Genomic DNA, 55,817 nt, shown 5'->3' with positions numbered 1-55,817 from the left:
GAACAACGCCAGGTCGATACGGATGCCGTGGTCAAGGCCGGCATCGTCCGCTCGCAGAGGGTCAGCCTGGTCGACAACGACCGTGGCGCCAGCCTGTACGTGGCCGCCTGCGCGTCGTGCCACTCGAACAGCGATGGCCGGCCCGTGGCCCTGCGTCCGGAGCTGAGCCTGAACAGCGCCGTCAGCGCGCCCGATCCCGCCAACCTGATCCAGGTGATATTGCACGGCATCAGCAAGGATGCGGCCATGCCCGGCGTGCTGATGCCCGGCTTTGCCGCCTCGCTGACGGACAATGACGTGGCCCAGCTGGCCGCCTATCTGCGCCGCAGCCGCAGCCACCAGCCGGCCTGGACGAACCTGGAAGCGGCCGTGGCGCGCACGCGCGCCGGCAAGTAACTCTTGAAAGTTTTTTATGTATAACATTACCGTGAATGGCCAGCCCTTCGGCACCGAGACCGACGCCGAAACGCCCCTGCTGTGGGTGCTGCGCGATGAAGTCAACTTGAAGGGTACGAAGTTTGGCTGCGGCATCGGCATGTGCGGCGCCTGCACCGTGCACGTGGATGGCCGCGCCATGCGTTCGTGCATCACGCCGATTGCCGCCGTGGCCGGCTGCGCCATCACCACTATCGAAGGCCTCTCGCCCGATGGCACGCATCCTTTGCAGCGGGCGTGGCTGGCCACGCAGGCGCCCCAGTGCGGCTATTGCCAGTCGGGCCAGATCATGCAGGCGGCCACCTTGTTGAAAGATTATCCGCAACCGACGGATGCGAATATCGATGCCGTCATGAGCGGCAACCTGTGCCGCTGCATGGCGTATGTGCGCATCCGCAAGGCCATCAAGCTGGCGGCCGGCATGCAGGAGGCGCCCGGTGTTTAAGTTGCCGAAAGAAAATTCTGCCGCCCGTCCCAGCTCGCTGGGCCGGCGCGGTTTCCTGATCGCCGCCGCCGGCACGGGGTTTACTTTGGCCTTCCTGCGCGCCGACAGTTCCCTGGCCGACAGCAAGGTGGCACGCGTGCCGCCCGCCAAGCCGGCCGCGCCCGTGTTCGACCCCAGCATCTGGTTCCAGATCGGCCGCGATGGCATGATCACCGTCAATATCGCCAAGGCGGAAATGGGCCAGCATATCGGTACGGCCCTGGCGCGCATCGTCGCCGAAGAGCTGGAAGCGGACTGGAGCAAGGTACGCCTGCATTATGTGGACACGGACCCGAAATGGGGCTTGATGGTGACGGGCGGCAGCTGGTCCGTCTGGCAGAATTTCGACCCGCTCAGCCGTGCCGGCGCGGCCGGGCGCCTGGCGCTGGTCGAGGAGGGCGCGCGCCTGCTGCGCGTGCCCGTGTCCGCCTGCCACGCCAGGCTGGGCGTCGTGCATGGCCGGGGAAGGTCGATCAGCTATGGCGACATTGTGCGCCGTGGCAAGCTGGCGCGCCAGTACACGCCGGAACAATTGAAAGCCATCGTGCTGAAAACGCCGCAGCAGCGCAGCCTGATCGGCCAGCACGTGCAGGCGCTGGACATTCCCGCGAAAATCAATGGCGCGGCCGTGTACGGCATCGATGCGCAGGTCGAGGGCATGCTGTATGCGCGCCCGAAGATTCCGCCCACGCGCTACGGCGCGAAAGTGGTGTCCATCGACGATGCGGCCGCGAAAAAGGTCAAGGGCTACCTGCGTTCGTTTGCCTTGCAAGACCCCAGCGGCACGGTGCCCGGCTGGGTCATGGTGGTGGCCGAAACGTATGCGGCCGCCATGCGCGCGGCCGAGCTGGTGCAAGTGAAATGGCGGGCCGGCCCGGCGGCCCACGTGGCGGAGCAGGATATCCTCAACTACGCCACCAAGCAGCTGGCCGATGCCAGCCTGGGCGCCCGCGTGGTCGATGATGATGGCGTGGAGCAAGCGTTCAAGGATGCCAGCCTGCAACTGGAGCGCCACTACACGACCAGCACCGTGCTGCATTTCCAGCTGGAACCCGTGAATGCCCTGGCGCAGGAAATCGACGGCGTCTGGCACATTCATGCAGGCAACCAGTGGCAATCGTTGATCCTGCCCGTGCTGGCGCAGGCGCTGAAGGTGCCGGAGAGCAAGGTCATGCTGCACACCTATCTGCTGGGCGGCGGTTTCGGGCGGCGTCTGAATGGCGATTATTGCGTGCCGGCCGCGCTGGCGGCGCAAGCCGTGGGGCGCCCCGTCAAGATGATTTGCACGCGGGCCGACGATGCCCGTTTCGATTCGCCCCGTTCGCCGTCCGTGCAGCATGTGCGCATGGCGTTCGACGACGCGGGCAAGGTGTCGTCGATGGTGCACGAGGCCAGCGCGGGCTGGCCCACGCAAGCGATGATCCCCGCCTTCCTGGCCAAGGATAAGCAGGGCCATCCGTATGACCCGTTCGCCATCGCCGGCGCCGACCACTGGTATGCGGTGGGCGCGCAGCGCGTGCGGGCCGTGTCGAACGACCTGGCCAACAGCAGTTTCCGTCCCGGCTGGCTGCGCTCCGTGGGGCCCGGCTGGACGAATTGGGCTGTGGAAAGTTTCATGGATGAGGCGGCGCAGGCGGCCAAGGTCGATCCGCTGGCGTTCCGCCTGTCCTTGCTGCAGGCGTCGGGCCGCAATGGGGGCAGCGCGCCGAACGCCGTCGGCGGCGCCGCGCGCCTGGCCCACGTGCTGCAGCGTGTGGCGGACAAGGCGGGCTGGGGCAAGGCCATGCCGCCCGACACGGGCCTGGGCATCGCCGCCACGTTCGGCCAGGAACGCGACATGCCCACCTGGACGGCGTGCGTCGCCCGGGTCAAGGTGGACCGCAGCACTTGCATGGTGAAAGTCGAAAAATTGTTCATGGTGATCGATGCGGGCAGCATCGTCGACCCCGATGGCGCGCTGGCGCAGGCGGAAGGGGGCGCCCTGTGGGGCGTGAGCATGGCCTTGCATGAGGGCACGGCTTTCCTGAACGGCGAAGTGAAGGATACCAACCTGAATACCTACACGCCCCTGCGCATGGCCGACGTGCCCGAGCTCGACATCGAATTCGTTGCCAGCACGCATACGGCGACGGGCATGGGCGAACCGCCCACGACGGCCGTGGCGCCGGCCATCGGCAACGCCATCTTCGCCGCCGTGGCGTCGCGCGTGCGGCATTTGCCGATCCGCCCGGAAGCCGTGCTGAAGGGGCTGGATCGGCACGGCGCCGTATAGTCCTGCCTTGCCGGTGACGATGCGCGAACGGCTGCGCAGGAATGGCCGCGGGCTGCTACACTGAAGTTAGCCGCCCGGGGCACGCAGGCTGTCCCCGGCCCGGCAAGATCAGCGTAAAATCAGCGTACAGCTTGACTTCAGCTTTAGCTTGATCCCAGCTCGATTGCGGAGGCAACCATGCAAGAACAATTTGTCAGCATTACGGCCGATGAACTTCAAATGGATGGCGTGCTTGAAATGCCCGAACGGCCGGTGGGCATCGTCCTGTTTGCCCACGGCGCAGGCGCCGACAGCGACTATCTGGGCGCTTCCAGCCACGCCACTTCCCAGGATTTTTTGCGGGCGGGCATCGCCACCCTGCGCTTCGACCAGGGCGGTGTCGAGCCTGGCGGCGGCAGCAATGGCCACGCGTATTTCGTGCGCAGCGATATCGTGCTGCTGGCGCGCCAGCTGGAAAAAGCCCTGGGCTGGCTGCAGCTCGACCCGTCCACGCGGCGCTTGCCCTGCGGCCTGTATGGCTATGGCACCAGCGCGGCCGTCGTGATGCAGCTGGCGGCCTGGCGCAGCGCGGAAATCGCCGCGCTGGCCGTGTGCGATGGCCAGGTGGAAATGGCCGGCAAGGCGGCGCTGGAAAATGTGCGCGTGCCGTCCCTGCTGATCGTGGGCGGGCGCGACCCCGACGTGGCTGGCCTGAACCGCATGGCGTTCGCCACCTTGCGCTGCGACAAACAACTGGAACAGATCGCCGCCCCTGGCGGCCCCGACACGCGCCACCAGGCCGCCTTGCTGGCCACGGACTGGTACACGCGCCATTTCAACGGGCATACCAGCACGGCGCAGTAGCGCAGCGGCTCAGGCGGCGCGCAAGTTCCTCGCATGGAAGCGCACGTGCTCTTCCATGAAGCTGGCGATGAAGTAATAGCCGTGGTCATAGCCGGCATGGCGGCGCAGCTGCAAAGGCTGGCCGGCGTCCCGGCACGCCGCTTCGAACACCTCGGGGCACAGTTGCTCGGGCAGGAACTTGTCGGCCAGGCCCTGGTCGATCAAGATGCCTTCGGGGAACAGCGGCGGCTGGCCCTGCAGGCCGCGCATCAGCGCGCTGGCGTCGTATTGCTGCCAGCTGGCCTCGTCGCTGCCCAGGTAGCCCGTGAACGCTTTCTTGCCCCACGGACATTGGCTCGGTGCGGCGATGGGGGCGAAGGCGGAAACGGAGCGGAACAGTGCCGGATTGCGCAAGGCCAGCACCAGCGCGCCATGGCCGCCCATCGAGTGGCCGAAAATGCCCGTGCGCTGCGCGTCGATCACCAGTTCCTGCTCCAGCAAGGCACGCAATTCCAGGATGTAGCTGTACATGCGGTAGTGGCTGCTCCATGGCGCCTCGGTGGCGTCCACGTAAAAGCCGGCACCCACGCCGAAATCCCAGGATTCGCTCTCGCCCGCGATGTTCGCGCCGCGGGGGCTGGTGTCGGGGGCGATCAGGATCAAGCCTTCCTCGGCCGCCACGCGCTGCGCGCCGCCCTTGATCATGAACGTTTCTTCCGTGCAAGTCAGACCAGCCAGGTAAAACAGGGCGGGGCGCTTGGTGCTGACTGCGGCGCCTGGCGCCATGTCGGGAATGAAGGCCGAGAAACGCATGGGCAAGCCGATGGCTTGCGCGTCGTGGCGATAAAAGCGTTGTACTCCGCCAAAACAGGCGTGTTCACTCAACAGTTCCAGCATGAATTCTCCTCGTTAATCTCACAGTATAGCGAGAGTAACGCACCGCAGAGGCGGGATCAGTCCAGCATGGCCGTTAATGCAGGCAAGATGTCCTGTGCCGGCGCTTCCGTCTTGAAGGCCAGCAAATGGTCGGCGCGCGTCTTGCCCAGGTTGATGGCGGCCACGGGCTTGCCCGTTTCGGCTGCCATGCGGCACAGGCGAAAGCTGGAATACACCATGACGGACGAGCCCACCACCAGCAGGGCGCCAGCTTCCATCATTTTGCGCTCGGCTTCAGCCGCGCAGGCGGCGGGTACGCCATCGCCGAAAAACACCACGTCGGGCTGCAGGGTGCCGCCGCAGCGGGGACAGACGGGCAGGTGGAAGGTGGCCAGCTGCGACGGCTCCAGCAAGGCGTCGCCATCGGGCGCCGGCGTGGCCGTGGCGCCCAGCAGCTGCGGATTGTTGTGTTCGAGCTGATCCTGGATCAGGCGGCGCGTGTGGGTAGCCCGGCAATCGAGACAGACCACGCCATGTATGCTGCCGTGCAACTCCGTGACGGCGGTACTGCCCGCTTGCTGATGCAGTCCATCCACGTTTTGCGTGACCAGGCCGCCTATTCTCCCGCGCCGGGCCAGTTGCGCGATGGCCAGGTGGCCGGGATTCGGCACGGCGCGCGCCAGGGTTGGCCAACCGACCATGCTGCGCGCCCAGTAGCGGCGGCGCACGGCTTCCTGGCGGCGAAAATCGGGGCCTTGCACGGGCGCATTGCCGCGCCGGACACCTTCCGTGTCGCGGTAATCGGGTATGCCCGACGCCGTGCTGATGCCGGCGCCCGTCAGCAGCAGCACGTCGGGATGGCGCCGCAGGAACTGTGCCAGCTGATCGAGGGCAAGATCGTCGCTGGCGGACCGCAGGCTGGCTGATGGAAAATTTTGCATGATGCGCCATGCTAACCGAAAAGCATGGCGCCGTTGCAGGAGGGAGGTTTATTCCAGCTTCATGCCGAAGCGCTGCAGCCGCGGCTGCCAATGCTCCTGGATATTGGCCGACACGAGGATGCGCTCGGCCTTGCCGATCAGCAACGCGCGCGGCACGAAGCCGAAGTAGCGCGAATCGGCGCTGTTGTCGCGGTTATCGCCCAGCATGAGGAAATGGTCGGTTGGCACCGTCACGGGGGCAAAGCTGCGCGCCGCGCCCGCGATTTGCGGCAAGACCTGGATGCGGTGCTGCTCGGTCTGGTTGCGTTCGCGGATGCGCTGCGCCGTCAGCTGGCCCACGTGGGCGATGGTTTCAGGGGCCGTATCGAGCGCCGTGTACTGGGCGGGCTGGCCATTGATGACCAGCTGCTCATTGCGCATTTCCACCGTGTCGCCGGGCAGGGCGATGATGCGCTTGATCAGGCGCGTGCCGTCTTTCGGCGAGGAAAAGGTGACGATGTCGCCCCGCTGCGGTTCGCCCAGGCGCTGCAGCACGATATCGGTGAGCGGCACTTTCAGGTTGAAGGCGAGGCGGTTGACGAAGACCACGTCGCCTTCGAGCAGGTTGGGGCGCATCGACGCCGACGGGATGGGATTCCAGTCCGCCACGGCCGTGCGGAACACGCCGAACAGCAGGAGGAACATCAAAAAACCTTTGTTGGCGCGCATCCATGTGCTCATGTCGGCTCTTTTGCTGGGCAGTGCCCGTGAGGGTGAAGGGAAGCGCCATTGCTGCTGGCGCCATATCACGATGCACGGCGAGGCTGAAGCCAGTCTTAAATCAACGCAGGCGCGGCCGATGGCGTGACCATTGTTGCGTGCACGCATCACCCTGTCTCAGGGATGCCGGCACGGCGCATGCGCGTCGTCGTCGCCGTTGCGCCGGCGCTTGCCGTGCATCTCGTCCCACAGCTCGCCGAGCGCCACCAGCAAGCCGCCGGCCACGAAGGGGATCGCCACCAGCCAGGGAATACTGTCGAGCCAGGGACCCAGCAGGATGGCCGAGGCCACGGCGATGGCGATGGCGCTGCACCAGAAGCGGCGCGGATGCCGGAGCGTGAACAGGTAGTGAAGGTCGTTCATAAATCCTCCTTGGTGAGCAGGCGGAACAGCCGGGCGGCCAAAATGCTGCTGACGGCGATGACGATGCAGCCATCCAGGAAAAACAGCACCTTGCCCACCAGGTGCATGCCCTGCACGAGGTAGACGGGCAATTCCTGCGCTTCCGCCCACTGCGTCATGCGTGCCAGCACGATGGCGGCGGCAAAGATGACGACGGCCAATGCCAGCACCAGCAGCACATGTTCGAACAGGCGTAGCCGCACTTTCATGTTGGACTTTGCAAGATAGATAAGATTCCCGAACCTTGACGTTATCAGTCCATTATCACGGTGCCTTGCGCTGCCACAAAGTCGCGGCCGATAGCCTGAAAACGGCGTTGATGCCGGAAAGTGCGGCTATTTGAACGCCTTGATGACGGCGTCCAGCTTGACCTTCAGCGACTTGTCGTGCGCGTGGATGGGCGGCACTGCGCGCTGCACGCCCAGCAACTGGTAGACGGCCGTCTGCGCCGCGCGCACCGAGTATTCCACGGTGAAGACGACATCGTCGGCGATTTCCACGAACTGGCTGACGAAGGCCAGGTTGACGGAGTTGGCCGGCACGGGCAGGGGACGGTCGCTCTTCGCGTGGGGCATGAACATGCTGGTGATGTACGGCATGCGGCAGGGAATGCAGTTCGCCGTGGCCATGATGTCGAGGTCGAAGTTCAGGTGTCCGCACAGCTCGCGCAGGATATCCTCGCCGCTGCAGTCGGACATGGGCTTGGCGACGAAGTTGCCGATGCGGTCAGGGTGCAGCGCATAGCCCCAGAATACTTGCACGCCCGCGGGCTGGCCGGCGAAATGGGGCTGGTGCGCCAGCACGATGGACATGAGCCAGTTGCTGTCCTTGAAGGTGACGAGGCCGCCCGTGCCCGCGCTGTTGCCCGTGAATTGCTCCATCCGGTCAAAGAAGGCGCTGTCCTTCAAGGTGACCGTGTACGAGGCCCAGTACGATTCGGGGATGCTGCTGTTGAAGGCGGCGGGACGGCCCAGTTGCGGGCGTCCCTCGGCCAGCTTTTCCCACAGGCGCCAGCCATGGCTGTCGTGCTTCGTGCGCCTGGCGGGCGCGCGGTGCATGCTGCCATAGCTGGACGCATCCGTCATCGAGGCATTCTGGAAAAACACCAGGTCGCCCGCGGCGACGGGGACCACGTCGGCCAGGCCGCGGCGCTGGCAGGCAATGGCGGTGGCGCTCAGGCGGCCATCGGATTCTTGCACCTCGATATCGGTCACCGTGCAATCCATGATGAGGTTCACGCCTTGCGCCTGCAGCCAGGCGACCAGCGGGCGCACCAGCGAATCGTACTGGTTGTAGACGGTGCGCTTGACGCCGGCCAGGGTTTCGATGCGCGAAAACTCCAGCATGAAGCGGTGCAGGTAGCGCTTGAGCTCGACGGCGCTGTGCCAGGGCTGGAAGGCGAACGTGGTGGCCCACATGGTCCAGAACGGGGTGTCGAAGAATGCGGGCGAGAGCCAGTCCGTGATGGCGCTGCTGCCCAGCGTGTCTTCGTCCGCTTCCGTCAGCTTCAGCAGTTCCAGTCTGTCCTGCATGGAAAAGCCCATGCTGCTGACGTCGACCTTGAAACGGTTGCGGTCGACCAGCCGCGCGCGCGAGTGGGGAAGGTGCAGTTCGTTGAAGGCGACGGTTTCGTCGTAGACGCTCTGGCCCGCATGCTCGAGCGAGGGGATGCTCTTGAACAAGTCCCAGGTGCACTCGTAATTGTCGGTGGTCAGCATGCGCCCGCCGCGCAGGGTATAGCCATCTTCGGCATTGCCGCCGCCATCGAGGCTGCCACCGGTCACGGGCGACGCTTCGAAAATGGTGATGTTGCTGCCTTGCATGCCGCCGTCGCGTATCATGAAGGCGGCCGCGGCCAGCGAGCCGATGCCGCCGCCGACGAGGTAGGCTTTTTTGTCTGTATTGCGCATGTTGTTCCCTGAGTGTGAGTGCATCCGCGTGCGCGAAAGGCTGGCAGGCGACATGGCCGACGCCGCGCCATATTTGCCTATTTTACAACATCAGGTAGGGGCTGCCTGCTTTATGGAGCGGTTGCTCGGTTTTTTTAGGCGCCCGCGTGTTCCTTGCGCCGTTCAAAGTACAGCAAGTCCGACCAGGCATCCTGGAAGCGCATGGCTTTTTCCGAGCGGCCATACTGGTGAAAGCCGTTGCGCTGCATGACGGCGACCGAGCCCAGGTTTTGCGGCCGCGCCGTCGCTTCCAGGCGCCACAGTTCCAGTGTGCCGAAAGCCTCTTCCAGCAGCAGGGCTACCACGCGCGTGGCGTAGCCGCGTCCGCCGAACCGTTCGCCGATGCGGTAGCCGAGCGTCGCCTTGTTGAAATAGGGACGCGTGACGGCCGTCAGGTTGACCCTGCCGATGATCTGCCCGTCCAGCTTGGCGAGGTACTGGTAAGCCTGGTCTTGCTTGCGTTCGCGCTGCGCCTGTTCGATGGCGGCGGCGATGGCTTCCTGGTGGTAATAGGACGGCGCGCGCGCCGTAACCCAGTTTTCAAAATACGCGCGGTTTTCCAGTTCGAAGGCCAGCAAAGCGGGAAGGTCGGCGCTGGAGGGCGGGAACAACTGAAGGCGGTCGAGGTCTGGCATGGGATCGTGTGGGAGCATGAGCGAGGAAGGCGTCAACGCAGTCCCCAGACGTCGTCTTCCGTCCACCCCAGTTCCGCAAAATCCTGCGCCCGCTCGCCCGCTTCGCCGGCGCAATAGAATTCGTCGAGCTGGGGCGGCGCGATGCGCGTGCCGGCCAGCATGGCGTGCACTTGCCCCCGGTGGTGGATCTGGTGCTGGAACAAATGCGCGAGCATGCGCTGGCGCGTATCGACTTGCGGCGTGTCGCGCAGGATCGTCACGGGCCGCGCCAGGTCGGTGTCGCACAGGCTGCGGCAGTGGGCGATCAGGCGCGCGTCGGATGCATGCTGGGCCGCCTGCAGCGTGGCGCAGTCGGTAAATGGCTCGTCCTGTTCAAAGAAGGCATAGCAGTCGGCATGCGGCGCCTCGCCGCGCAGCTCGCGCTCCAGCGCGTCGAGATAAAACCAGTCGCATGTGAGGATGTGGTTCAGGGTGAACTGGATGGTGGGAAAAAAACTGACGCGCGTCGCCTGGAATTCGGCCAGATTTAGCTCGCCGCAGGCTTTCAGCAGGCGGTGGTTGCTCCAGGCGTTGTTGTACGCCTGGGTGGTGACGTAGCGGGCCAGCATGTTGCTCATGATTTACCTTGCAAAGAGGGGAACTGCGAGAGCGCCACTGTAGCACTTTGCGGCAGGTGGACCAAGGCGGCCACGCCCGCCGCACCGGCACGGCTGTCATCAAGTAAAATCGCGCAGCGGATGTCGCGATAGTGATGCATATAGGGCTGGAAAAGCAAAATGGGTTGGATAGGAAAATTACTGAACGGCGGCGAAAAAAGCAAGCTTGCGCCAGTCACGGCAGCGGCGGCGCCCGAGATGACACGGCAGCCAGCCACCATCACCGAAATCGATGCCATCTACTACCGCTGGCTGGCGGCCGCGGGTTCGGCGCAGGCGACAGCGCAGGCCGAACAGCAGATTCTGGACGAATTGACGCGCCTGGCCAGTGAACCGATCGCCGGCGCCGCGCTGGTGCCGCGCATCCCGGCCATCATTCCGCAGTTGATGCGTACCTTGCAAAACGAAAACATGAGCGCGGCCGAGCTGTCGCGCCAGCTGGCGCAGGACGTGCCGCTGGTCGCCGAGGTCTACCGCGAAGCGAACCGGCCCCGCTACCATTCGCGCTACAACGCCAGCCCGTCGATCAACAATATGGAAGGCGCCATCATGCTGCTGGGGCAAAACGGCATGCGCATGCTGCTCGCCCGCGTCGCCTTCCGCCCCATCGTCAGCATGCAAAGCGGCGGGTTGACCATACGCACGGCGCCGCTGATCTGGCGCCAGTCCGAGAAATGCGCGCTGGCGGCCAACCTGGTCGCGCCCGCAATGCAGGCCAACGCCTTCGACGCCTATCTGGCGGGGCTGATGGCCAATGTGGGCCTGGTGGTGGCGTTCCGCCTGATCGACCAGATGCACGCGCCCGATGCCTTTCCGCAATCGGACGCCTTCATTGCCCAGGTGTTTGCGCAAGCGCGCCTCTTGTCGGTACGGATCGCCGAATTATGGGAGTTTCCCGAGTCCGTGACCCGCGCGATCGGGCAGGCCGGCGCCGATGACCACGCCGATCCGCAGGCGCAAGCGCTGGCGCTGGGCGATCGCTTGAGCAAGCTGCGCATGCTGGTCGATACTGGCCGTTTTCCTGCCGATGATCCCTTCGTGATGACGGGATTGAGCAAGGCCGAGCTGCAGGTGTTTGACAAGCTGGCCGATGACGAGGACGAGGACGACGAGTGACGGCCGCAGGCCGGTCGAACTGCGCCCCGGCCCGGTAGCAGATTCTTGCGGCCAGGGCCGCGATTGCGTGGTAATCTGGCAACTAAATGAGTGGACGGTGTGCCATTCCATCCTGTCGTATGCCCATGCTGCCGAGGAGGTTCCTTGCTTCCATTTCGCCGTTCCATGCTTGCCGCCGCGTGTTTGGTAACAGCGGCGCAGCCCTGCGCCGCCGCGCCGGACACACTGCCCGTCAAACCGGCCTTCGCACCGTCCGCCTGCGCAGTGCCGGTGCTGCCCGGCGAAAAGATAGAGTGCGGCATGCTGACCGTCCCCGAGCATCGGGGCAAGGCCGATAGCCGCGCCATCGCCTTGCCGGTCATGATTTTCCGTAGCGGCGCGGCCACGCCCGCTGCCGATCCCGTCGTGTATCTCCCCGGCGGGCCGGGCTTGAGCAGCATCGACGGGCGCAGCAGCGGCAAAGGCAATCCCTTCCTGCTGGAACGCGACCAGATATTGCTGGAAGGACGCGGCAACAAGCATGCGCAACCTTCGCTCGCCTGTCCTGAGTTGAACGCGCTGCGGGCGGCGGACGCCACACCGGCCGTGCAGACCGAGGCCGTTGCGCGCTGCCGTGCCGGGCTGGTGGCGTCCGGCATCGACCTCGATGGTTACACCTCGGCGGAATCGGCGGACGACCTCGACGACCTGCGCCGCCTGCTCGGCATCGCGCAGTGGAACCTGATCGGCTACTCCTACGGCACCCGCCTGGCGCAGACGGTGCTGGCGCGCCATCCCGAGGGCGTGCGCAGCGTGGTGCTCGATTCCGTGCTGCCGGTTGACATCAACTATGACGAAATGGCCGCCGCGCCGCTGCGGCGCGCCATCGACCTGGTCCTCGACGGCTGCGCGACGGAACATGCGTGCGACGTGCGCTATCCGGACCTGCGCGGACGCTTGGACGCGCTGCTTGCGCGCGCGGACCGCGACGGCATCGCGGCGCCCGGGCGCGTGCTGCGCCGGCGCGACATCGTCAATGCCCTGGCCGAGGGCTTGCAGCAGCCCGCGCTGATCCCCGCCTTGCCTCGCCTGATCAGCGAAGCGGGGCAGGGACGCCCGCAAGGCTTGCTGCCATTGCTGCGCAGCGCTCCTTCCAGCTTCAACTGGGGACTGCGCCTGTCGATCTGGTGCGGCGAGGAGATGCCGTTCGAGCAGCCCGACCGCATGGCCGTGCAAGTGGCGCCGGCCCTGGGGCTGGGCGGCATGGATAACCGCACGGCGACGCCCGGGATGTGCGGCGCCTGGCGCGTTGCAGCGGCTGCGGCGCAGGCAAACGATGCCGTGAAGAGCGACGTGCCGGTGCTGATCCTGGCCGGCGAATTCGATCCCGTCACGCCGCCAGCCTGGGGCCGGCGCCTGCTGCGCAGCATGCCCAACGCGCGCTTCGTGCAGATACCGGGCCAGGCGCATGGCGCCATGTTCAACCGCTGCGGCGGACAGCTGACACTGGCATTCCTGCGCGACCCGCGCGCGCCCTTGAACCTCGATTGCGTGGCGAAGATGCCAGGGCTGGTGTTTGCCGCCGATTAGCGCGCAAAGTAGAGCGCATGCAGGTGTTCGAGGTCGACCTCGGCAGCGGCCTGCGACAGCGCCACCTTGCCGCTTTGCATCAGGTAGACGTGATCGGCCACGCCGACGGCGCGCGCCGTGTTCTGCTCGACGAGGATGATGGTGCGCTTGCCGTCGTTCAGGCGCGCGAGGATCTCGAACAGCTCGTTGACCACCAGCGGCGCCAGGCCCAGCGAAGGTTCGTCGATGATCAGCAGCGATGGATCCGACATCAAGCCCCGCGCCATGGCCAGCATCTGCGCCTCGCCACCGGACAGGGAGCCGGCCAGCTGCCTGCGGCGCTCGTGCAGGCGCGGGAACATGGCGTAGGCTTCCGCCAGGCGGGAGGGCATGTGGCTACGGTGCTCCTTCGGAAAGGCGCCCATGATCAGGTTTTCTTCCACGCTCATGTCGCGGAACGTCATGCGCCCCTCGGGTATCATCGTGACCCTCGCGTCGCTCATTTTCCACGTCGGCGTGCCGTTGATGGGCGTGCCATCGAGCGCGATGCTGCCCGCGCCCACGGGCAGCAAGCCCATGATGGCGCGCAGCAGGGTCGTCTTGCCGGCGCCGTTCGGGCCGATGATTGTGGTCAGCTTGCCCTTCTGGATGGACAGCGACACATCCCACAGCACATTGATGGCGCCATAGCCGGCGCGCAGATTCTCTATGTTAAGCATGCGCGGCTCCCGTGTAGCTTTCGATGACGGCTGGGTCGCGGAAGACGCAATCCGGCGTGCCGTCGGCGATCAGCTGGCCGAAATTGAGCACGGCCACGCGCTGGCACAGATTGCTGATGGTTTCGATATCGTGCTCGATCATGACGATGCCCACGCCAAAGGCGGCATGCAAATCCTTCAGCATGCCCATGAAACGGCGCTTGCCATTCGTTTCCAGTCCCGCCAGCACTTCGTCGAGCAGCAGCAGTTTCGGGTTCGTCGCCAGCGCCTTGGCCACTTCCAGCGCTTTCAATTCCGTCAGCGCCAGTTCGCTGGCCGCGTCGCGCTGCGCCTTGTCCGCCAGGCTCGTGAAGTCGAGGATTTCATCGATCTTGCGCATATCCACCTTGCCGGTGCCGAAACGCTGCGCCACGACGAGGTTTTCGCGTACCGTTAATTCGTGCATGGGCTGCGGGATCTGGAAGGTGCGGCCCAGCCCAAGGCGCGCGCGCTGGTACATGGGTGTGGCCATGATGTCGCGTCCCTCGAAGCGGATGCCGCCGCTGGTGGGGCGCACCAGGCCGGAAATGGCGTTGAACAGGGTGGTCTTGCCGGCGCCGTTCGCGCCCACCAGGCCGATCACGTCGTGGCTGCCCACCTTCAGGGTGACGGAATCGACGGCCGTCAGGCCGCCGAAGCGCACGGACACATTATCGAGTTCAAGCATGTGCTTTTTCCTTCGCATTGACGAGTTTGCGCAGCAGCGGCAGCAAGCCGTTCGGACTGAAGACGATCATCGCCACCAGCAGCACGCCCAGCACCAGCTGGTGGCCCGTGGGAATCAGCGACTTGAAAATCAGCTGGTCGACCAGGTAGACCACCACGGCGCCCAGCACGGGGCCGAGTATCGTGCGGTAGCCGCCGAAGATGGCCGCCACGATGGGCAAGGTCACCCACAGGCTGTTGAAGGCGTAGTCCGGTTCCAGGAAATTGATGTAGTGGGCGTTGAAGGCGCCGAACAGGCCTGCCATGAAGGCCGATACGAGCAGCATGGCGCCTTTCAGCAAGGTGCTGTTGACGCCGACGACGCGCGTGGCGTCTTCGCTGTCGTGCATGGCGCGCAGGGCGATGCCGTAGTGGCTGGCGCGGATGCGGCTGTAGGCAAACGCGCACGCCACCACCAAGGTCAGCACCACCAAGTAGGCGCCCGTCTTGCTGGCCAGGTCGAAGCCGAAGACGGTGGGTAAGGCCGGGATATTGTTGATGCCGCCGGCGCCGCCCGTGACGGAGCTCCATTCCGTGGCCAGGATGCGGAAGATGTGGGCGTAGGCGAGGATGGCCAGCGCAAAATACGGCCCGCGCAGGCGCAGCACGGGCAGCATGATGACGGCGGCGATGGCCGCGCCCGCGCCACCGAGCAGCATGGCGGCAAACACGGGTAAGCCCAGTTTCACGGTGGCCAGCGCGGAGACATACGCGCCTACGCCGAAAAAGGCAGCGTGACCGAAGCTGACCATGCCGCCCAGGTTGCCCAGCAGGGCCCAGGACATGGCCACGCCGCCGATGATCAGGGCCGCCACCACCATGCTCATCACATATTGGTTGGCGCCCAAGGCCAGCGGCACGACGATATACGCGGCCAGCAGCAGGCCCGCCGTGGAAATCAGTGTCGAGCGCTTCATCCGCGCCTCCGTTGTGCGCCGAACAAGCCGTTCGGCATGATGAACAGCACCAGCAGGAACAGCACCATGCCGGACAATTCCTGCAGCGCAGAGCTGGCCAGGGTGACGGTCAGCGCCTCGGCCACGCCCAGCAGCACGGCGGCCAGCAGCACGCCGGGAATGGAACCGATGCCGGCCAATACCGTGATGATGAAGGCTTTCACCGTCAGCGCGCCGCCGTAGGCCGGCTGGATCACGCCATAGCTGAACAGGGCGACGCCCGCGAAGGCGGCCAGGATGCCGGCGACCAGGAAGGACACCAGTTCCGTGCGGCCCGAGTCGATGCCCATCAGCTTGGCCGCGTCGCGGTTGCTGGAGACGGCGCGCACGGCGCGGCCATACCAGCTGGTGGACAGCCAGCGCCACAACGCCGCCATCAGCACCAGGCTGACGCCAAAGAAAATCACTTCGCTGCGCATGCTGAAAAACGGGCCGATTTCAAACCCTTCCTGCAGCCAGCTGGACGACGTCGAGCGGATGTCGGCCTTCCACACGAGCAGGATGAAATTGGTGAGGATGACGCCGATGCCGTAGGTAAGGATCAGCGAATTGATTTCGCGGTCCTTCTTGATGCGGCTGACGATTAGATACACGCCCACGGACGTCAGGCTGACGATCACCAGCGCGATGGGAATGGCGAACATGGGACCGAGTCCCAGGCCGGATTCCACGCTGTAGGCGATGTAGGCGGCCAGCAGCACCAGTTCGCCGTGCGCCAGGTTGATCACTTTCATGGTGCCGAAGACCAGCGCCAGTCCCAGTGCGATCAGGGCGTAGGAGCCGCCCTGCAGCAAGCCCGAATACAGGGCCTGCAAGATTAATTCTGTCATGTCGTCATCCCGTCAGGCAGCCGAAGGGCATCGCGAAGATGCGCCAGGGCTGCCGTTCATCGGTGCGCGCCCGGGCGGACGCGCGCGTGCGCAGCGGGAGGCTGCCTACCAGGGCAGGGCTGGATAGGCCAGCTTGCCCGTTGCGTGTTCCTTCGGCCAGACGATCACCACTTTCTTGTCCTGGTGCTGCGCCATGCGGTGCACGAAGTTCTGGTTGTCGCCGTTGGCGGCGAACTGCACGCGGCCGATCAGGGTTTCGCGGTCCGTCTTGCGCATTTCCTCGGCCACGCCGCCTTTCTTGATGGTGCCCTTGTCGGCCGCGCGCGCGATCGCTTCGAACAGCAGCATCGACTGCACATAGCCGAACTGGCCCAGGTAGTCCGGCTCCTTCTTGTACAGCTGCTTGTAGGCGTCGCTGAAGGCCTTGCCGTCGGCCGTCTTGAATTCGGTAGGGAAGGGCAGCAGGGCCGTGCCGAAGACGTTCGGCATCAGGTCGGGGAAGTCGGCCGCCATTTTTGGCGTGGCCAGCGACCACACGCCCACCATGGCCTTGATCTTCGGCTTCAGGACGCGGGCGGCGCGGATGATGCCCACGTAGTCGTTTTCATAGCCGACCATGGCCACCACTTCCGATTTGTCCTGCAGCTTGATCTTGTTGATGATGGGCTTGAAGTCCGTAATCGCCGGGTCGAACGAGTGCGTCGTCACTTTCACGCCCTTGGCTGCCAGGGCTTTTTCCACATCCTTCGCCAGGCCCGTGGTGGCATCCTTGGTCGAGTACACGATGGAGACGGACTTGGCGCCCACGTCTTGCAGCAGTCCCAGCATGGCTTTTTCGTAGCCGGCCGTGTTATTGATGCGGAAAAAATTCTTGCGCCCGCTGGACACCAGGCTGTCGTCCACGCCGCCCGAGGTGATGTAGACGAGGCCCAGTTTGTTCGCCGTGTCCGAGGCGGGCGAGATATTGTTCGAGCCATAGCCGCCCGTGATGGCCACCACGCCCTGGCTGGCCAGCTTTTCCACGGCGGCGATGGCCTTGGCGGGCGCCGATTCGTCGTCGACGGTGATGATCTTGATGGTGTGCTTGCCGTTGGTCTTGTTGAAGACCTCGGCTGCGACCATGATGCCTTCCTGCATGCCGGCGCCGACGCGCGCCAGGTTGCCCGTCAACGGGATTTCCGCGCCGACCAGGAATTCGTCGGCGCTGGCCTGCGTCATCCAGGCGCTGGCAACCAGTGCTGCCATGGCGATGCGTGTGTAGGTGCGTTTCATCGTGTCTCCTCCGGTGATGTGGCTTGGTTTTATTGTCGGTTCTGGTAATACATGGTCAACTTATCGTGCATTCTGCGCCATTTGCCGCAGCTGCCCCTTTAAAATCTTGCCCGTGGCGGCGGCCGGCAGCGCGTCCATGACGATGATGGCGGACGGGCATTTGTACGGCGACAGGGTCTGCGCCAGCCAGGCCTGCAATTGTGCCACGCTGGCGGGCTGGCGCGGGTCCAGCTCCACGTAGGCGATGACGTCCTCGTTGCCATCGGCCACAGTGCGTCCCACCACGGCCGACTGCACCACGGACGGGTGGGCGTTCAGCGCCGTTTCCACCTCCAGCGGATACACATTGAAGCCGGAGCGGATGATCAGCTCCTTGGTGCGGCCCACGATGAAGAGGGCGCCGTCGGGATCCTGGCGCGCCATGTCGCCCGTATTGAGCCAGCCCCCATCGCGCATGGTGGCCGCCGTCATGGCCGGTTCGCGGTAATAGCCGGCCATGACGTTCGGCCCGCGTATCCACAATTCGCCCGGCTCGCCCGGTGCCACATCAAGGCCGTCAACGCTCACCACGCGCACTTCCACGCCCGGTATCGGCGTGCCGACGGAGTCGTCGCCGCGCGGCGCTTCCAGGCGCGTCTGGCTGATGGTGGGCGCGCTTTCCGTCATGCCGTAGCCATTGTGCAGCGCGGTGCCCAGCAGCTTTTCCACCTCGTGCTTGAGCGACGGCGCCAGCGGCGAACCGCCCGCATACGCGAAGCGCAGCTTCGTCGGCAGCGGCGTATCGGCGCCGCCCAGGGTTTGCAGCAGCTTGGCGTACATGGCGGGCACGCCCTGCACGATGGTCAGCTCGTCGTCTTTCAGGGCCGAGAGCAGACCGTCGACGGAAAAGCGCGGCACCAGGTACAGGGCGGCGCCCGCATACAGGGTGCCCAGCGCCACCGAGGCCAGGCCATATACGTGCGAAATCGGCAGCACGCCGTAGGCGCGGTCGGTGCTGCTCAATCCCCGCAATGTGCTGGACACGGCGGCGATGAACAGCAGGTTGCGGTGCGTGAGCATCACGCCTTTCGACTGGCCCGTCGTGCCTGTCGTGTAGATCAGCGCGGCCACCTGTTCATTGCCGGGGACCGTATCTTCGACGATAGTTGCCTCGTTCAAGTCGCCGACCAGCAGCTCGCCCATGCCGTCGACCGTGGCGCTGGCCGTGCCCAGACGTGCCGCATGCGCGGCCGCTTCCGGCGAGGCGCCGGCCAGGAACAGCACGCGCCGCGCGGAACTGTGCGTGGCGATGGTATCGATTTCGCGCGCCGACAGCCGCGCGTTGACGTTGACGATCCACGCGTCGATGCTGGCGCAAGCGAAGATCAGCGCCACCTGCAGCGCGCTGTTCTCGCCCACCACCATCAGGCGGTCGCCGGCGCGCACGTCCAGCTGGCGCAGCAGCAGCGCGGCATCTTCCACACTGTGCTGCAGCTGCATATAGGTCCAGCTGCGGCCAGCTTCATGCAGCGCGGGCGCGTCCGGCGCGCGTGCCGCCCAGTGGGCGGGAATGGCCGACAGGCGCGCCGGCAAGCCGGCCAGCAGGGCGGGAATATCCATGGCGGCCTCCTTCACTTTTGCGCTGCCTTGATCATGTTGCGGGCGATGACGATCTGCTGGATCTGCGTCGTGCCTTCATAGATGCGGAACAGGCGCACGTCGCGGTAGAAGCGCTCGGCCGCGTATTCGCTGATATAGCCGGCGCCGCCGTGGATCTGCACGGAGCGGTCGGCCACGCGGCCGCACATTTCGGAGGCGAACAGCTTGCAGCACGACGCTTCCGTCGAAATGTCTTCCTTGTTGTCGCGCCGGCGCGCCGCGTCGAGCACCATGCTGCGCGCCGCGTAGATTTCCGCCTTGCTATCGGCGAGCATGGCCTGGATCAGCTGGAATTCGGCGATGGGCTGGCCGAACTGCTGGCGTTCCATCGCATACGCCAGGGCGTCGGCCAGCATGCGTTCGGCCGCGCCCACGCAGACGGCGGCGATGTGCAGCCGGCCCTTGTCGAGCACTTTCATGGCCGTCTTGAAGCCCACGCCTTCCTTGCCGCCGATGAGGTTTGCCGCCGGGACGCGGCAGTTCTCGAAGATCACGTCGCAGGTATGCGCGCCTTGCTGACCCATCTTTTTATCGATTTTTCCCAGCGAGAGGCCGGGCGTATCCTTTTCCACGATGAAGGCGGAAATGGCCGAGGCGCCCCGCTTGACGGGATCCGTGCGGGCCATGACGGTAAAAATGCTCGCTTCGGGCGCGTTGGTGATATAGCGCTTGCTGCCGTTGAGGATATAAAAGTCGCCGTCGCGCACGGCCGTCGTGCGCAGGGACGCGGCGTCGGAACCTGATCCCGCTTCCGTCAAAGCGAACGAGCCGATGATCTCGCCGGCCGCCAGCTTGGGCAGATAGTATTGTTTTTGCGCTTCCGTGCCGTCGATAACGATGCCTTGTGAGCCGATGCCGTTGTTCGTGCCGATCAGCGAGCGGAAGGCGGGCGAGGTGCGGGCGATCTCGAAGGCCACGCGCACTTCCTCTTCCATGCTCAGTTCCAGGCCGCCGTAGGCTTCCGGGATCGACAGGCCGAACAGGCCTAGTTCGCGCATCTGCGCCACGATGGCGGGCGGGATGGTGTCCGTTTCGGCCACCAGCGCCTCGTTCGGCACCAGCACTTCGCGCACGAAACGGGCGATGCTGTCGAGCAGAATGTTCAGGGTTTCTTCGTCGCGTATCATCGGGGTCCTCGGTACTGTAATTAAGAGGGGGCGCGCAGTCTAACCGCGGCCCAGGTTTTTTTCCACTGTCTTGACCAGGGCGACCAGGCGCGGTCCCAGATCCGATTCGAGTTTTTCGCGCGACAGCAAAAAGGCGGGGCCGCCGCAATTGAAGGCCATCACCTGTTCGCCATCGGCACCCAGCATGGGCACGCCCACGGCGTGCACGTCGTTCTGCCATTCGCCGGCCGAGATGCAAAAGCCCCGGTCCAGGTAATCCTTGAAGCCTTGCTCGATGCCGGCCTTGATGCGCGGCCAGCGTTCTGTCTCGTGCACGCGTGCATGGTCCATCAGGTAGTCGCGTTCGGCCTGCGGCAGGATGCACAGCAGGGCCTTGCCCATGGCGGTCGTCATCAGGGGGATGCGCGAACCGACGTCGAGGCGCAGCGTGACGTTGGCGCTGCTGCGGCAGGTTTCCACGTACACCATGCTGAGGCGGTCGCGCGTGCCCAGCGAAACGGAGGCTTGCGCATGTTCGGCCAGTTCTTCCATCAGCGGACGCGCCATCTTGCGCACGTCCAGATTCGACAGCATGCGGTAACCGAGGGCCAGCACGCCGGCGCCCAGCTGGTACTTGCCCAGGCTGTCCGAGTAATTCAGGTAGCCCAGTTTGGTGAGGGTATAGGTGAGGCGTGAAATCGTCGGTTTCGGGATGCCCGTGCGCTTGGCCATGTCCGCATTCGACAGGAACACTTCGCCGGGACGGAAGCAGCGCAGCACTTCCAGCCCGCGCGCCAGCGCGTTGACGAACTGGCGGTCCTTGCCTTCCTCGTCATCGCTGAAGACGATGAGTTCCGGATCTGCTGCGGTCTGAATATTTGTCATATTTGCATTCATTTTCAGGCTCCCTGGAAATCAGTTTGCCTAGCCGAATCTGGCATGTCAACCGTTTTGTGAAACATTCGTTCGCACAGCGAAATGCTGCAGTGCATAAAATTTGCCTCGAAAATTGACTTGCGCAGGGGTTTCCCGCCTTGTCGCTTGAGCATCGCTATATACGTCTGTATATTGCGCTGTTGGGTGACGGCCACCGCATGCGTGGCCGCTTTTTTGAGTATCGCTATATAAGACGATATATAACGAGAGTGGAAAGATCTAGACGATGTTGAAACAGGTAATGGCAGGCGCCGTGATGCTGGCGCTGGCGCAAATGGCACAGACGGCGCAGGCGCAGCAAACGGAGGGAAACGATGGCGTGGATGCGGCGGCGCCGTTCGTGCTGGGCACGGTGACGGTGATCGGCCAGCGCGAGCAGGCAGGCCAAATGGAACAACAGGTGGGCGCGCAAGTGAGCCGCGCCGAGATGCGCCGCTTTAACCGCGACAATGTGGGCGACGCATTGAATCTGCTGTCCGGCGTGTCGCTGTCGACCAATTCGCGCAACGAGAAAACCGTCGCCATCCGCGGCTTCGATGCGCGCCAGGTGCCGCTGTACATCGACGGCATTCCCGTCTACGTGCCGTACGACGGCTATGTCGATTTCAACCGCTTCACCACCAGCGACCTGGCCGCCATCCAGGTGGCCAAGGGCTACAGTTCCGTGGCGTATGGCGCCAATACCCTGGGCGGCGCCATCAACCTGGTGTCGCGCAAGCCGTCCGCGCGGATGGAAGGCGATACGTCCATCGGTTTCGGCTCGGGCAGCGAGCGCCAGGTGTCGGCCAACGTGGGCACCAACCAGGGCCTGTGGTACCTGCAGGCGGGCGTGTCGTACATCGACAGCGACGGTTTTCCCCTGTCGTCGGACTTCCGCCCCACGGCCACGGAAGACGGCGGCATGCGCAACAATTCCTACCGCAAGGATCATAAACTGTCGTTCAAGGTGGGCTACACGCCCGATGGCGCGCAGGCGGGCGACGAGTATGCACTGAGCTACTACAAGCAGCATGGCGAAAAGGGCCAGCCGCCATCGACCAATCCCGTCGGCGCGCGCTACTGGCAATGGCCGTACTGGAACAAGGAAAGCGTGTACTTCGTCTCGCAGACGCGCCTGGGCGAAGCCGAACGTCTGAAACTGCGCCTGTACCACGACAGCTACGACAATGAAATCACCTCCTACACGAACGGCAGCTACACGACCCTGAAGACCAGCGGCCAGGGCAGCGTCAGCGGCGGGCGCAGCATCTATAACGACCGTACGAACGGCGGCGCGCTGGAACTCGAATCGTTCCGCCTGGCCGCGCACAGCCTGCGTTTTGTGGCCAGCTACAAGGCCGACGAACACCAGGAACTCGACGCAAAAGGCGTGCGCACCACATGGTACAAGGATGCCTTGTGGACCCTGGGGGCGGAAGACAGCATCACCCTCGATGCGGCGACGGAACTGTCGCTGGGCGTCTCGCGCAATGAACTGCGCCCGGACACTGTCTACAGCGCCGGCAATGCCTACACCTTGCCAGCCAATCAATCGGCCACGGACCTGCAGGCGGGACTGTTCCGCAAGGTCGGTCTTGATGCGCGCGTGTACGCCACCGTGGCGCGCAAGTCGCGCCTGCCGACCCTGAAGGACCGCTACTCGCAGCGCCTGGGCACGTATATCGAAAACCCGGCCCTGCGCGCGGAAGAGGCGATGAATTATGAGCTGGGGTATCAAGGAAACGTGCAGGGCGCCAAGGTGGAAGCGGCGCTGTTCTACAGCGACGTGAAGGACAAGATCCAGAGCGTGGCGAATGTCTCGGGCGTGCGCTCGCAGATGCGCAACGCGGGCAGGGCGCACATCAGCGGCGTGGAACTTGGCTTGCGCGGCAACGCTGGTGCCTGGCTGGATTTCGGCGGCAATTACACCTACACGGACATGAAGAACGTCAGCGACCGCGCCACGCGCCTGACGGACGTGCCGCGCCACAAGCTGACGGCGCATGCCGTGCTGCATGCGGCGCGCCAGGTCGACGTGGTGGCCATCGCGGAAACGAACAGCGGGCGCTGGGTCTCGAACACCCTGGAACTCGGCGGCTTTACGACCGTGAACCTGAAGGCTGTGTACCGTCCCTTGTCGGCCTTGACCCTGGAAGCGGGCGTGGCGAACCTGGGCGACCGCAATTACGCGCTGGCCGACGGTTTTCCCAGCGCGGGACGCACCTGGCTGGCCAATGCGCAGTACCAGTTCTGATTTTTTGAATGTTTCATGAAAGGACACAGCATGTTGAAGACAATACTGACAAGCCTCGTTTCGGCGGCGCTGCTGGCGGCGGCGCCCGCGTGGGCAGACCCGGCGCCGGCGCGCGACAATATGAGCCACGCGCTGGCCGTGACGGGCGTGGTGGAAACGCCCTTGACCCTGAAAGTGGCCGACCTGCGCCAGTTGCCGCCGGCCAACGGTGGGAAAATCGCCGTCACGCGCCATAACGGAGACAAGGCCGAAACCATTACCAGCTACAAGGGCGTGCTCCTGCGCGATATCCTGGACAAGGCGGTGCTCGATGCGCCGGGCCATAACGACGTCAAGAAGCTCGCCATCATCGCCACGGCCACCGATGGCTATGCGGTGGTGTTTTCCTGGGGCGAGCTGTATAACTCGCCGGCCGGCGAGGGCGTGATCGTCTACTACGAAAAGAACGGCAAGGCGCTCGACGACAACGATGGCGAAATCGCCCTCATTTCGGCGAAGGACATCCGCACGGGTCCGCGCCACGTGAAGTGGTTGAACGGCATCGAGGTGCGCAAGCTGGTGGAGTGACGATAAGCTGATGGAAAAAACGCGCCGTGGAGCCTTCCCCGGCGCGTTTTTTTATGCCGCCAGCGCTTGCCGCATGGCCTGGCCCGCCACGTCGAACAGGCCGCGCGCCGCTGGCGTCAAGCCCAGCATGTGGATCGACGCATGGATCATGCCGTCGAGCTGTACGCATTGCGCCGCCACGCCGTCGTCGCGCAAATACCGCGCATAGGCCTCGCCTTCGTCATGCAGCGGGTCGTACTCGCACACCAGCACGGTCGCCGGCGGCAAGTCCTTCAGCGACGTTGCCCGCAGAGGCGCCGCATAGGGCTGCGCGCCTTCAGCCGGCTTGTTCAGATAGGCCGACCAGCAAAAGCGCATGGCTTCCCGCGTCAGCGAATGGCCTTCCGCATAGCGCTGGTAGGACGGCGTGTCGAAGGCGAAATCGAGCGCCGGGTACAGCAGCAACTGGTGCGCCAGCGCGGGACCGGCCTGGTCGCGCGCCATCAGGGCCGCGGCGGCCGCCAGGTTGCCGCCCGCGCTGTCGCCGCCCACGGCCAGCCGCTTCGCATCGATGCCCAGCGCTTCGGCATGGTCCGCCACCCAGCAGACTGCCCGGTAAAAGTCGTCGAGCGGCACGGGGAACTTGTGCTCGGGCGCCAGCCGGTAGTCGACGGAAAAGATCACGCAGCCGGTGGCGTTGGCCAGTGCGCGGCACGGATTGTCGTACAGGTCCAGCGAGCACAGGCACCAGCCGCCCCCATGCGCAAAGACGATGGCCGGCAGGGGCTTGCTTGTGTCCGCGCCGGCGGGCACGTAGGCGCGCACGGTCAGCGCGTGCTCGCCAGGCAGCACGTAGTCCTTGATCGAGGCGACGTCTTCCAGCGGCCCGTGCAGCTGGCGCAGCCCCGTTTCCGTGGCGGCCCGCAAGTCCGCCAGCGAGGCGGGCGGCGGCGCATCCCTTGTCTGTTCCAGCCAGGCGGCGATCAGCGGATCGAGGCTCATGCGGCTTCTCCGGCCAGGAACGGCAGCAGGTGGGCGATGAACGCTTCCGGCTGTTCTTCCATGATGAAGTGGCCGCATTCGGCGACGATGGCGCCTTTCAAGATGTCCGCCTTGCCCTGCATGGTCAGCAATGGCGCGTCATTCGTCGCATGGTCGGCGCCGATGGCCAGCACGGGCATGGCCAGGCTCTTTTTCGCCCGCTCCAGGTTTTGCCGGATGGTTTCCGGAATGGCGCGGTAGTAGGCGAAGCCGGCGCGCAGGGCGCCCGGCGTGGCATAGGCGTCCGCATACACGTCGACGGCCACCTTGTCGCGGCGGTATGACCAGCGGTCCAGGATGAAGCGGATGTATTCGCGCTCCTTGCCGGCCGTGAGCATCTCCGGCAAGTCCAGCACCTGGTTGAACATGAAGTGCCACAGGAAGATATTGTCGGACGGCGCGACAAAAATCGGCGGCGCGGGCGCCAGGCCGGGAATGACGGCTTCCGTCAGCGCCAGTTTCGTCACGGCCTGCGGGAAGTCGCTGGCCAGCGCATAGCCGACCCACATGCCGATGTCGTGGCCGACGACATCGTACTGCGCATGGCCCAGGGCCAGCATGGCGCGGTGCAGGGTGGCGGCAACGGCGCCCGTGTCGTAGCCGCCGGCCGGACGTTCCGAGTGGCCGCTGCCGGGCGGATCGATGGCGATCGCCTGGTAGCCTTGGGCGGCCAGGGCCGCCATCACATGGCGCCAGGCGTACCAGGTTTGCGGCCAGCCGGGGATCAGCAGCACCGGTTTTCCTTCGCCGGCGATGACGCAATGCAGGCGCTGGCCGTCGATGCGCACATAGTCGTGGGTGTAGCTGTCTTCATTCTGATGCATGGCAAGTCCTTGTATTGATTCAGTTAATTAGTTGATTAGTTGTGCGTGATGCCGAGTAGGGTATTGATCTGCTGCGCGCTGACGGGGGCTCCGGCGAAGTCGTCGAAGATCTTGTCGGTCACAGGAATGATGTGGGCGTTGATGAAGGCCACGCCTTCACGCGCACCCACTTCCTGGTCCTTCAGGCAGCATTCCCATTCCAGCGTGGCCCAGCCCGCGTAGTCGTTTTGCGCCATCTTCGAGAAGATCGCCTTGAAATCGACCTGGCCGTCGCCCAGCGAGCGGAAACGTCCGGCGCGGTTTTCCCACGACTGGTAGCCGCCGTAGATGCCTTGTCGTCCCGTCGGATTGAATTCCGCATCCTTCACATGGAACATGCGGATATGGTCCTTGTAGATGTCGATGAATTCCAGGTAGTTCAATTGCTGCAGCACGAAGTGGCTCGGATCGAACAGCATCTTGCAGCGCGGGTGACGGCCCACGCGCTCGTAGAACATCTCGAAGCTGATGCCGTCATGCAGGTCTTCGCTCGGGTGGATCTCGTAGCACAGGTTGATGCCCTGTTCTTCGCACACGTCGAGGATGGGCAGCCAGCGGCGCGCCAGTTCGTCGAAGGCCGCCTCGATCAGGCCGGGCGGGCGCTGCGGGAACGGGAACAGGTAGGGCCAGGCGAACGAGCCGGAAAACGTGCCCATGTCGGTCAGACCCAGGCGTTTCGAGGCCATGGCCGCCAGTTTCACTTGCTCGATGGCCCACTCGGTGCGCGCCGCCGGCTGGCTGTGCAGGTGTGCCGGCGCAAAGCTGTCGCACAGCGCGTCGTAGGCCGGGTGCACGGCGACCAGCTGGCCGAGGATGTGTGTCGTCAGTTCGCTGATGACCAGGCCATGGCTGGCCAGCATGGCGACGAGGTCATCGCAGTATTGCTGGCTGTGGGCCGCTTGCGCCACGTCGAACAGGCGTGCATCCCAGGCGGGAATCTGCAGGGCCTTGAAGCCCATGCCGGCCGCCCACTCGGCGATGGCGGGCAGGGTGTTGAAGGGCGCCGTATCGGCGGCGAATTGTGCCAGGTGCAGGCTTGGTCCTTGGATGGTTTTCATATCGGCTCCTATTGTTTGTCGATCGACAAAGAATAGGCGAAATTTGCAGCGCGGTCAAGGCCGTGATGCAAAATAAATGCGGAATCGGTATGGCGTGCAGGCGTTATACTGGCCGCCAGTTTGCAAGCAGAGGATGAAAATGGCAGGAAGACCGAGGGAATTTGACCGCGCGCTGGCGCTGGCAAAAGCGCGCGATGCGTTCTGGACGCGCGGCTACGAAGGCGTATCGATGGCCGACCTAGTGGCGGCGCTGGGCATCGCTTCGGCGCGCATCTATGCGGCGTTCGGCTCGAAGGAGCAATTGTTCCGCGAAGCCGTGGAACTGTATGAAACGGGCGAGGGCGCGTTTGCCGTGCATGCGCTGGCGGCCAGCCTGAACGTGCGCGACGCCGTGGCGCGCATGCTGGAAGAAGCCGTGCTGCTATATACGCGCAGCGGCCAGCCGCAAGGCTGCATGGTGGTCACGGCCGCCACGAATACGAGCGCGGACAACGCGGGCATCGCCGACTGGCTGGCGCAGCACCGCCGCGCGCGCACGCAGGCCGTGATCGAGCGCCTGCGCGCGGCGCAGCTAGCGGGAGAATTGAAAGAGGAGGCGGACGTGCAGGCGCTGGGCGACTATTATGCGGCGCTGCTGCATGGCTTGTCGGTGCAGGCGCGCGACGGCATTCCCGCCGAACGGCTGCTGGCGCTGATCACGCCGGCGATGGCGCCCTTGGCGCTGGAAATGAAAAATTAGACTATCTTGCCGATAGTCGCCGTGGATGTTTGCTGCATCAGGTCTTGACGTCGATCAGGCTGCCCAAGGCCTGGTCGGCCGCCTTGACGACATTCGCCGATAAATTAAAACCGGCCTTGTAGACGAGGTTATCCGTCAGTTCTGACGCCAGGCCCACGCCGTTCGGCCGGCTTTCGGCCGCCTTGGCCGCATTCGCACTGGCGCCGCTGACGCTTTCGCCGGCGGCCAGCTTGCGTCCTTCTACGGAGAGGGTGACGCCCGTGCCGGCCGGGCTGGACTCCTGGAACTCGGCTTGTTGCGGCTGGAAGCCCGGCGTATTCGCATTGGCGATGTTATTGGCGGCCACATCCAGCGCGCGCTGGTTGGCGGTCAGCCCCGAGGTACCGGTGGTGAGGGCGGATATGGACATGGCGGCTCCTTCAGAATGCCTCTAGTTTACTCCCATGCGGGCGCTATGTGGTTGGTGCAAGGCAACATTTTTCCGCGTCGTCGATGACCGCAAAAAAAGTTACCCATCCATAATGTTTTAATATTGTCCTGCGCCCTTTCACTGCCTAGACTGGCTGGGAAATCTCGCATGGAGCCTGCCATTTCCCCCCTCGTACGCCGCCTTTGCCTGGCTTTGCTGCTCAGCTGGTCTTGCCTGACCCTGCAAGCCCAGCCTGCTTCTGCCTCACTGCCGCTCGATGCGCGCCTGAACGAGCAAATCATCATGGTGCCGGCCGGCGACGGCTTGCGCGACGTGCTGGAAACAACCGTGTTCCGCCCCGCCGGCCCCGGCCCGTTTCCCCTGTTGCTGATGAATCACGGCAAGCAGGCCGGGCCGGCGAAACTGCAGGCGCGCGAGCGCTTCATCTATATGGCCGCTGAATTCGTGCGCCGCGGCTATGCGGTGATGCTGCCCATGCGCGCCGGGTTTGCGCGCTCCACGGGCGCCTACCGGGATTTCGGCTGCGACATGCTGGGCAACGCCCAGGGCCAGGTGCGCGACGTGCTGGCCGCGCTCGCGTATGCGCGACGCCAGAGCTGGGTCGACCCGGAACGCATCGTCGTCGCGGGCCAGTCGTACGGCGGCATGGCGGCGCTGGCGCTGGCCACCCGGGTGCTGCCCGGCGTGCGGGGCGTGCTCAATTTTTCCGGCGGCCTGCGCGTCGACATGCCCGGCTGCGACTGGCAAGGGGCGCTGGCCAAGTCCTTCGCCACCCTGGGCGCCTACAACCACATCCCCAGCCTGTGGCTGTATGGCGCGAATGACTCGTATTTTTCGCCGGCGCTGGCGCGGCGGCTGTTCAATTCCTTTACCGGTTCCGGCGGCCGGGCGCAATTGCTCGCCTATGGCCCGTTCAAGCGCGACGCGCACCTGACCCTGGGCAGCCGCGACGGCGTGGCCGTGTGGCTGCCCGCCACCGAGCGCTTCCTGCAGAAAATCGGCATGCCGGTGCGACAGGTCTACCGCGTGGCCGATGCGCCGTCGCCGCCCGCCACGCATTTCGCGCCGCAGGATGATATCGCCGCCGTGCCCTACCTGGAAGAGCAGGGGCGCGCCGCCTACCGCGTCTTCCTGGAGAAAACCGCGCCGCGCGCCTTTGCCCTGTCGGCCAGCGGTGCCTGGGGCTGGGCCGAGGAGGGTGAAAGCCCCGATGTGCGCGCGCTGGCCTCGTGCCAGCGGCGCAGCAGCCTGCCGTGCCAGCTGTATTCGGTCGATGAAAGCGTTGTTTGGCCGCTCGCCGGCGCCAGCGCAAGCGCCGCCGGCGGCGCGCAATAGGCCGCCGCGCACGATAGTTGTCGCCGAAACGGGGGATGGGCGAATATACTAGGCGAAAAGGGAGGCGTTGCGCTTCCCGTCCGCCCTTATCATCAGCGAGAATTCACCCTTATGGCGTCATCCCCAGAAAACCTCAGCATGGCCGTGTTTTGCGACTTCGAGAACGTCGCGCTCGGCGTGCGAGATGCAAATTACGAAAAATTCGATATCAAGCCCATCCTGGAACGCTTGCTGCTCAAGGGCAGTATCGTTGTCAAGAAGGCATATTGCGACTGGGACCGTTATAAAAGTTTTAAGGGCACCATGCATGAAGCGAACTTCGAACTGATCGAAATTCCCCACGTGCGCCAGTCGGGCAAGAATTCGGCCGACATCCGCCTGGTGGTCGATGCGCTGGACCTGTGCTACACCAAGGCCCACGTCAACACCTTCGTCATCATCAGCGGCGATTCCGATTTTTCGCCGCTCGTGTCGAAACTGCGCGAAAACGCCAAGCAGGTGATCGGCGTGGGCGTCAAGCAGTCGACCTCCGACCTACTAGTGGCCAACTGCGACGAATTCATTTTCTACGATGACCTGGTGCGCGAAAGCCGCCGCACGGCCGCCAAGCGCGACGCGCGCGATACGCCTGCCGCCAAGCGCTCGCCGGACGAGGAAGTGCGCCGCAAGGAAAAATACGAGTCGCGCAAGACGGAAGCGATCGAAATGGCTGTCGAGACTTTCGACGCGCTGGTGTCCGAGCGCGGCGACAGCGGCAAGATCTGGGCCTCGATGCTGAAGGAAGCGATCAAGCGCCGCAAGCCGGACTTCAGCGAGTCCTATTACGGTTTCCGCACCTTCGGCAACCTGCTGGAAGAAGCGCAGACGCGCGGCTTGCTGGAATTTGGCCGCGATGAAAAATCGGGCGCCTATGTCTACCGCAGCAGCGGCCTGGTGGCCGTGCCGGCTGCCGTGAACGCGGATACAGCCAACGAGGCCGGCGGCGAGACCGGCGTGGCGGCGGAAGAGGGCAATCACCGCGAAGGCGGCAGCCGCCGCGATTCGCGCCGCAATGGCCGTGGCGGCCGCAAGCAGAACGAGCAACGCCGCGGCGAGTCCGCGCCACAGGCCTTCGTGCCGGTGGCTGACGCCGAAGCCGTCATCGTCGAGCAGTATGCGCCTGCCCCGCAGCCGGAAGTGCAGCATGAAGTGGCCGAAGCCGCCGCCGAAGCGGTGGCCGAGGTGGTTGCAGAAGAGGGCAACGCCAAGCGCGGTTCGCGCCGCAATGGCCGCGGTGGCCGCAAGAATGGCGATGGCGCCCGCGAAGCGCGCGCCGAAGTCGTCGCCGTCGAGGTGGCGCCGGTGGTGGAAGCCGTGCCTGCGCCTGAGCCGGTAGCCGAAGTGCCGGTGGAAGCCGCCGCCGAAGCCAAGCCAAAGGCCAAGCCGCGTACGCCGGCCCGCAAGGCGGCTGCGGCGAAGAAACCGGCCAAGAAGGCGGCAGAAGCTGTGGTGGAAGCTGCGCCTGTCGTTGAAGCGGCGCCGGTGGAAGTGGCTGCCGTGGCGGAAGACAAGCCGGCCAAGGCGCCGCGCAAGACGCCGGCGCGCCGTCCTGCGCGCAAGAAGGCGGAAGCTGCCTGATAGCCTGAGCGGCAACAAGCGGGGCGGCAAGCGCATGCGCCCCCGCTTTTCCGGCCCCTGCCTTGCGCAAACCGCGCACCCCGATCTCCCCAAGCGTGTACGATGAGCCTGTTTTTAACGCGGCGGGCGGTCAAGCATGTACCACGGTGAACGGTTCAACAGCATTTCCCATACGGTGGGCGCCGCGCTGGCGGCCATCGGCGGCGTCATCCTGATCGTCGCGGCGGCCCGCACGGGCGACCCCTGGAAAATCGTCAGCTGCAGCGTGTATGCGGCCATGCTGCTCACGCTCTACCTCACTTCCACCCTGTACCACAGCGTGCGCGGCAAGGCCAAGGCCGTGCTGCAGCGGCTCGACCACTGCGCCATCTACCTGCTCATCGCGGGCACCTACACGCCCTTCATGCTGGTGACCCTGCGCGGGCCGTGGGGCTGGTCGCTGTTCGGCGTCGTCTGGGGCCTGGCCTTGTTGGGCATCGTGCAGGAATACGTGTACGCGAAAGGCGCGCGCATCCTATCGCTGGTGATTTACGTGGCCATGGGCTGGCTGATCGTCATCGGCATCAAGCCGCTGCTGGCGGCGCTCGAGTGGAACGGCTTCCTGTGGCTGGTGGCAGGCGGGCTGTGCTACACGGGCGGCATCGCTTTCTATGCCACCGACCACAAGCTGCGCCATGGCCACGGCATCTGGCACTTGTTCGTGCTGGCCGGCAGTAGCTGTCATTTTATCGCCATTTTGTTCTACGTTGCCTGACGTTATCCCTTGCCATCACTGTTGCCATGATTCCATTATAATGGCGCGATATGTGAAAATAGCGCAACAATGCGGCAATAATAAGGCAACAATGGATATCAATTCGGACGACCTGAAAATCTTCGTCACCGTCATCGACAGCGGCACTTTGAGCGCGGCCGCCGTGCACCTGGGACAAACCACTTCGGGCGTCAGCCGCGCCCTGTCGCGCCTGGAAGACAAGCTGGCCACGTCGCTGCTGACGCGTACCACGCGCCGCATGGAGTTGACGGAAGAGGGACAGCTGTTCCTGGACAAGGCGCGCGCCATCCTCGCGTCGATGGAAGACGTGGAAGAGTCGATCCGCATCCGCCGCCAGAAGCCGGCCGGGCGGCTGTCCGTCGATGCCGCCTCGCCCTTCATGCTCCATTGCGTGGTGCCCCACGTGGCCGAGTTTCGCGCCATGTACCCGGACATCCGCCTGGAGCTGACCAGCAACGACCAGATCGCCGACCTGCTCGAGCACCGCACCGATATCGCCATCCGCATCGGCGCCCTGGTCGATTCGACCCTGCATGCGCGCCCGCTCAGTGCCAGCCCGCTGCACGTGCTGGCTACGCCCGCCTACCTGGCGCGTCACGGCGAACCCGCCACGCCGGAAGCGCTGTCCGGCCATGCGCTGCTGGGTTTTGCGCAATATGAACTGGGGAATAACTGGCCGCTGCGCCACGAAGCGGGCAACAGCCTGCAGATCGTGCCGGCGCTGGCCGCGTCCAGCGGCGAAACCCTGCGCCAGCTGGCGTTGCACGACCAGGGCATCGTCTGCCTGTCCGACTTCATGACGAAGGACGACATCGCGGCCGGCCGGCTGGTGCGGGTGCTGCAGCTGTTTTACACGGGCTACCGCCAGCAGATCCACGCCGTCTACTACCGCAACACGCAACTGGCGCAGCGCATCAGCTGCTTCCTCGAATTCCTGCAACAGAAACTGTAAGGCCCGGACATGAGCGCACATGGCATGCAATGCCCCACCTGCGACGAATATGGCGACCTGGTGCACGCCACGGTCCGCAAGACGGGCCAGCAAGTGATCGTCTGTACGGAATGCGATTTCGTGTGGCCGCATCCGGAGCAGGACATTGATCCGGCGCATGCCACGGATGTGGCTTCCCTGCTGGCGCAATCCGGCCTGGACGACGACTGGGACGAGCTCGAACTCGGGACAAGGGTGCCTGCCCGATAGCCCGTGATGGCTGCCCAGCGCAGCATCAGCGGTATCTGGCATTCCCGCAGCAACAGCTGCAGTGGTCACGTGAGAATGTACGTATTTCTTATCAGATCAGACATGTTAGCATGTTGAAACTTAATACATTGCAAAAAAAGCATGAAAAAACCTCTTTTCCTGATTGTCTTGCTGTGTGCGTCTAGTTCCGGTGCAGCCGAGATCACTTACGCTGGCAAGGCGGATTGCCGCGTTGCAGAGCATGCGCGGGTTGCCGGGCACGTGGCGTACTGGAGTGGTGCCTGCAAGGAAGGCTATGCCAGCGGACCTGGTGCATTGCAGTGGAGCAAGGACGGCAAGGCGACGGAACGCTATGAAGGTGTGTTGAGCGAGGGGAGGCCGGAGGGCGAAGGCATCGCGCAGTGGGCGGATGGTAGCTTGCATAAAGGCAACTATCAGAGTGGCATGCTGGAAGGCCCTGGCCTGATCGTATTTGCGGACAAGGCAAAGATGACCGCCACATTCGAGCGCGATACGCCAGCCGGTCCCGTGACGGTGACAGCGCGAAATGGCAACCGCTATGAGGGGGGCTGGCAGAATGGTCCGGAAGGCAGCGGCAGCATGACATTTGCGTTGGGCGGCATCTACCGGGGCGCTTGGCACGAAGGGCATCCTATGGGGGACGGCGAAATATTATACCCGAACGGACAAGTGCTGAAGGGACGCTTCCATGGCAGCTTTCAGCTGATGCAACAGCCTGGGGAGCTTGCGACACCGAGGCTGTATGACATCAAGCAGAAAGACGGATACATCGGCTCGAATATTCCGCCGGTTGTCAGCAGCGGTCATGTCGTACCGCCGGAAAAATCGTATGCCGAGTTGACGGGGGAGCAGCAAATGCTCATCAAGCGCCATTACCCCGTGTTGCAGGATGATGATGTGCCGCCCTATCCGGAAAAGGGCCAGCTGTCCGTGTTTCGCGCCATGCGCCATCTGATTTCGTATGGGGGCATTACTGGTGTTTTGCGTGCCAATGTCAGTATCAACGAAAATGGCGTGCCACAGAGCGTCGCCATGCTGGAAAGTCCCGACAGCGAGGCTACCAGGCTGGCAGCGTCTGTCTTCATGCTCACCAAATATACGCCAGGCCGATGCGCGGGCCAACCCTGCGCGATGGTGGTGCCGTTCAGTTTCTCGCTCAGTTTCATGCAGTAGCGTCGCTGGCGGGCCACAACTGCTGCATGCCTGTCATTTTGCATGAGTGAGATGCATACATTGCTGAAATAGTTTCCATTGTTCACTGCTGCAGGGCTGCCGATAAGCCGGACGCATGATGCTGAAGGGCCTGATTCAGGCGACCACGCTGATGTCGCTGCGCAGCAGCTGTTCCACTTCATGGGCGGGCAGCGGCCGGCTGAAATAATAGCCCTGCGCCTCGTCGCAGCCATGGCGGCGCAGGTAATCGAGCTGCTCCGCCGTTTCCACGCCTTCGGCCACCACGCGCAGCTTCAAATTGTGCGCCAGGGCGATGATGGAGACGACGATGGCCGCGTCGTCCGCGTCGCGCGCCACGTCGCCGACGAAACTGCGGTCGATCTTCAGCACGTCAATGGGGAAGGTGCGCAGGTAGGCGAAGCTGGAATAGCCGGTGCCGAAGTCGTCGATCGACAGCTGCACCCCGAGCGCCTTCATATCGTGCAGCTGGCTGACGGCCAGCGCCACGTCGTGCATGAACAGGCTCTCCGTCAGTTCCAGTTCCAGGCAGGCGGGCGGCAAGCCCGTTTCCAGCAATACGTCGGCGATCGACGCGACCAGGTTCGGCTCGTTGAACTGGCGCGCCGACAGGTTCACGGCCAGGCGCAAGGTGTCCAGTCCCGCCGCATGCCAGCGTTTCACCTGCGCGCACGCTTCGCGCATGACCCAGGCGCCGATCGGCACGATCAGGCCCGTATCCTCGGCCAGCGCGATGAAGCGCTGCGGCGCCACCATGCCCAGGTCCGGATGCTGCCAGCGCAGCAGCGCTTCCACGCCGACGATGCGCCCGCTGGCAAGGTCCACCTGCGGCTGGTAATGCAGCACGAACTGCTCGCGTTCCAGGGCGTTGCGCAGCGCCGTCTCGATGCGCAGGCGCTCCAGGGTGGCCTGGTTCATGGCCGTCGTGTAGAACTTGATGTTGTTGCGGCCCTGTTTCTTGGCGCAGTACATGGCGATGTCGGCCTGCTCGATCAGGTTCTGCGTCTCGCCATTCAGGGTCACGTCGCCGGGCGCGTCGTAGCGCGACATGTCGTAGACGGCCACGCCGATGCTGCAGGTGACGAAAAATTCCTTGCCGTCCAGCAATACAGGCTGCGCCACGGCATCCATCACGCGCTGCACGATGGCGCCGCTGAGCACTTCGTCGGCCTGCTCGCACAGGATGGCGACGAATTCATCGCCCGACAGGCGCGCCACCGTGTCGCTTTCGCGCAGGCTGGACTGCAAGCGCGTGGCGATGGTCTTCAGCAGCAGGTCGCCCGCCTTGTGACCGAGGCTGTCATTGACGAACTTGAACCGGTCCAGGTCGATCAACAGCACCCATAATGCGCGGTTCTTGCGGCGCGACAGGGCCATCGCTTGCGCCAGGCGGTCGCGCAGCAGGGCGCGGTTGGGCAAGCCCGTCAGTACGTCGTGGTGGGCGATGTGCTGGATTTGCTGCTCGGCCAGCTTGCGTTCCGTGATTTCGGACCCCGTGCCCCGGTAGCCGCGAAAGTCGCCCAGCTCGTTGAACAGCGGCTCGCCATTGATGCTGAACCAGCGCAGCTGGCCATCGCGGTCATGCATCGCATATTCGAGGTTGGAAAAGGGCAGGTGGGCTTCCAGGTTGGCGATGTGCTGCTTGCCCCAGCGCGAATTGCGCATTTCCGGGTTGTTGTCCCACCGCGTCATGCCGATGAAGCGTTCCAGCGGCATGTTCGACTTGTCCGTGAAACCGCTGGTGATGTGGGTGAAGCAGAAGTTGGCGTCCTGTTCCCAGTACCAGTCCGAGGACAGGGCCAGCAGGCGGCGGAAGCGCTTTTCGCTTTCCTGCAAGGCGCGCTCCGTGCGCTGGCGCGCCCGCACGTCGGCGCTGAGCAGCTCATTGCTGCGTTTCAGGTCGGCCGTGCGCTGCTCCACCAGCAATTGCACGCGGCGCGAGCGCTGCGTCAGCGATTGCACGAAGGCGGCCGTCAGTACGCTGAACAGCAAACCCGTGATCAGGGTGAACAGGGAGCCCAGATGGTCGGCCAGGAAGGGGCGCGGATGGGCCACCACGCGCACATGCCAGGGCCGGCCGGCGGAAACGAAGGCCCGGTCGTAATGGCTGTGGTAGGCAAAGTGCAGCCAGCGGGGCAGCGATTCCCAGGCGCCGCCCGGTTCGTCGGCGGGCGCCTGGCCATGCCGGAAGATCAATTGGCGCGGGTCGGCGCCGGCGTCCGCGTAGACGCTGAGTTCAAGCTGCGAGTCGCCCAGCAGGTCGGCGCCGGCGAGGATTTTCTGCACCAGTTCCCCGGCGCGCACGATGACCGCCGTATCGCCGATCAGCGCCGCGCGCCGCTGCTGTATCGTTTGCAGGGGCACGCCGTGGCGGTACACGGGGCGCACGATGACGAAGCCCCGTTGCGGCCCTTGCGCCAGGGCCAGCAGGCCGGTGGCGGTGGTCTGGCCGCTGACGATCGCCTGTTCCAGCGCGCGCGCCAGCACGCCGCTCGGGCTGACGTTCAGGCCGAAGGCGGGGCGGTTGCCCTGCAGGGGTTCGAGGTAGTCGACCACGAGGTAGCTGGCGCGCGTCGTCGCCGGCACGACGACGCCGTCGCGCATTTCCGTCATGGCGTAGTCGGGCACGATGCGCCGCAGTTCCGTCTCGAAGGCGGCGCGCTGCGCATGCGGCACGATGCGGTGGAAATTGAAGGCCTGGATGAACGGATGGCGTTGCAGCAGCGGTGTGGTGAAGTCGTGGAACTGTTCCCGGGTGACGGGCACGACGGCGGCAAACAGCTGGTTTGTTGTCGTCAGCACCTCGACCGCGTCGTCGAGCCCCTGCTCGATGGCGGCCACCCTGGCGCCGGCGCGCTGCTGCAGGCTCAGGCCCATCTTGTCGTATTCGAGCTGGCTGATGGCGGCAAACAGCACGGCCGTCACGCTGACGCCGCAGGCAAAGGTCAGCGCGGCCGCGGCGGAAATCGACAATGGCAGGCGGCCACGCAGCATGGTTTTTCCTATCTCACTTCATGGACACTTGGGTTCGGCGGCGCCTGCCGGCCCCACGCAGGCGGTAGTTTGTCATAAACCACATCCATCATGCGGATTTTGCACCAAATTACTGCCAATAAGCAACAATATCTATGACCGGGGAAGACGACTTTCAGTCGCTGCCCGCGCCTGACCGGCGGCGCAGGCGCCACAACTGCCATGCCGGCAGCCAGCGGTTCAGGAAAGCCAGGCCGCATACCCGGCGCCAGCGTACCAGGTGCACCACGCGCACGGCGCGGCCGTCGGCGCCTTGCCCGGGCCTGGCGGCGAAGATGATGCGGTTATTGCCGGCGATGCCGTCGAAGTGGCACACGGCGCCGCGGAAGGTGAGCATCAGGCGCGCCAGCATGGCGGGGTAGTGCTCGTCATAACTGAACAGGTTGGCCACCAGCACGCCGCCGGGCAGCAGGGCGCGCAGGCAGTCCGCATAGAAGCGCGCGCTGCCGAGGGCCGGCGGCAAGCCCGTTTCGTCATAGCCATCGAGCAGCAGCACGTCGGCGCAGCCCGGATGCTGGCGGATATAGCTGACGGCGTCCGTCTCGATGATGCGCAGGCGCGCGTCGTCGGGCGGCAGCATGAATTGCTCGCGCAGGGCGATCACGTCGGCGCGCAGTTCCAGCACCGTGATGCGGGTATCGGGCAGGTGGCGGTGGCAGAATTTCAGCAGCGAACCGCCGCCCAGCCCCACCATCAGGATGTGGCGGGGACGGGGCACGAACAGGGTAAAGCACATCATGGCGCGCGCATAGCGCAGCAGCAGATGGTCGGGGCGCGACAGCAGCATTTCGCTCTGGATCATGCCGGGCTGGAATTCCAGGCGGCGCCGGTCGCCACAGGTTTGCACCTGCGGGGCAAGCGGGGTGGTGCTTCTGTTTTCCGGCATGGGACGACTTCGCTGAGTGGACTGGGGGAGATGCTTTGTTGCATTCAGAGAAATCTGATAAGCTCCCGTGAGCATACCCGATTAATCCGCGCCGAGCATGCGTATATCGGCGCGCGGCGGCACGGCCGCGCAGTCGGGCACCATGGAGACAAGCATGTTTTTGGATCACCCCATCATTACGGCGACGAACAGTTTTACGGAGCCCGACCGCATCGAGCGCTTGACGCGCGTGTACGGCTACGCGGCGGCGCTGGCCGACCAGGCCGCCAACGTCGGCTTCATTGAAAAAGTGGCGCAAATCCACGACCACAAGGGCACTCTCATCGTCTTCTGGCACGAGGCGCCCAGCGAGGTGGAAAAACAGTATTTCGTGCAGGCGTGGGCCAGCAAGATCGGCGACGGCAGCACCAATGTCGAACACGAAATCTGACCTGGCCTGCCGCGCCTGCGCGGCGACGGCGTAACCCATGGATATCAAGACCCTGGTACTGGCCCTGGCGCTCGGCAACCTGAGCCTGTGCGCGGCCCTGTTCTTCTTCGAGTATGAGCGCAAGAAGTCGCTCAGCATGTCCACCTGGGCGGTAGCCAAGCAATGCCAGGCCGTGGCCTGGTGCTTGCTGTATTTCCGCGGCGTGCTGCCCGATTTTCTCTCCATCTTGCTGGGCAACAGCCTGCTGTTTGCCGGCATGGCGCTCGATGCGGGCGCGCTGTGGCAGGCGGCCGGGCGCAGCGGCTGGCGCCGCACCGTGCTGCCGGCGCTGGGGCTGTCGGTGGCGCTGTTCGCCGCCTGCTATCTGTTCGACGTGGCGCCGCTGCTGCGCAGCGCCGGCGGTTCGCTGATCGTGGCCGGCTTTTTCCTCGCCGGCGTGGCGGCCTTGTGCCTGAAATGGCGCGAGGCAAGCATGCTGCGCCGCTTCCTCGTCGTCAGCATGGGTATTTTGTCGCTGCTGATCGCCGCGCGCGGCGTGCTGGCCGCCGCCGTGCCCGGTTTCGATGCGGAATTGATGCAGCTGGCCGGCTTCGGCGCCCTGTACCTGATGATGCTGACGAACGCTTTCGGCTATCTGCTGCTGTCGCGTGAAAAGCTGGGCGGCGAACTGGCGCGCCTGGAAGTGCTCGACGCGGCCACGGGCGTGCCGAACCGGCGCGGCTTTTACCAGGCGCTGGCGCCGTGGATGGCGCTGGCGCGCCGGCCTGGCTTGCCGACGGCGCTGGTGGTGCTCAATATCGACCACTTTAAGAGAGTCAACGACAGCTACGGCCACCCGGTGGGTGACGCGGTGCTGAAAACCATCGTCGACACCTGCCGCCAGCAATTGCGCGACAGCGACCTGATGGGCCGCCTGGGCGGCGCCGAATTCGCCATCCAGCTGCCGCGCACGACCCTGGCCGATGCGCTGATGGTGGCCGAGCGCATCCGCGCCGCCGTCGAAGTATTGCCCGTCAAGACGGAGCGCGCCGTGCTGCAACTGACGGCCAGCCTGGGCGTGACCACCATCCGTGCCGAAGACAGCACCGTCAGCCTGTTCAAGCGGGCCGACGAGGCGCTGCAGGCGGCCAAGCAGGCGGGCCGCAATCGCGTCGTCGAGGCGCCAGGCGCCAGTACGCTGGACGTGTAAGCCCGCTTACTTCTTGCGCGAGCCGAGCCAGCTGGGTTCCTTGCCGCATTCCTTGGGCAGGAACAAGGCATCGAGGCCGGGATCGCAGCGATGGTCAGGCGCCTTCATCGGTTCGACGGTCAGCCATTCGCTCTTGGGCAGGATCTTTTCTTCGCGTGGTTCCACGGGCGGCGCGGGCGGCAGGCTGTCTTGCCACCTTGGCTCTGCGGTCGGCGCGGGCGCGGTGGCCCAGTTCGCGTCGACCTGCGCTGGCGGTGTGTCCGCGTGTGCGGCGGCGCTCAGCAAGCTGCCCGCGAGGATGAACGCACGCATGGCGGCGCTGTTTACGGAAATCATGGTCTGTCCTTGGTCGGTGCCGCGAGGGCGGACCTGGCATTATGATGCCAGCCGGAAGCAAAAACACAAGAAAATTGCAACGGCATGTTACCAAAGGGACTATAGTTACTGGTAGCAAGCAGGTGCATCACAGCAAGGCGCTCGAACGGTGAGCAAGGCGCGGGGCGCCGCTGCCCGAACGTGTGCATTCCCTAACTTTCATTTAAGCTAAGCAAGTTATGCTATCGAGCGCACGCCAGGCTGCCCTGTGCCGTCCGCACCGCAGTTCCTCTTTCTTACTCTTGCCAGGCCCATAATGAAAATGCTCAAATCCCTGCCTGTATGGCCGCTTGCCGCCCCCGTTGCCGGCTGGCTGTTCCTGTTCGGTTCCACCTTCAATGTCGGCGGCGCCTACCAGATCCTGCTGGTGGCTGGCCTGATCGGCAGCGTGCTGGCCGCCGTGTACCACGCGGAAGTGGTGGCGCACCGCATCGGCGAACCGTATGGCACCCTGGTGTTGGCGCTGGCCGTGACCCTGATCGAGGTGGCGCTGATCGTCTCGCTGATGCTGGCCGGCGGACCGGAAACGACGGGGCTGGCGCGCGATACCGTGTTTGCCGCCATCATGATCATCCTGAACGGCATCGTCGGCATCTGCCTGTTGCTGGGCGCCGGGCGCCACCGCGAGCAGAGCTTCGGCCTGCTGGGCGTGAGCGCTTCGCTGGCCACCCTGGCGGCCATCGCCGTTCTGACCCTGGTGCTGCCGAACTACACATCGAGCGCCGCCGGCCCCTTCTACAATTCCAGCCAGCTGATCTTCATCGCCGTCATTTCCCTGGTCCTGTACGGCACCTTCGTGCTGGTGCAGACGGTGCGCCACCGCGATTACTTCCTGCCCAAGGAAGCCGTCGGCGATGAAGAGGTGCATGCGGCGCCGCCCACGCCCACCGTCGCCTGGGTCAGCGCCGGCGCGCTGCTGGTGTGCCTGGGCGCCGTGGTGTTGCTGGCCAAGTCGCTGGCACCCGCGCTGGAGACGGCGATTGCCGCCATGGGTGCGCCGAAAACCCTGGTCGGCATCGTCATCGCCGCCATCGTGCTGCTGCCAGAAGGCCTGGCCGCCGTGCGCGCCGCGCGCGCGAATCGCCTGCAAACGAGCTTGAACCTGGCGCTCGGCTCCGCGCTGGCCAGCATCGGCCTGACTATTCCGGCAGTGGTGGTGGTGTCGCTGGCCACGGGCCTGACGATTACCCTGGGTCTCGATATCAAGTCGACGGTGCTGCTGCTGCTGTCGCTGATGGTGGCTACCCTGTCGCTGGGCACGGGCCGCACCACGGTCATGCAGGGTACGGTGCACCTGGTGATTTTCGCCGTTTATTTATTTACCACCATCGTGCCGTAAGCGCCACGGCTGGCCGCCGTTTTGTCACAATCCTGTCACGCCGCTGTCATACGATGAGGGTAGTGTGGTAGGATTTTTAAATCGTTTAAATGATTTATATAGTTTAGTAACTGATTTTGCCAACTTTTTCAGTTGGCACAGTAATGACAAGACAAGAGGCCAGTATGTATGCAGCGGTGGACCTGGGGTCCAACAGTTTTCGTTTACACGTCGGCAAGCATGATGGCGACACGATCCGCGTGGTCAAGAGCGTGCGCGACCCGATACGCCTGGCTGCCGGCCTGGATGCCAATGGCGACCTGACCGAGGCGGCCATGCAGGGCGCGCTGGCCTGCCTGCAGCGCTTTCGCGCCATTCTCGCCGGCTTCGAGCTCGATGCCGTGCGCGTGGTGGCCACGTCGGCCATGCGCGTGGCGCGCAACGGCGCCGTCTTCCTGCCGCTGGCCGAGCAAGCCATCGGCCATCCGATCGAGATCATCTCGGGCGAGGAAGAGGGACGCTTGATCTACATGGGCGTGGCCAATGCGCTGGCCATTCCCGGCGAACGCCGGCTGGTGATGGATATCGGCGGCGGCTCGACCGAACTGATACTGGGACGCGGCAACGATATCGAGCGCGTCGAGTCCTTCAGCCTGGGCACCGTCAAGCAAAGCCTGTCGTTCTTCATCGGCGGGCGCATCGACGCGCCGTCGTTCGAGGCGGCCATCCTGTCGGCACGCAGCCATTTCGAGGATGCCGCGCCGCCGTACCGCCCGCAGCACTGGAAGACGGCCTACGGCTCTTCCGGCACCATCCGCACCATCGCCGACATCATCGCCCGCAACAAGCTGGGCGACGGCTTGCTCACGAGCGCCAGCCTCGATGCGCTGGCGCGCCGTTTCATTGAACTCGGTCACACCAGCCGCATCGACATGCCCGGCTTGCGCCCCGACCGCGCCAGCACCATCGTCGGCGGCCTGGCCATCTTGATCGGCCTGTTCCGCGAACTGGCCATTCCAGTCATGACGCCGATCGAGGCGGGTCTGCGCATGGGCGTGATGTGGGATTTGTACCTGCGCTCGACCAAGCGCGACCGCCGCGAACAGTCGGTGCAGGGCTGCATGGAGAAATTCCATATCGACCAGCAGCGCGCCGGCAGGGTGGCCGAGCAGGCGCTGGCCATGTATGCGCAGCTCAAGCCCACGTCCGACGCCCTGGTGAAATCCCTGCGCTGGAGCAGCCTGCTGCACGAGGTGGGCCTGGCCGTGTCGCAGACGGGCTACCACAAGCATGCATCGTATATCGTGGAGAACGCGGATTTGCCCGGTTTTACCACGCGCGAACAGAAGACCATGAGCCGGCTGATCCTGGCGCAGAAGGGCAACTTGCGCAAGATCGGCGAAGTGCTGTCCGACCCCGATTTTGCCAAGGCCGTGCTGGCGCTGCGCCTGTCGATCCTGCTCATGCATGCACGTATCGAAGCCGATTTCAGCGAACTGCGCCTGCGCATGAAGAGCCGCATCGAACTCGATATCAAGCGCGGCTGGGTGGCGCACCACCCCACCGTATCGTTCTGGATCGAGAAGGAGCAGGAATTCTGGGATGAGGTCGGGGTCGATTTCACCATCCGCGCCAGCGCCTAGGAGGTCATGTCGTGCACATGACTTGATGTGCAGCAAGCAAGATTTCAAAAAACAGTATATATTGTTTATATTAATTACTAGATTGGAAAATCCATGACTAAAACCGTCCCAGCGAAAAAAGCCGACAGCGCGCCCGTATCGATGTTCCCTACCAGCGCTTCGATCAATGCGGCAGCGGCCAAGGCCGCCCCGGCTGCCAAGCCCGCCGCTAAACCAGCTGCGAAACCAGCCGCCAAGCCTGTGGCAAAAGCCGCCGTCAAGCCGGCAGTCGCCAAGCCAGTGGCAGCCAAACCAGCGGCGGCCAAGCCAGCCGCGGCGAAGGCGCCAGCCGCCAAGCCGGTAGCGAAGGCCGCCGTTGCCAAGCCTGCAGCCAAAGCCGTCGTCAAAGCCGCCGTCAAGCCGGCAGCCAAGCCAGCCGTGAAAGCTGTCGCCAAGCCTGCGGTGAAGACCGTCGTCAAGCCGGCCACGAAAGCCGCCGCCAAACCGGTAGCCAAGGCGGCCGCCAAGCCTGCGCCAGCGAAAAAAGCGCCGGTCGCCAAGGTCGCCGCCGTCAAGGAAAAAGCCCGCAAGCCGAAACTGGTGCGCGACAGCTTCACCATGCCGGAAGCGGAATACGAAGTCCTGGGCCAGGTCAAGAAAGCCTGCTTGAAGGCCGGTTTCGAGATCAAGAAAAGTGAATTGCTGCGCATCGGCGTGGCGCTGATCAGCCAGATCGACCTGGCGACCCTGCAAAACGTGCTGGCTGGCCTGCCGCAGCTGAAAACGGGCCGCCCGAAGAAGGATTGATGGCGCGGGCAGGGGCCGCCCCTGCCTGTCCATTCTGGTTTACCATGGGGCCTGTGATAGTTCCCCCATGGTTGCCATGTCAGAAGATACAGATATCGAACGCGCCGGCTTCGTCGAGCGCGCCATCGTCCGCCACCAGGCGGGCGTCTCTACCCCAGCCATCGACCGCGTCGCCGAGGAAGTCCCCGTCGCGCTGGTCTTCAATGGCATTTCCCACGTCGTCATGATGGCCACCCCGCGCGACCTGGAAGCGTTTGCCTATGGCTTCGCGCTGACGGAAGGCGTGGTCGCTTCCGCCGGCGCCATCTTCGATTGCGAAGTGTTCCTGCGTCCCGACTCCGCCGAAGTGGCTTTGAGCATCGCCCAGGAGGATTTCGTGCGCCTGAAGGACCGGCGCCGCCAGCTGACGGGCCGCACGGGCTGCGGCGTGTGCGGCATCGACAGCATCGAGATGCTGGACTTGCAGCCGCAGGCGCTGCCGCCGGCCCTGATCCTTGTCGACCTGCCGGCCGCCCTGGCGCGTGCCTCCGCCGGCTTGCGCGCGCACCAGGCGTTGATGCGCGAAACGGGCGGCGTGCATGCGGCTGCGTGGTGCACGCCCGACGGCGATATCGTGCACGTCTTCGAGGATGTCGGCCGCCACAATGGCCTGGATAAACTGATCGGCCATTTGGCACTGAGCGGGGCGGACATGCGGCGCGGCTTCGTCTTCCTGTCCAGCCGCGGCAGCTACGAGCTGGCGCGCAAGGCGGCGCGCATGCAGATTCCGCTGCTGGCGACGATTTCCGCCCCCAGCTCGCTGGCCATTTCCATCGCCACGCAGGCGGGCATGAAGCTGGTGGGTTTCTGCCGCCAGGATGCGTACGTCGATTACACGCCCGGCATCACCTTGTAGCTTCCGCTGCGCTCCAGCAAAACTGGCACGGACTTCGACGTGGGCGTGCCGGCGCCGTCCGCCGTGCTGGCCAGCGGCACCAGCGCATTCGTCTCCGGATAATACGCGCCCAGGCAGCCGCGCGGGATGTCGTAGGCGACGAGACGGAAGCCGTCGGCGCGGCGCGCCACGCCATCGTCCCAGGCGCCGATCAGATCCACCAGCTCGCCATCGGCAAAGCCCAGCATGGCGATATCTTCCTCGTTGGCGAAGACCACCTTGCGCGTGCCGTACACGCCGCGGTAGCGGTCATCCATGCCGTAGATGGTGGTGTTGTACTGGTCGTGCGAGCGGGTGCTCATCAGGACCATCAGGCGCTCGCCATGACGCTGTTTCGCGCGGTGCAGCGGCGTATCGAGGTCCAGCGGGGCGACGAGGAAGCTGGCCTTGCCGCTGGCCGTCTTCCACACGCGCTCGCGCGACGCCACCGTCAGGTGAAAGCCGCCCGGCTGCGCCACCCTGGCGTTGTAGTCATAAAAATCGTCGAACACCTTTTCGATGTCGTCGCGGATGCGCGCATAGTCGGCCGCATAGGCGCGCCAGTCCACCAGGGCGCTGCCCAGCGTCGCTTCGGCCATGCCGGCCACGATGGCCACTTCCGAGCGCAGTTGCGGCGAAGCGGGCGCATTGCGGCCGTACGAGATATGCACCATGCTCATCGAGTCTTCCACCGTCACGCCCTGCGCCACGCCGTGCTGCAAGTCGATTTCCGTGCGCCCCAGGGTGGGCAGCAGCAAGGATTCCTTGCCGATGACGAGATGGCTGCGATTGAGCTTGGTGGCCACCTGCACCGTCAGCGCGCACTGGCGCAGCGCGGCAAAGGTCAGCGGCGTGTCCGGCGTGGCGGCGGCGAAATTGCCGCCCAGCGCGATGAACACTTTTACCTCGCCGCGCTGCATGGCTGCGATGGTGGCCACCACGTCGTGGCCATGCGCGCGCGGCGGCTCGAATCCATACACCTGGCCCAGGCGGTCGAGGAAGGCCTTGGTCGGCTTTTCCTCGATGCCCACCGTGCGGTCGCCCTGCACGTTCGAGTGGCCGCGCACGGGGCACAGGCCGGCGCCCGGCTTGCCGATCTGGCCGCGCAACATCATCAGGTTCGACAGCATGCGGATGGCCGCCACGCTGTGCTTGTGCTGCGTCAAGCCCATGCCCCAGGTGGCGATGATGCGCTGGCCCTTGACGAAGATGTCCGTCAATGCCTCGATCTGCGCGCGCGCCACGCCCGACTCCCGCAGCAGCAGGTCCCAGCTTTCCAGGCGCAAGTCGTCGCGGAAGGCGTCGAAGCCGCTGCAATGTTCAGCGATGAAGGCATGGTCGACGACGGCAGGCCTGCCTGCCGCCAGCGCCGCATCGTCATGTTCGACGACGCGCTTGGCGACGGCCTTGATCAGGGCGAAGTCGCCGCCCAGGGTCGGCTGGACGAACAGGCCGGCCAGGCGCGTGCTGCCCAGGGTTGCCATTTCCAGCGCGCTTTGCGGGTCCATGAAGCGCTGCAAGCCCCGCTCGCGCAGGGGATTGATGGAAACGATGCTGCCGCCGCGGCGCGCGCAGTCGCGCAATTCGCCCAGCATGCGCGGGTGGTTGGTGGCGGGATTCTGGCCGAAGATGAGGATGGTGTCGGCCAGCTCGAAGTCGGCCAGGGTCACCGTGCCCTTGCCGATGCCCACGGTGGCCGGCAAGCCGCGGCTGGTCGCCTCGTGGCACATGTTGGAGCAGTCGGGGAAGTTGTTGGTGCCGTACAGGCGCGCCATCAGCTGGTACAGGAAGGCCGCCTCGTTGCTGGCGCGGCCCGACGTATAGAACGCGGCCTGGTTCGGGTCGGGCAGGGCGCGCAGGTGGCGGCCCACAAGGGCGCAGGCGTCACCCCAGGAGATCGGCACGTAGCGGTCGCTGGCGGCGTCGTACACCATCGGCTCCGTCAGGCGGCCATGCTGTTCTAGCGCGTAGTCCGACTGTGCCAGCAACTGCGTGACGGTATGGCTGGCGAACAGTTCCGGGCCGGCGCGGCGGCTGGTCGCTTCGGCGGCGACGGCCTTGGCGCCGTTTTCGCAAAAGGCAAACGTGGAAGCGTGGTCGCGGTCGGGCCAGGCGCAGCCGGGGCAATCGAAGCCGTCCGGCTGGTTTTGCGCCAGCAGCGCCTTCAGGTTGCCGGGCGCGACGCGCTCCTGGCGCAGGCTGATGGCCACGTGCTTCAAGGCGTCCCAGCCGGCGGACGGCCTGGTGTAGGGCGTGATGTGCGGTGCGTCCTGGTCTTTCATGGGCTCTTTCGGCTGGGCGAGTGTGGTAATTATGCACGATCCCCGGATGACATTGACTTGCGTCATGGAAATGACATTCGGCTGTCATTTTCCTGACATATTAGACAAGTACGCTGGAGTCGTCTTGATCACAGGGGATGAAACCATGCAGAACATAGTCGCATCAAACGAAGCCAAGGCCCGGCCGGTCCAACTGGTGCTGAGCCAGGCCACGACCGCTGCGGAATTGCGCGAAGTCCAGCGTTTGCGTTACAAGGTGTTTATCGAGACCATGGGCTTGACGTCGCTGGCCAACGCCGATGGCCTCGACAGCGATGAATTCGATGCGCACTGCGATCATCTGATCGTGCGCGACGCCGATACCCTGAAAGTGGTAGGCACCTACCGCGTGCTGAGCGCCGCCAAGGCAGCCAAGATCGGCCGCCTGTATTCGGAAAATGAGTTCGACCTGAGCCGCCTGAAGAACCTGCGCGGACGCATGGTCGAAGCGGGCCGCGCCTGCATTCACCCGAAATACCGGGGCGGCAGCGTGATCATGCTGCTGTGGTCCGGCCTGGCCGAGTACATGCGCCGCGAGCGCTGCGACTACCTGGTCGGCTGCGCCAGCATCAGCCTGGCCGATGGCGGCCATAACGCCGTCGCCGTGTACCAGGCGCTGGCCGAAAAGCACATGGCTCCAAGCGAATACCGCGTCACGCCGCACCTGCCTTTCCCCATCCACCAGGTGGAAGCGGCGCACAAGCCGCAGGTGCCGCCGCTGATCAAGGGCTATCTGCGTTCGGGCGCCTGGATTTGCGGCGAACCGGCGTGGGACCCTGATTTCGAAAGCGCCGACATGTTCATGATGATGCCGCTGGCGAATCTGGACGAGCGCTATGCGCGCCATTATGGCGTGGTGCCTGGCTAAGAGCGGGAAGTGAGGACTGCAGCTGGCTGGCCAGCGCCTGCACGGCGCTGCGCAAGCTTGTTTCCGCGCCGTCGGGCGGCAGCAGTTCGAGCAGGAAGCGCAGCGGCGCCGTGATCGCCTCGGGTTCGCCGATGCTGCCGTGGCGCCGCACGGCGTCGTGGTACAGGGCCAGGAAGGCGGCGCGCGCGGATGTGTCGAAAGGCTGGCCGTCCGGCGCCTGCCACAGGGCCGCCAGCAGGGCGGCGCGCACGGGGGCGCCGGCGTCGATGGCGCGGTGTTCGTCTGCGTGGCGCTGGCGCGCATAGGCGATGGCGTCGTGCAGCAGGTCGCCCAGCTGCGGATCGAGCGCGCGCCAGGCGCCGCTGTCGCCATGGGCCTTCAACAGCAGGGCGCCTGCCAGCACCTGGAAAATCAGGTCGCAGTCGGCCACGCCGCTGCGCCGCCGCGCTTCTTCCAGCGCGGCCAGGCAGGCATCCGTCATGGCGCGCAGGGCGGGCGCGCCGGAGCTTCCAGCGCGGCAGGCCAGGCGCGCCTGCAAGGCCCAGTAGCGGCCCAGCAGGGCCAGGCGCTGCGCCGTGGGCGCCAGCGCCACCAGCAGGTCGATATGTTGTTTCCCATCCTGTAGCAACTGCCGTCCCTGCGCCATATCCGGCACGGCCGGCACCTCGATGCCGGCGCCCGCATCGAGGCCGCACAGGGCCGCGCCCTGGCGTATTTCCAGTTCCGCCCAGTGCGCCAGCGCGCGCAAGCCCACCTTGCCATCGGCCGCGCTGTGCGCCGCCCGGTAGTGTTCGATGGCGCGCAGGGTGTTCTCCAGGCCGCCGAGGCCGGCCCGCGTGGCGGCCATGTTTTCGCGGATGTCGGCGCAGCCGAAGAAGCGGGCGCGCACGGCTTCCTCGATGCTGCCCAGCTTTTCCTCGATGGCCGCGCGGCGCGCCGCATCGGCGCCCGCCAGGCGCGCGTGCAGGGTTTCCAGGTCGGCCAGCAGGTGGCCGTGGTAGTGGTAGTCGGGCGCTTGCCAGGGCCGGCTCTGCGTGTTCGGAAAGCGGTAGCGGTCGTCGCCATACGCCTGGTAGGCACCCCAGGTGTTCGACGCCGGGAACTGCAGGTACGCCGCCTCGCGCGCCAGGCGCACGGCGTCGCCGAAATATTCGCCGCTCAGCATGGCGTGATAAAAGCTGTGCGCGAAGATGCTGGCTGCCTGGTCGTCGATGCGCCAGCCGGCCGCGATCACCGCCTGCGAGCCCATTTCGATGAAGGCCGTGGCCAGGCTGGCGGCCAGTTTCGACCACGGCGCGATGGCGTCCGGGCGCATGTCGCCCAGGTGGCAGCAATTGATGAAGACGAATTGCGGCACGCGCTTCAATTTGCCCACCTGCGCCGCCGTCAGCCGCGTCTTCGGCCCCAGCACCAGGCCCGTATGGGCGATGCCGGGGCCCGCCACTTCGCCGTGGCCGGCCAGGTGGATGGCGAAATAGCGCTCGTCGAACAGGTGCACCAGCACGCGCTGCGCCTGCGGGCGCAGCAACTCGCGCACCTGGTAGCCGTACGCGCCGAACATGCGCGCCACGTCCTGCGCCTCGGCCTGCGCGGCGGGCAGCTCGGGCAGGCCGGAATCGGTGTCGCCGATCACCAGCACGCTGTTGCTGGGCGGGCTGACGGCCGATGGCTGCTCGCGCAGGCTGGCCAGCTGGCGCACCATGCCGATGCGCGTCGACAGCGGGCTTTCCTCGCTGCCCGCCTCGTCGCGCATCAGCTCCCACGGATAGATGGCGGCGCTCTGGTCGACGGCCAGGATCAGGCCGCGCATCTCGGGGATGGCCGCCTTCAGGCCATTGGGCAGCATCAGTTCGTACAGCGCGCGCGACAGGCCCGGCTGGTCGGTGGTGTTGTCGGTGGCGTCCATGATCAGGCCATCGACGGCTTGCCGCTGGTTCGGCTCCTCGTCGACGCTGTTGTGGGCGCGGTCCGTCAGCACGGTGAAGCGCAGGGCGCCGGACAGGTCGGCGGCGACGATCTGCACGCGGCGCCAGCCATTGTCGCCGCTCAGGCTGGGCAAGATGCGACGGTAGCCGCCGGGGCTGTGGCGGATGCGCTGCTCGAACGTGAAGCTGCCCTGGTAGCGCGCCTCGGCCATGATCTGCTCGATGGCCATGGCGGCGGCGATGGCGCGCGCCTCCGACTGTTCGTAGATGGCGATATGGCCGATGCGGCAAGCCATGCCCGCGTCTTCCAGGCGCCGGTTGGCGCTGCGCGCGCCGTCGAGCAGGGCCCGCGCGCACAGGGCGATGCTCAAGCCGCCATAGCCGGAGCCGGACAGCAGGCTGGCCACGCGCAGGCCGTGCTCTCCCATCGGCGGCGCGGCCGCATGGCCGGCGGCGCGCACCTGCAGGCAGACGCACGCGTATTCGAGCAAGCCGCCGGCAAAGGCGCGCGCCAGTTCGCCCGGCGTCAGCTCGCCCAACGCGCCCAGGCCGATGACGATGGCGCCGCCGGGCCGGCGCGCCGCATCGGGCTGCAGCACCACCAGGGCGGAGTCGGGGCGCTGCGGAAAGCGTCCCAGCGCGTGGATTTCCTGCAGCTTGCCCGCCAGCAGGCGGTCCAGGAAGCTCATGCTGCCGCGCAGCGATTCGGCGGCGTAGCAGCCGCTCATGACGGGCGCGTCGGCCGAGGCCATGCTGCCGTGGATGATGGATAGGCTCAGCTGCGGCACGCGGCTCTCCGGCGCGATGGCGGGGCCGGCGGCGCCGAGGGCGGCGTCGAGCAGTTCCTGCGGCTGCGGGTACAGCGGCGTGGCGTCGGGGGCATATGGATGGAAGCGGGGCGGCACGCCGCCCCGCGCATGCGGCGGGTGCCGCGGCAGGGCTGCGGCCTGGCCGCTGTCGAGCAGCTGCGCGATGGCCGGGTAGGCTTCCTTTTGCAGCAGCAGGTCGCCGTGCGGCACCGGCAGGTAGCAGGCCGCCACGCCGTCCGGTACCGCGCCTTGCCAGGCCGTGCGGCCATCGCCGTCCGGCGACCAGGCTGTCTCGATGCCGCCGTCGCGCAGGCGCAGCGCCACCGGCGTGTCGGCGCAGCCGGCCAGGTAGCTGCAGTGGCGGGCGTCGGGCGGGGCCGCTTCCAGCAGGGCCACGGTGGCGCGCGCCGCGGCCAGCGCCTGGGCCTCGGGCGCCTGCCAGCCGCCGAGCAGGCCCGCCTGCGCGTCGCCGGCGGCCAGCTGTGCCCACGCGCCAGGGTCGAAATAATCGATGCCGCCCGGCTGCGGCCACGGCAGCATGTCCAGCACGCCGGGAAAGGCGCGCACGAAGCCGAGAAACTGGCGCCGCGTGTGCTTCCAGCCTATCCAGCACGCCAGCATCTGCACCAGCCGGTCGCGCCCCAGCAGCACTTGCACCATCGCCTGCGTGCCGCGGTTGGCCGTGCCCACCTGCAGCAGGCGGCTGCCGGGCAGGGCGCCGAAGCGCTGCCAGCGGTCTTTCAGGGCCAGGCGCGCCACCAGCCCGCCCATGCCGTGGGCAACGATGCGCAGCGGCTGGCCGCGCTGTTCGGCGTCGCGCATGGCCTCGTCGAGCACGGGCAGGAAGGCGTTGCCGGAGTGCTGCAGCGACAAGCGCCAGTCATAGGCAAAGGGCCGCACTTCCTGGCTTTGCGCGAGAAAGCGGGCAAACGGTTCATAGCAGGATTCGACCCAGCCGGCGCTGACGATGTGCGGCTGGCCCACGGCCAGGCGTTCGATGCGCCCTTCGACCAGGTTGACGGGGTCGAACCAGATGCGGTTGCTGCCCACTTGCAGGTGGCTGCCCATGATGTCGGGCAGCAGCAGCACGATGGGCGCGTGCGCGCGCCGTTTCGGCACTTCGCCGCCGCGCGCCAGGGGGCCGTGCTCGATGCCGGGCAGCGGCAGGTAGGCAGTCTCGTCGCCGGTGAGCGCCTGCACGGCGGCCAGGCCGGACGGCGCGCGCTCGAAATAGTTGAGGTGGTGCGCCTGCGGTCCGCGCAGCAGCAGTTGCCGCACGGGCGTGCTGCGCGTGGCGCCGCCGGCCATCGAGGCGCAATTGACCACCAGGTCGTTCTGCCCGCCATACAGCTGGTCGTCGAGGCAGTCGCCCAGCCAGCCCAGCAGGCTATCGCCGCTGCACGCGCCGGCCAGCACATGCAGCGGGCTGGCCACGCGCACATCGGGCGCATTGAGCAGCGCCACCAGGGGCGAGTCGGGCATCATCGCTTCCAGGCCCGGCAGGATGCGCGCGTCGCAGCGCTGCTGCACCACGGCCAGCAGGAAGGCCATGGCGCCGTCGGGTAGGCCGCCGTGGAGCAGCAGGTTGAACATCGCGCTGGCCCAGCGGTCGAGGCGGCCCGACATCAAGGTGGTGCCGCGCGCCGGGCAAGCCACGCGCACGAAGCGGGCGATGCGGATGGCGCGCGTCTTCAGCTCCATGCTCAGGTCGCGCAGGCGCGCCGCATCCCCGTCGTAGCCGCCGCGTCCGCCCAGCCGCGCCTGCGCCGTGAAGTGGTCGATATCGTGGCTGTTGAACGCTTCGCCGCCCACCGTGTTTTCGCTCAGCCGCTCCAGGCCGTCGCCTGCCAGGTCGACGGCGCCGCGGCTGTCGATGCGCTGCGCCCGCGCCAGCAATTCGCCCACCAGGCCGCCGCGCGAATGGCTCAGCAGGTGCAGCACGGCGCCGTGCGGCAACTGGCGCACGAGGGCCAGCGCGTTCTCGATGGGGCTGTCGCTGAGGCTGCGGTGCTCATAGCCATAGATGCGGTTGCCGTACTGCGCCGCCAGTTGCGGCGCCAGGCCGTTGCGCCACAGGCCGGCAAAGCTGCGCTGAGTCGACGAAGCCGTGCCGTGCAACAGCAGCAGCAGCGGTTCCGGCCCGGCGGGCAGGCTGGCGACGGCCGTCATGCTGCCCGCCTCGATGCCGCAGCGGTACAGGCCCAGGTGTTGTTCCAGCTGGCGGTCCTGGAAGGCGCCCGCCGCCGCCAGCGCCGTCATGGCCGCGCCGCCGCAGCGGTACACGCGCACGGCGCGCAGCATCCAGGCGCCCAGGCCGTCGCGGCTGGCGCCGGGCGGCGGGCGCGCCGCCTGCGGGCGCAAGGCCAGTCCCACTTCGATGCTGGCGGGCGCGCCGTCGCGCGCCAGCGTGGCCGGCCCCAGGTAGCGTGGCAGGTCCAGGCTGCCGGCGAGCAGCGAACTGCCGTCGCACAGCAGCAGTTGCACGACGTCGTCCGGGCCGATATCGAGGGCGATGCGGCAACTGCCGATGCCGCGCGCGCCGGACAGCACATGGGTCTGGCTATGCCAGCCGGGCGCGGCGGGGCAGTCGCCGGCGCTGGCGAGGGGATCGCGCGTGAGCGTCAGGCGCAGCACGGGCGGCGCAAGGGGGTCGCTGGACATGCGGTTGGGATCGCTGGTTAAAAGCTGACCTTGATGCCTGCGCGGACCATGCGTGTTGTGTCAGATCAAGTTTGAGTGGAAATGCAGGGGAGAAGCTGGGAGGGCGCTGGAAGGCAGAGAAACGGTCAGCATGGTTTGGGCTGGGTCTCTTCGCTATCGTGTCCGGATGCGGTGCGGTGAACGAACTACGCGAATTGTATGGCAAAAGTTCATGGCGCCGGGAACCTGGGTGCCTGGCATGGCATTACAACAGCGGGTAACTCAATGGACTGGCGTGGCGGACAGTTCCTTTAGTTCGCGGATGGTGATGTCCGATTTTTCATGCATGCGCAATAAAATCGTTGCACCGACCGACAGTTTGCCGTGACGAATCTTGCTGATGATGGGAGGCTGCACTTCCAGTACACGGCACAGTTCCGCATCATTTTTCAGGTTCATCTTCTCGATCAGGGTGTCGAGCAGCTTGTTGGGCACAAAACTCGATGGTTCGAGCGCACGCGCCCGGTTCATCGCTTCAATCATTTCCAGCTTCTTTTGCCGAACGTTCATTTACTCCTCCTTCAGGTTATGCAAGGGACGAGACCACTTTGGGTGGTCCCGGCTATAGTTCGTCATCGCAGTACGGCTGTCTGGGTGACGTAGTACAACATTCGCGTTAAAACATTGATAACCAGGCAAGTGTTTTCAATAATACTACGATAACAAAACTTGTGACAGATGGTCAGTTAAATTAACTGATTGTTTGATCAATTTGGTTGACGATTGTTGTATTTTGTAGTCCGCTTTTGGTCAATATCATGGTTCTGTCCGCCATTTCGGCGGCGGCCAGCGAATGCGTGACCATGATCGCGCAACTGCCGTTGGCCTTGATTTCGGCGCGCAGCAATTGCAGGATGCCGTGTGCCGTGTCCGGGTCGAGGTTGCCGGTAGGCTCGTCGGCCAGCACCAGCGCCGGCTTGTGCACGAGCGCGCGGGCAATGGCCACGCGCTGCATTTCACCGCCGGACAATTGCTGCGGAAAGTCGCCGCCGCGTCCGCCCAGGCCGACCGCCTCGAGCATGCTGGCGGCACGCTCCTGGGGCAGCCCGTTGAGCAGCAGCGGCAGGGCCACGTTTTGCAGCAGGGTCAGGTGCGGCAAGACGTGGAAAGCCTGGAAAATAAAGCCCATGCGGGCGCGACGCAGCCGGGTGGTGGCGGCGTCATCGAGGCTGGACATGGCAATGCCGTCCACCAGGATAGGGTGCGCTTCGGCACCCGCGTCGGGCGTATCGAGGCCGGCGATCAGGTTCAGCAAGGTCGACTTGCCCACGCCCGAGTCGCCCATGATGGCGATGAATTCCCCCGCCTTGAAACGGCAGGAAATATTGGCCAGCACGGGACGGGCATTGGCATAGGACTTCGACAGATGGCGCAATTCGAGCATGGTGTTAACGGCTATCGTAAAGGGAGGCACGCGGGGGAGAGGGGGGCCTGGGAACTGCAAAGGGGCGCGGATTGTTTGGCCGGCAATGTGTAGTATACGACAGGCTTATGCTTTTTGCTTGGCAATACCACTTTTGCGTGCACGCCGCCGATATGGACCCTAAGTTACCTGCCGCACGGCTGGCTTGCGCGGATTCCGCTATGATGGAAAAAAGTCATCGGCAAGGCGCCCGCCAAGCACTACGGCAGGGGCGGCGCGCCCGGTGGCCGACCGTGCAAGCCTTTCGTGAAACTAGTGAACCTAACATTGACGACGCCAGCCCATGACCATGCCACTTGCGCAACAGCAGTCCGATTTCCGCCCCGCCAGCCACGCCGCGGCGGCCAGCGCCACTCCTGCCACGATAGCCGAGATCAGCAGCGGCCTGCTCGCGCGCCAGGCCTGGACCTCGCCCAAGTACCTGTACGACGCGCTCGGTTCGAAACTGTTCGAAGCCATCTGCGCCTTGCCCGAGTACTATCCGACGCGCACGGAAGCGGCCATCTTCGCCCGCCACGGCGCCGAGATCGCGCATGCCGTGGGGCCGGGCAGCACCCTGATCGACCTGGGCGCGGGCAATTGCGCCAAGGCCGCCAGCCTGTTCCCGCTGCTGCACCCGGCCCAGTACGTGGCCGTGGATATTTCCTACGATTTCCTCAGCGAATCGCTGAGCCGGCTGCAGCAGCGCTTTCCGCACATCGAGATGACGGGCCTGGGCCTGGATTTTTCCAGCCGCCTGGACTTGCCCGACAGCGTGCGCGAGGCGAGGCGCCTGTTCTTCTATCCCGGCTCGTCGATCGGCAATTTTGCTCCAGAGCAAGCGACCGCCTTCCTGCGCCGCCTGCGCGCGAATGCGGATGGCGATGGCGGCCTGCTGATCGGCGTCGACCTGGTCAAGGACGACGCCATCCTCGACGCCGCCTATGACGACGCGCTGGGCGTCACGGCCGCCTTCAACCTGAACATGCTGCGCCACGTGAACGGGCTGATCGGCGCCGATTTTGACGTGCGCGCGTGGCAGCACCACGGCTTTTTCAATGCCGACGAGCGCC

Annotated in this window: 51 protein-coding genes (2 of these 51 only partly in view); 23 read left to right on the top strand and 28 right to left on the bottom strand. The window is 65.3% G+C overall.

Annotation, left to right across the window (positions count from 1 at the left end; genetic code table 11):
• The 4 genes from O0881_RS13005 to O0881_RS12990 form a co-directional block, all read left to right on the top strand.
• Positions 1–396, top strand: partial view of a cytochrome c gene (locus O0881_RS13005; protein WP_289911618.1) — the 3' portion only. It extends 903 nt beyond the left edge of the window; only the last 396 of its 1,299 coding nucleotides appear in the window; the start codon falls outside the window, past its left edge; its stop codon occupies positions 394–396.
• A 16-nt stretch (positions 397–412) separates the two neighbouring features.
• Positions 413–880, top strand: coding sequence for a (2Fe-2S)-binding protein (locus O0881_RS13000; protein ID WP_034782880.1), 468 nt, complete (start codon positions 413–415; stop codon positions 878–880).
• Positions 873–3,191, top strand: a complete 2,319-nt coding sequence (locus tag O0881_RS12995) for a molybdopterin cofactor-binding domain-containing protein (RefSeq protein WP_289911617.1) — start codon at positions 873–875, stop codon at positions 3,189–3,191. The genes O0881_RS13000 and O0881_RS12995 overlap by 8 nt, the downstream gene beginning before the upstream one ends.
• Positions 3,192–3,368: 177 nt before the next feature.
• The gene (locus tag O0881_RS12990) at positions 3,369–4,034 is read left to right on the top strand and encodes a hypothetical protein (protein WP_077402643.1); all 666 of its coding nucleotides are present in this window, start codon (positions 3,369–3,371) and stop codon (positions 4,032–4,034) included.
• 9 nt (positions 4,035–4,043) lie between these two features.
• Here O0881_RS12990 and fghA read toward each other — a convergent pair whose 3' ends face one another.
• The 9 genes from fghA to O0881_RS12945 form a co-directional block, all read right to left on the bottom strand.
• Entirely contained in the window at positions 4,044–4,910 is an 867-nt protein-coding gene (fghA, locus tag O0881_RS12985; RefSeq protein ID WP_289911616.1) for an S-formylglutathione hydrolase, read from the bottom strand.
• 56 nt (positions 4,911–4,966) lie between these two features.
• Positions 4,967–5,830 (bottom strand): NAD-dependent protein deacetylase, encoded by an 864-nt coding sequence (locus O0881_RS12980; RefSeq protein ID WP_289911615.1) that lies wholly within the window; start codon positions 5,828–5,830, stop codon positions 4,967–4,969.
• Positions 5,831–5,878: 48 nt separating this feature from the next.
• Complete coding sequence (gene lepB, locus O0881_RS12975; RefSeq protein WP_289911613.1) at positions 5,879–6,550, bottom strand: signal peptidase I; 672 nt, start codon at positions 6,548–6,550, stop codon at positions 5,879–5,881.
• 156 nt (positions 6,551–6,706) lie between these two features.
• Positions 6,707–6,952 carry a hypothetical protein gene (locus O0881_RS12970; protein WP_289911611.1) on the bottom strand — a complete coding sequence of 82 codons (246 nt, stop codon included), beginning with the start codon at positions 6,950–6,952 and terminating at the stop codon, positions 6,707–6,709.
• Entirely contained in the window at positions 6,949–7,200 is a 252-nt protein-coding gene (locus tag O0881_RS12965; RefSeq protein ID WP_289905532.1) for a hypothetical protein, read from the bottom strand. Before O0881_RS12965 ends, O0881_RS12970 begins: the two co-directional genes overlap by 4 nt.
• Positions 7,201–7,326: 126 nt before the next feature.
• Positions 7,327–8,925, bottom strand: a complete 1,599-nt coding sequence (locus O0881_RS12960) for an oleate hydratase (RefSeq protein ID WP_289911609.1) — start codon at positions 8,923–8,925, stop codon at positions 7,327–7,329.
• A gap of 110 nt (positions 8,926–9,035) precedes the next feature.
• Positions 9,036–9,575, bottom strand: a complete 540-nt coding sequence (locus O0881_RS12955) for a GNAT family protein (RefSeq protein ID WP_289911608.1) — start codon at positions 9,573–9,575, stop codon at positions 9,036–9,038.
• A 32-nt stretch (positions 9,576–9,607) separates the two neighbouring features.
• Positions 9,608–10,192, bottom strand: coding sequence for a DinB family protein (locus tag O0881_RS12950; protein ID WP_289911607.1), 585 nt, complete (start codon positions 10,190–10,192; stop codon positions 9,608–9,610).
• Positions 10,189–10,470: a hypothetical protein gene (locus O0881_RS12945; protein ID WP_289911605.1), complete on the bottom strand. Its 282-nt coding sequence runs from the start codon at positions 10,468–10,470 to the stop codon at positions 10,189–10,191. Before O0881_RS12945 ends, O0881_RS12950 begins: the two co-directional genes overlap by 4 nt.
• Here O0881_RS12945 and O0881_RS12940 point away from each other — a divergent pair.
• A complete protein-coding gene (locus tag O0881_RS12940; RefSeq protein WP_289911603.1) occupies positions 10,430–11,347 on the top strand; it encodes an HDOD domain-containing protein in 918 nt (305 codons plus the stop codon). The two genes, O0881_RS12945 and O0881_RS12940, sit on opposite strands and share 41 nt — an antisense overlap.
• 300 nt (positions 11,348–11,647) lie before the next feature.
• The gene (locus O0881_RS12935) at positions 11,648–12,916 is read left to right on the top strand and encodes an alpha/beta hydrolase (protein WP_289911601.1); all 1,269 of its coding nucleotides are present in this window, start codon (positions 11,648–11,650) and stop codon (positions 12,914–12,916) included.
• Here O0881_RS12935 and O0881_RS12930 read toward each other — a convergent pair.
• The 8 genes from O0881_RS12930 to O0881_RS12895 form a co-directional block, all read right to left on the bottom strand.
• A complete protein-coding gene (locus O0881_RS12930) occupies positions 12,913–13,614 on the bottom strand; it encodes an ABC transporter ATP-binding protein (RefSeq protein WP_289911600.1) in 702 nt (233 codons plus the stop codon). The genes O0881_RS12935 and O0881_RS12930 overlap by 4 nt on opposite strands.
• Positions 13,607–14,320 (bottom strand): ABC transporter ATP-binding protein, encoded by a 714-nt coding sequence (locus O0881_RS12925; RefSeq protein ID WP_077402687.1) that lies wholly within the window; start codon positions 14,318–14,320, stop codon positions 13,607–13,609. The genes O0881_RS12930 and O0881_RS12925 overlap by 8 nt, the downstream gene beginning before the upstream one ends.
• The gene (locus tag O0881_RS12920) at positions 14,313–15,275 is read right to left on the bottom strand and encodes a branched-chain amino acid ABC transporter permease (protein WP_289911597.1); all 963 of its coding nucleotides are present in this window, start codon (positions 15,273–15,275) and stop codon (positions 14,313–14,315) included. The genes O0881_RS12925 and O0881_RS12920 overlap by 8 nt, the downstream gene beginning before the upstream one ends.
• A complete protein-coding gene (locus O0881_RS12915; RefSeq protein ID WP_289911596.1) occupies positions 15,272–16,144 on the bottom strand; it encodes a branched-chain amino acid ABC transporter permease in 873 nt (290 codons plus the stop codon). Before O0881_RS12915 ends, O0881_RS12920 begins: the two co-directional genes overlap by 4 nt.
• A gap of 105 nt (positions 16,145–16,249) precedes the next feature.
• Positions 16,250–17,416 (bottom strand): ABC transporter substrate-binding protein, encoded by a 1,167-nt coding sequence (locus O0881_RS12910; RefSeq protein ID WP_099664533.1) that lies wholly within the window; start codon positions 17,414–17,416, stop codon positions 16,250–16,252.
• Positions 17,417–17,476: 60 nt separating this feature from the next.
• Complete coding sequence (locus O0881_RS12905) at positions 17,477–19,015, bottom strand: AMP-binding protein (RefSeq protein ID WP_289911593.1); 1,539 nt, start codon at positions 19,013–19,015, stop codon at positions 17,477–17,479.
• An 11-nt stretch (positions 19,016–19,026) separates the two neighbouring features.
• Positions 19,027–20,181 carry an acyl-CoA dehydrogenase family protein gene (locus O0881_RS12900; RefSeq protein ID WP_289911591.1) on the bottom strand — a complete coding sequence of 385 codons (1,155 nt, stop codon included), beginning with the start codon at positions 20,179–20,181 and terminating at the stop codon, positions 19,027–19,029.
• 39 nt (positions 20,182–20,220) lie between these two features.
• Entirely contained in the window at positions 20,221–21,045 is an 825-nt protein-coding gene (locus O0881_RS12895) for an IclR family transcriptional regulator (protein ID WP_289911590.1), read from the bottom strand.
• A gap of 277 nt (positions 21,046–21,322) precedes the next feature.
• Here O0881_RS12895 and O0881_RS12890 point away from each other — a divergent pair, with 277 nt between their 5' ends.
• Entirely contained in the window at positions 21,323–23,329 is a 2,007-nt protein-coding gene (locus O0881_RS12890; RefSeq protein ID WP_289911589.1) for a TonB-dependent receptor, read from the top strand.
• Positions 23,330–23,359: 30 nt separating this feature from the next.
• Positions 23,360–23,896 (top strand): molybdopterin-dependent oxidoreductase, encoded by a 537-nt coding sequence (locus O0881_RS12885; RefSeq protein ID WP_289911588.1) that lies wholly within the window; start codon positions 23,360–23,362, stop codon positions 23,894–23,896.
• A 51-nt stretch (positions 23,897–23,947) separates the two neighbouring features.
• Here O0881_RS12885 and O0881_RS12880 read toward each other — a convergent pair whose 3' ends face one another.
• The 3 genes from O0881_RS12880 to O0881_RS12870 are packed head-to-tail and all read right to left on the bottom strand — an operon-like array spanning position 23,948 to position 26,837.
• On the bottom strand, positions 23,948–24,877 hold the full coding sequence (locus O0881_RS12880; RefSeq protein ID WP_289911587.1) for an alpha/beta hydrolase: 930 nt from the start codon (positions 24,875–24,877) through the stop codon (positions 23,948–23,950).
• On the bottom strand, positions 24,874–25,740 hold the full coding sequence (locus O0881_RS12875; RefSeq protein WP_077402718.1) for an alpha/beta hydrolase: 867 nt from the start codon (positions 25,738–25,740) through the stop codon (positions 24,874–24,876). Before O0881_RS12875 ends, O0881_RS12880 begins: the two co-directional genes overlap by 4 nt.
• A 35-nt stretch (positions 25,741–25,775) precedes the next feature.
• On the bottom strand, positions 25,776–26,837 hold the full coding sequence (locus tag O0881_RS12870; RefSeq protein ID WP_289911586.1) for a sugar phosphate isomerase/epimerase: 1,062 nt from the start codon (positions 26,835–26,837) through the stop codon (positions 25,776–25,778).
• A gap of 139 nt (positions 26,838–26,976) precedes the next feature.
• Here O0881_RS12870 and O0881_RS12865 point away from each other — a divergent pair, with 139 nt between their 5' ends.
• Positions 26,977–27,576: a TetR/AcrR family transcriptional regulator gene (locus tag O0881_RS12865; RefSeq protein ID WP_289911585.1), complete on the top strand. Its 600-nt coding sequence runs from the start codon at positions 26,977–26,979 to the stop codon at positions 27,574–27,576.
• A gap of 37 nt (positions 27,577–27,613) precedes the next feature.
• Here the strand turns inward: O0881_RS12865 and O0881_RS12860 are convergent, their stop codons facing one another.
• Entirely contained in the window at positions 27,614–27,985 is a 372-nt protein-coding gene (locus O0881_RS12860) for a flagellar basal body protein (protein ID WP_289905510.1), read from the bottom strand.
• Positions 27,986–28,153: 168 nt separating this feature from the next.
• Here O0881_RS12860 and O0881_RS12855 point away from each other — a divergent pair, with 168 nt between their 5' ends.
• From O0881_RS12855 to O0881_RS12830, 6 genes are all read left to right on the top strand, one after another.
• A complete protein-coding gene (locus tag O0881_RS12855) occupies positions 28,154–29,341 on the top strand; it encodes a CocE/NonD family hydrolase (RefSeq protein WP_289911584.1) in 1,188 nt (395 codons plus the stop codon).
• 111 nt (positions 29,342–29,452) lie between these two features.
• Positions 29,453–30,958, top strand: coding sequence for an NYN domain-containing protein (locus O0881_RS12850; protein WP_289911583.1), 1,506 nt, complete (start codon positions 29,453–29,455; stop codon positions 30,956–30,958).
• A 136-nt stretch (positions 30,959–31,094) separates the two neighbouring features.
• On the top strand, positions 31,095–31,712 hold the full coding sequence (locus O0881_RS12845) for a hemolysin III family protein (protein ID WP_152282767.1): 618 nt from the start codon (positions 31,095–31,097) through the stop codon (positions 31,710–31,712).
• A 91-nt stretch (positions 31,713–31,803) separates the two neighbouring features.
• Entirely contained in the window at positions 31,804–32,685 is an 882-nt protein-coding gene (locus O0881_RS12840) for a LysR family transcriptional regulator (protein ID WP_289911582.1), read from the top strand.
• A 9-nt stretch (positions 32,686–32,694) separates the two neighbouring features.
• Positions 32,695–32,934 carry a hypothetical protein gene (locus tag O0881_RS12835; protein ID WP_289911580.1) on the top strand — a complete coding sequence of 80 codons (240 nt, stop codon included), beginning with the start codon at positions 32,695–32,697 and terminating at the stop codon, positions 32,932–32,934.
• 141 nt (positions 32,935–33,075) lie between these two features.
• Positions 33,076–34,128 carry a hypothetical protein gene (locus O0881_RS12830; RefSeq protein WP_289911578.1) on the top strand — a complete coding sequence of 351 codons (1,053 nt, stop codon included), beginning with the start codon at positions 33,076–33,078 and terminating at the stop codon, positions 34,126–34,128.
• A 135-nt stretch (positions 34,129–34,263) separates the two neighbouring features.
• Here the strand turns inward: O0881_RS12830 and O0881_RS12825 are convergent, their stop codons facing one another.
• Together O0881_RS12825 and O0881_RS12820 are read right to left on the bottom strand one after the other, a co-directional pair.
• Positions 34,264–37,140: an EAL domain-containing protein gene (locus tag O0881_RS12825; protein WP_289911576.1), complete on the bottom strand. Its 2,877-nt coding sequence runs from the start codon at positions 37,138–37,140 to the stop codon at positions 34,264–34,266.
• A 154-nt stretch (positions 37,141–37,294) separates the two neighbouring features.
• The gene (locus O0881_RS12820) at positions 37,295–38,065 is read right to left on the bottom strand and encodes a transferase spermidine synthase (protein ID WP_289911575.1); all 771 of its coding nucleotides are present in this window, start codon (positions 38,063–38,065) and stop codon (positions 37,295–37,297) included.
• A 154-nt stretch (positions 38,066–38,219) separates the two neighbouring features.
• Here O0881_RS12820 and O0881_RS12815 point away from each other — a divergent pair, with 154 nt between their 5' ends.
• Both O0881_RS12815 and O0881_RS12810 read left to right on the top strand, forming a co-directional pair.
• The gene (locus tag O0881_RS12815; RefSeq protein ID WP_034757372.1) at positions 38,220–38,495 is read left to right on the top strand and encodes a hypothetical protein; all 276 of its coding nucleotides are present in this window, start codon (positions 38,220–38,222) and stop codon (positions 38,493–38,495) included.
• Between the two features lie 37 nt (positions 38,496–38,532).
• Positions 38,533–39,684, top strand: coding sequence for a GGDEF domain-containing protein (locus O0881_RS12810; RefSeq protein WP_289911574.1), 1,152 nt, complete (start codon positions 38,533–38,535; stop codon positions 39,682–39,684).
• Between the two features lie 6 nt (positions 39,685–39,690).
• Here the strand turns inward: O0881_RS12810 and O0881_RS12805 are convergent, their stop codons facing one another.
• Complete coding sequence (locus O0881_RS12805) at positions 39,691–40,020, bottom strand: hypothetical protein (RefSeq protein ID WP_289911573.1); 330 nt, start codon at positions 40,018–40,020, stop codon at positions 39,691–39,693.
• Between the two features lie 295 nt (positions 40,021–40,315).
• Here O0881_RS12805 and O0881_RS12800 point away from each other — a divergent pair, with 295 nt between their 5' ends.
• From O0881_RS12800 to fdhD, 4 genes are all read left to right on the top strand, one after another.
• Entirely contained in the window at positions 40,316–41,398 is a 1,083-nt protein-coding gene (locus tag O0881_RS12800) for an ionic transporter y4hA (protein ID WP_099664517.1), read from the top strand.
• A gap of 164 nt (positions 41,399–41,562) precedes the next feature.
• A complete protein-coding gene (locus tag O0881_RS12795) occupies positions 41,563–43,020 on the top strand; it encodes a Ppx/GppA phosphatase family protein (RefSeq protein ID WP_289912227.1) in 1,458 nt (485 codons plus the stop codon).
• Between the two features lie 93 nt (positions 43,021–43,113).
• Positions 43,114–43,806 (top strand): hypothetical protein, encoded by a 693-nt coding sequence (locus O0881_RS12790; protein ID WP_354670214.1) that lies wholly within the window; start codon positions 43,114–43,116, stop codon positions 43,804–43,806.
• Positions 43,807–43,873: 67 nt separating this feature from the next.
• Positions 43,874–44,701 (top strand): formate dehydrogenase accessory sulfurtransferase FdhD, encoded by an 828-nt coding sequence (gene fdhD / locus O0881_RS12785; protein ID WP_289911571.1) that lies wholly within the window; start codon positions 43,874–43,876, stop codon positions 44,699–44,701.
• Here the strand turns inward: fdhD and O0881_RS12780 are convergent.
• Positions 44,677–47,001, bottom strand: coding sequence for an FdhF/YdeP family oxidoreductase (locus tag O0881_RS12780; RefSeq protein ID WP_289911570.1), 2,325 nt, complete (start codon positions 46,999–47,001; stop codon positions 44,677–44,679). The two genes, fdhD and O0881_RS12780, sit on opposite strands and share 25 nt — an antisense overlap.
• Positions 47,002–47,146: 145 nt before the next feature.
• Here O0881_RS12780 and O0881_RS12775 point away from each other — a divergent pair, with 145 nt between their 5' ends.
• Positions 47,147–47,908, top strand: coding sequence for a GNAT family N-acyltransferase (locus O0881_RS12775; RefSeq protein WP_099664512.1), 762 nt, complete (start codon positions 47,147–47,149; stop codon positions 47,906–47,908).
• Here O0881_RS12775 and O0881_RS12770 read toward each other — a convergent pair.
• The 3 genes from O0881_RS12770 to O0881_RS12760 form a co-directional block, all read right to left on the bottom strand.
• On the bottom strand, positions 47,841–53,303 hold the full coding sequence (locus O0881_RS12770) for a CHAT domain-containing protein (protein ID WP_289911569.1): 5,463 nt from the start codon (positions 53,301–53,303) through the stop codon (positions 47,841–47,843). The two genes, O0881_RS12775 and O0881_RS12770, sit on opposite strands and share 68 nt — an antisense overlap.
• Before the next feature lie 261 nt (positions 53,304–53,564).
• The gene (locus O0881_RS12765) at positions 53,565–53,852 is read right to left on the bottom strand and encodes a hypothetical protein (RefSeq protein ID WP_034786045.1); all 288 of its coding nucleotides are present in this window, start codon (positions 53,850–53,852) and stop codon (positions 53,565–53,567) included.
• A gap of 181 nt (positions 53,853–54,033) precedes the next feature.
• Complete coding sequence (locus O0881_RS12760) at positions 54,034–54,726, bottom strand: ABC transporter ATP-binding protein (protein ID WP_289911568.1); 693 nt, start codon at positions 54,724–54,726, stop codon at positions 54,034–54,036.
• A 322-nt stretch (positions 54,727–55,048) separates the two neighbouring features.
• Between O0881_RS12760 and egtD the strand changes: the two genes are divergently transcribed.
• Positions 55,049–55,817, top strand: the 5' portion of a protein-coding gene (egtD, locus tag O0881_RS12755) for an L-histidine N(alpha)-methyltransferase (protein ID WP_289911567.1). It continues 224 nt past the right edge of the window; only the first 769 of its 993 coding nucleotides appear in the window; it begins with the start codon at positions 55,049–55,051; its stop codon lies beyond the right edge, outside the window.

This window comes from Janthinobacterium sp. SUN100 (genome assembly GCF_030397705.1).
Taxonomy (GTDB): domain Bacteria; phylum Pseudomonadota; class Gammaproteobacteria; order Burkholderiales; family Burkholderiaceae_D; genus Janthinobacterium; species Janthinobacterium kumbetense.
Note: the sequence above shows the minus strand (reverse complement) of the source record. Positions and strands in the feature narration are given on the sequence as shown.

What these genes read in the sequence shown, in the direction of transcription:
- O0881_RS13000 (WP_034782880.1), top strand. Translation starts at nt 413, where the DNA reads ATGTATAACATTACCGTGAATGGCCAGCCCTTCGGCACCGAGACCGAC.
- O0881_RS12990 (WP_077402643.1), top strand. Translation starts at nt 3,369, where the DNA reads ATGCAAGAACAATTTGTCAGCATTACGGCCGATGAACTTCAAATGGAT.
- fghA (WP_289911616.1), bottom strand. Translation starts at nt 4,910, where the DNA reads ATGCTGGAACTGTTGAGTGAACACGCCTGTTTTGGCGGAGTACAACGC.
- O0881_RS12980 (WP_289911615.1), bottom strand. Translation starts at nt 5,830, where the DNA reads ATGCAAAATTTTCCATCAGCCAGCCTGCGGTCCGCCAGCGACGATCTT.
- lepB (WP_289911613.1), bottom strand. Translation starts at nt 6,550, where the DNA reads ATGAGCACATGGATGCGCGCCAACAAAGGTTTTTTGATGTTCCTCCTG.
- O0881_RS12970 (WP_289911611.1), bottom strand. Translation starts at nt 6,952, where the DNA reads ATGAACGACCTTCACTACCTGTTCACGCTCCGGCATCCGCGCCGCTTC.
- O0881_RS12965 (WP_289905532.1), bottom strand. Translation starts at nt 7,200, where the DNA reads ATGAAAGTGCGGCTACGCCTGTTCGAACATGTGCTGCTGGTGCTGGCA.
- O0881_RS12960 (WP_289911609.1), bottom strand. Translation starts at nt 8,925, where the DNA reads ATGCACTCACACTCAGGGAACAACATGCGCAATACAGACAAAAAAGCC.
- O0881_RS12955 (WP_289911608.1), bottom strand. Translation starts at nt 9,575, where the DNA reads ATGCCAGACCTCGACCGCCTTCAGTTGTTCCCGCCCTCCAGCGCCGAC.
- O0881_RS12950 (WP_289911607.1), bottom strand. Translation starts at nt 10,192, where the DNA reads ATGAGCAACATGCTGGCCCGCTACGTCACCACCCAGGCGTACAACAAC.
- O0881_RS12940 (WP_289911603.1), top strand. Translation starts at nt 10,430, where the DNA reads ATGACACGGCAGCCAGCCACCATCACCGAAATCGATGCCATCTACTAC.
- O0881_RS12945 (WP_289911605.1), bottom strand. Translation starts at nt 10,470, where the DNA reads ATGGCATCGATTTCGGTGATGGTGGCTGGCTGCCGTGTCATCTCGGGC.
- O0881_RS12935 (WP_289911601.1), top strand. Translation starts at nt 11,648, where the DNA reads ATGCTGACCGTCCCCGAGCATCGGGGCAAGGCCGATAGCCGCGCCATC.
- O0881_RS12930 (WP_289911600.1), bottom strand. Translation starts at nt 13,614, where the DNA reads ATGCTTAACATAGAGAATCTGCGCGCCGGCTATGGCGCCATCAATGTG.
- O0881_RS12925 (WP_077402687.1), bottom strand. Translation starts at nt 14,320, where the DNA reads ATGCTTGAACTCGATAATGTGTCCGTGCGCTTCGGCGGCCTGACGGCC.
- O0881_RS12920 (WP_289911597.1), bottom strand. Translation starts at nt 15,275, where the DNA reads ATGAAGCGCTCGACACTGATTTCCACGGCGGGCCTGCTGCTGGCCGCG.
- O0881_RS12915 (WP_289911596.1), bottom strand. Translation starts at nt 16,144, where the DNA reads ATGACAGAATTAATCTTGCAGGCCCTGTATTCGGGCTTGCTGCAGGGC.
- O0881_RS12910 (WP_099664533.1), bottom strand. Translation starts at nt 17,416, where the DNA reads ATGAAACGCACCTACACACGCATCGCCATGGCAGCACTGGTTGCCAGC.
- O0881_RS12905 (WP_289911593.1), bottom strand. Translation starts at nt 19,015, where the DNA reads ATGGATATTCCCGCCCTGCTGGCCGGCTTGCCGGCGCGCCTGTCGGCC.
- O0881_RS12900 (WP_289911591.1), bottom strand. Translation starts at nt 20,181, where the DNA reads ATGATACGCGACGAAGAAACCCTGAACATTCTGCTCGACAGCATCGCC.
- O0881_RS12895 (WP_289911590.1), bottom strand. Translation starts at nt 21,045, where the DNA reads ATGACAAATATTCAGACCGCAGCAGATCCGGAACTCATCGTCTTCAGC.
- O0881_RS12890 (WP_289911589.1), top strand. Translation starts at nt 21,323, where the DNA reads ATGTTGAAACAGGTAATGGCAGGCGCCGTGATGCTGGCGCTGGCGCAA.
- O0881_RS12885 (WP_289911588.1), top strand. Translation starts at nt 23,360, where the DNA reads ATGTTGAAGACAATACTGACAAGCCTCGTTTCGGCGGCGCTGCTGGCG.
- O0881_RS12880 (WP_289911587.1), bottom strand. Translation starts at nt 24,877, where the DNA reads ATGAGCCTCGATCCGCTGATCGCCGCCTGGCTGGAACAGACAAGGGAT.
- O0881_RS12875 (WP_077402718.1), bottom strand. Translation starts at nt 25,740, where the DNA reads ATGCATCAGAATGAAGACAGCTACACCCACGACTATGTGCGCATCGAC.
- O0881_RS12870 (WP_289911586.1), bottom strand. Translation starts at nt 26,837, where the DNA reads ATGAAAACCATCCAAGGACCAAGCCTGCACCTGGCACAATTCGCCGCC.
- O0881_RS12865 (WP_289911585.1), top strand. Translation starts at nt 26,977, where the DNA reads ATGGCAGGAAGACCGAGGGAATTTGACCGCGCGCTGGCGCTGGCAAAA.
- O0881_RS12860 (WP_289905510.1), bottom strand. Translation starts at nt 27,985, where the DNA reads ATGTCCATATCCGCCCTCACCACCGGTACCTCGGGGCTGACCGCCAAC.
- O0881_RS12855 (WP_289911584.1), top strand. Translation starts at nt 28,154, where the DNA reads ATGGAGCCTGCCATTTCCCCCCTCGTACGCCGCCTTTGCCTGGCTTTG.
- O0881_RS12850 (WP_289911583.1), top strand. Translation starts at nt 29,453, where the DNA reads ATGGCGTCATCCCCAGAAAACCTCAGCATGGCCGTGTTTTGCGACTTC.
- O0881_RS12845 (WP_152282767.1), top strand. Translation starts at nt 31,095, where the DNA reads ATGTACCACGGTGAACGGTTCAACAGCATTTCCCATACGGTGGGCGCC.
- O0881_RS12840 (WP_289911582.1), top strand. Translation starts at nt 31,804, where the DNA reads ATGGATATCAATTCGGACGACCTGAAAATCTTCGTCACCGTCATCGAC.
- O0881_RS12835 (WP_289911580.1), top strand. Translation starts at nt 32,695, where the DNA reads ATGAGCGCACATGGCATGCAATGCCCCACCTGCGACGAATATGGCGAC.
- O0881_RS12830 (WP_289911578.1), top strand. Translation starts at nt 33,076, where the DNA reads ATGAAAAAACCTCTTTTCCTGATTGTCTTGCTGTGTGCGTCTAGTTCC.
- O0881_RS12825 (WP_289911576.1), bottom strand. Translation starts at nt 37,140, where the DNA reads ATGCTGCGTGGCCGCCTGCCATTGTCGATTTCCGCCGCGGCCGCGCTG.
- O0881_RS12820 (WP_289911575.1), bottom strand. Translation starts at nt 38,065, where the DNA reads ATGCCGGAAAACAGAAGCACCACCCCGCTTGCCCCGCAGGTGCAAACC.
- O0881_RS12815 (WP_034757372.1), top strand. Translation starts at nt 38,220, where the DNA reads ATGTTTTTGGATCACCCCATCATTACGGCGACGAACAGTTTTACGGAG.
- O0881_RS12810 (WP_289911574.1), top strand. Translation starts at nt 38,533, where the DNA reads ATGGATATCAAGACCCTGGTACTGGCCCTGGCGCTCGGCAACCTGAGC.
- O0881_RS12805 (WP_289911573.1), bottom strand. Translation starts at nt 40,020, where the DNA reads ATGATTTCCGTAAACAGCGCCGCCATGCGTGCGTTCATCCTCGCGGGC.
- O0881_RS12800 (WP_099664517.1), top strand. Translation starts at nt 40,316, where the DNA reads ATGAAAATGCTCAAATCCCTGCCTGTATGGCCGCTTGCCGCCCCCGTT.
- O0881_RS12795 (WP_289912227.1), top strand. Translation starts at nt 41,563, where the DNA reads ATGTATGCAGCGGTGGACCTGGGGTCCAACAGTTTTCGTTTACACGTC.
- O0881_RS12790 (WP_354670214.1), top strand. Translation starts at nt 43,114, where the DNA reads ATGACTAAAACCGTCCCAGCGAAAAAAGCCGACAGCGCGCCCGTATCG.
- fdhD (WP_289911571.1), top strand. Translation starts at nt 43,874, where the DNA reads ATGGTTGCCATGTCAGAAGATACAGATATCGAACGCGCCGGCTTCGTC.
- O0881_RS12780 (WP_289911570.1), bottom strand. Translation starts at nt 47,001, where the DNA reads ATGAAAGACCAGGACGCACCGCACATCACGCCCTACACCAGGCCGTCC.
- O0881_RS12775 (WP_099664512.1), top strand. Translation starts at nt 47,147, where the DNA reads ATGCAGAACATAGTCGCATCAAACGAAGCCAAGGCCCGGCCGGTCCAA.
- O0881_RS12770 (WP_289911569.1), bottom strand. Translation starts at nt 53,303, where the DNA reads ATGTCCAGCGACCCCCTTGCGCCGCCCGTGCTGCGCCTGACGCTCACG.
- O0881_RS12765 (WP_034786045.1), bottom strand. Translation starts at nt 53,852, where the DNA reads ATGAACGTTCGGCAAAAGAAGCTGGAAATGATTGAAGCGATGAACCGG.
- O0881_RS12760 (WP_289911568.1), bottom strand. Translation starts at nt 54,726, where the DNA reads ATGCTCGAATTGCGCCATCTGTCGAAGTCCTATGCCAATGCCCGTCCC.